This window comes from Pseudomonas sp. MIL9 (assembly GCF_016887925.1).
GTDB classification, from domain to species: domain Bacteria; phylum Pseudomonadota; class Gammaproteobacteria; order Pseudomonadales; family Pseudomonadaceae; genus Aquipseudomonas; species Aquipseudomonas mohnii.
Map to the genome: position 1 here is coordinate 57,672 of NZ_JAFEHE010000004.1, position 57,671 is coordinate 115,342.

Sequence of the window (57,671 nt, forward strand, 5' to 3'; positions counted from 1 at the left end):
CTTGAGGACGTTCGACAAACCTCTCCTGAGCCTCGCCAAACTCGTTGAGCCCCAATACAGGCCCGGACCCAACTCACGTCAATTCAACGATCCTGGTCTTTGATTCGATGCGGTACTTGCGGCTCGGAAAGCAGGAGCATTCCCGGCCATACCATCAGCACTCGAACGTTGTCGCATGCTGTAAAAATTCGCTTGCTCCAGACACGCCAACGCGGGAGCAAGCTCCCGCGCGGCGACATCCTACCAGTCACCGCCCCAAGGCAGCCAACCGGCCGACCAACAACTTACTTGTGGTCTTTGACTTCTTCGAACTCAGCGTCGACGACGTCGTCAGCTTTTTCAGCCGATTCAGCGTGCTGTGCAGCGCCTTCAGCGGGTTGAGCCTGTTCGGCGTACATCTTCTGAGCCACTGGCGCGGAGACCTTGGACAGCTCTTCAACCTTGGCTTCGATCGCAGCTTTGTCGTCACCTTTAACAGCGGCTTCCAAAGCAACGACAGCAGCCTCGATCGCAGCCTTCTCTTCAGCGCTCACCTTGTCGCCAGCGTCGGCAACCATTTTGCGAGTCGAGTGAACCAGTGCATCACCCTGGTTACGGGCAGCGGCCAGCTCTTCGAACTTGCGATCTTCCTCGGCGTTGGCCTCGGCATCACGCACCATGCGCTCGATCTCTTCATCGGACAGACCGGAGTTGGCCTTGATCACGATCGACTGAGTCTTGCCAGTGGCCTTGTCTTTCGCGCCCACATGCAGGATGCCGTTGGCGTCGATGTCGAAGGTCACTTCGATTTGTGGCACGCCACGTGGTGCTGGCGGAATCTCGGCCAGGTCGAACTTGCCCAGGGACTTGTTCTGCGCCGCTTGCTTACGCTCACCTTGCAGCACGTGAATGGTCACGGCGCCCTGGTTGTCGTCGGCTGTCGAGAACACTTGCGATTTCTTGGTAGGAATCGTGGTGTTTTTCTCGATCAGCGCAGTCATCACGCCACCCATGGTTTCGATACCCAGGGTCAGCGGGCTGACGTCGAGCAGCAGAACGTCTTTCACGTCACCGGCCAGTACCGCGCCCTGGATAGCAGCACCCATGGCAACCGCTTCGTCCGGGTTAACGTCTTTACGAGCTTCTTTACCGAAGAACTCGGTCACCAGCTTCTGCACCAGTGGCATACGGGTCTGACCGCCGACCAGGATCACGTCGTTGATTGCGCCAACGTCGATACCGGAGTCTTTCAGAGCGATGCGGCAAGGTTCGATGGTGCGTTGAACCAGGTCTTCAACCAGCGCTTCCAGCTTGGCGCGCGAGATTTTCACGTTCAGGTGCTTAGGACCGGTGGCGTCTGCAGTGATGTACGGCAGGTTCACGTCGGTCGACTGAGCGGAAGACAGCTCGATCTTGGCTTTTTCAGCAGCTTCTTTCAGGCGCTGCATCGCCAGCGGGTCACCCTTGAGGTTCATGCCGCTTTCTTTCTTGAACTCGTCGACGAGGTAGTCGATCAGGCGAATGTCGAAATCTTCACCGCCCAGGAAGGTGTCACCGTTGGTGGCCAACACTTCGAACTGGTGCTCGCCATCGACTTCAGCGATTTCGATCACGGAAACGTCGAAAGTACCGCCACCCAGGTCGTAAACGATCACGGTGTGATCGCCCTTGGCCTTGTCCATGCCGTAAGCCAGCGCAGCTGCGGTTGGTTCGTTGATGATACGTTTTACGTCCAGACCAGCAATGCGACCGGCGTCTTTGGTGGCTTGACGCTGGCTGTCGTTGAAGTAGGCCGGAACGGTGATCACCGCTTCAGTCACTGACTCGCCGAGGTAGTCTTCGGCGGTCTTCTTCATCTTCTTCAGAATTTCAGCCGAGATTTGTGGCGGAGCCATTTTCTGGCCGTTCACTTCAACCCAGGCGTCGCCGTTGTCAGCCTTGGCGATTTTGTACGGGACCATCTTGATGTCTTTCTGTACGACTTCTTCGTCGAACTTGCGACCGATCAGACGCTTCACCGCATACAGGGTGTTGTGCGGGTTGGTCACTGCCTGACGCTTGGCCGACTGGCCAACCAGGATCTCGCCATCGTTGGCGTAAGCGATGATCGACGGCGTGGTACGCGCGCCTTCGGCGTTTTCGATAACTTTGGCTACGCCGTTTTCAAGTACGGAGACGCAGGAGTTGGTAGTCCCCAGGTCGATACCGATGATTTTGCCCATGTTCACTCTCCCGAAACTTTGGATTTGGTTGCCGCAGCAGTGATGGATAACTGCGGTAGTAATTAAACGCTTGACTTCTAAATGGGGGCCTTGCGGCTAATTTCAAGCCTGCTCGTCAATCGAAGGCGAAACAGGTGCCGGAGCCTTGCTGACCACGACCATCGCCGGGCGCAGCAGGCGTCCGTTGAGCTGGTAGCCCTTCTGGAACACCTTGAGCACGCTGTTCGGCTCGAGGTCGGCGCTTTCCTGCATTGCCATTGCCTGATGAAGAACGGCATTGAACGGTTCGCCGTGCGGGTCGATCGCTTCCAACTGATAACGCTTCAGGGTGTCCTGGAACATTTTCAGTGTGAGCTCGATACCTTCGCGCATCGGACGGATGCTTTCGTCATCCGGGCTGGACAATTCCAGGCCACGCTCCAGGCTGTCGATGATCGGCAGCAGATCGCCGGCAAATTTTTCCAGCGCGAATTTGTGAGCCTTTTCTACATCCTGCTCGGCGCGACGGCGGACGTTCTGCAGATCGGCGGCCACACGCAAAGCCTGATCCTGCGCACCTGCCAGTTGCTCTTCGAGCACTTTTACACGAGCCGCCAAGTCATCACCCGAGGCTTGGGAGGCCTGATCGGCGTCCAGATTTTGCGTATCCACTGCCTGTTCGTCAGCCATAGAATTCTCCTTTCAATATCGTCCGTGAGCTCAACTCACGCTTCTGCCCAGCTATATGGGGCCGCAAAATCCAGCTTCAAGGGGTCTCCTTGCATTAACCCTACAAAAAACACCTGCATTACCATTCCGGGGCGCACTAAGGATTTCGTCGGATCAAGCAAATCGAGCTAATGAGGGGCATTGTCAGTCCGAAACAAAACACTGTATAAATAACCAGACCTAACGCCTGGGAGCGGCCTTTATGCTGGTGCACCTGTCAGTACATAACTACGCCATCGTCGAACATCTCGATCTCGAACTCGATCGCGGGATGAGCGTGATCACAGGGGAAACCGGCGCCGGCAAGTCGATCATGCTCGACGCGCTGGGCCTGACCCTGGGCGATCGCGCCGACAGTGGCGTGGTCCGCCCCGGCGCCGACAAGGCCGATATCCTCGCCACCTTCGACCTGTGTGACATTCCCGAAGCCCGCATCTGGCTCGCCGAGCGCGACCTGGAAAATGACGGCCCGTGCATCCTGCGCCGGGTGATCACCGCCGAAGGTCGTTCGCGCGGCTACATCAATGGCACGCCCTGCCCCCTGGGCGATCTCAAGGCTTTGGGTGAGCTGCTGATCGACATCCACAGCCAGCACGAACACCAATCCCTGCTCAAGACCGACACTCACCGCCGCCTGCTCGACGAATACGCCGGCGCAACGGACCTCGCCCGCCAGGCTCAACTGGCCGCCCAACGCTGGCGCCAGACCCGCCAGGAACTGGAGCGCCTCTCCAACTCGGGCGACGAGCAGCGAGCCCGCCATCAATTGCTCAGTTATCAACTCGAAGAGCTTGAAAACCTGGGCCTGGGCGACAATGAGCTGGAGCAGCTGGAACAGGAACACAAGAACCTGACTAACGCCGAAACCTTGCTGGGCATCTGCCGACAAGTCGTCGAGCAATGCAGCGAGAGTGATTCAGGCAATGTCCTGAACGCCCTGACCGCCAGCCTCAACCGCTTGTCGAGCGTGAACAACTCGATCGGCGCCCTGGGCGAAGCCAGCAGCCTGCTGACCAGCGCGCAAATCCAGGTTGAAGAAGCCATGGGCGAACTGAATCGCTTCCTCGACAATTTCGATGCCGACCCATCACGCCTTCAATATCTCGAGGAGCGACTTGATTCGATCTATACCCTGGCGCGCAAACACCGCATCCAACCGACCGAAGTCGCCGAGATGCAACAGAAGCTGCTGGATGAGATTGAAACCCTGAATGCCAACGACGAATCCATCGAGCGACTGAGCGATGAGTTGGCCGCCTATGCGCGTCACTACCGGGAAAAAGCCCGGGAACTCAGCGAGCTGCGCCACCAGGCCTCGAGCAGTCTGGCCAGTGCCGTGGAGCAGGAAATTCAGCGACTGGGCATGCCCGGTGGACGCTTCACTATCGAGCTACGCCCTAACAGCAGTGACGAGCTCTTGCCCAACGGCCTGGAACAGGTAGAACTGCTGGTGAGCGCCAACCCCGGCCAGCCACTGAAAGCCTTGGCGAAAGTCGCTTCAGGCGGCGAGCTGTCGCGTATCAGTCTGGCCATTCAGGTGATCACCGCACAAACGTCCCGTGTACCGACCCTTGTATTCGACGAAGTGGACGTGGGCATCGGCGGCCCAACCGCCGAAATCGTCGGCCAGCTACTACGTCGCCTGGGGGAACGAGGGCAGGTTCTGACCGTTACCCACTTGCCACAAGTAGCCGCACAAGGTCATCAACATCTGTTTGTGCACAAAGTGCGCGGCGACGACGCCACCCACACTGCCGTCTCCAGACTGAGCAAAAATGATCGTGTCGAAGAAGTCGCACGGATGCTGGGAGGCATCGACCTCACCAAGGAATCCCTGGCTCACGCCAGGAAAATGGTCGTCACCGCGAAGATTTAAGTTCGGCCGAAAGCACGAAGGCGACCCTGGGGTCGCCTTCGTTCGTTTCACGAATCTCAGATTCGCGCGACATGCTTACTTTTTCTTGCGCACGTACAGCACAAGATTGTGATCAACCATTTCGAAACCATATTTCTCGACGATGGCTTTCTGCAGGCGCTCGATTTCTTCGTCGAAGAATTCGATCACTTCGCTGGTCTCGACGTTGACCATATGGTCGTGGTGCTTACCGTCGTCCAGTTCGAAGACCGCGTGGCCTCCGTCGAAGTTATGCCGCACCACAAGGCCAGCTGCCTCGAACTGAGTCAGTACACGGTAAACCGTGGCCAGACCGACGTCCTCGCCAGCCTCCATCAATGCCTTGTACACATCCTCGGCACTCATATGACGCTGCTCGGCGGAATCGAGCATTTGCAGAATTTTGACCCGTGGAAGGGTCACTTTGAGGCCGGCTTTGCGTAGTTCGCTATTTTCAACCATGGTCAGCTTTCTCGCGATGCTGCTTCGCAGCTTCTCTTAATGCGGGTATGATCGGCGTTTACGTTGTCCCAGCCAAGATAGTGGAAGTCGCCCACCGATGCAAAACACCAAGCTCTTGCTAACCAGTTTCACCTTTGTGGGACTGCTCGCACTCGCCGGTTGTTCATTCCCCGGGGTTTACAAAATCGACATCCAGCAGGGCAATGTCGTCACGCAGGACATGATAGACCAGTTGCGCCCGGGAATGACCCGTAAGCAAGTAAGGTTTATCATGGGCAACCCTCTGCTGACCGACACGTTCCATGCCGATCGCTGGGATTATCTGTACAGCCTGCAACCGGGTGGCGGTGAACGCCAACAAGAACGCATTAGCGTCATCTTCAACCCTAATGACCAGCTTGTCAGCCTCTCTGGTGATTTCATGCCAGGCGTGAGTCGCGACGAGGCAATTCTCGGCAAGGACAGCGCCACGACAGTGACCGCTCCAGCAGAGAACGCCGAGAAGCCAAAACCGGAAAAACCGGTCAAACCAGGCTCGCTGCTCGATCAGATCCAGAAAGACGTCGACGGTGTAGAAACCGTTCCGGTCCCGACGCCACAGCCGCTGGACACCTCGCCGCAATAATCTGCAACACAATAAAAAACCCGGCATGCCGGGTTTTTTATTGCCTGGTTTCATACGAGTTACTGAGTCCGCGATTTGGCCTCGGCCGCCTTGGCCGCACGCAGCCGTCGAACCTCTTTCGGATCGGCGAGCAATGGCCGATAAATCTCGATGCGATCCCCTGACTGAACCGCACGCGTATCGGGATCGGTGATCACCTTTCCAAAGATCCCCACCGGGCACCCGGCCAAGTCAAGGTCCGGAAATACCATTCCAATACCGGATGCCACCAGTGCCGCACGAACAGTCGTTCCTGCCGGCACCGTCACTGACAGAAGCACTTGACGATCAACCGCGGCATACACCACTTCGACTTCTTTCAATGCCTCAACCATACATTTGCTTGGCTCGCTGACAGAATGCATCGACCAGTGTGTTGGCCGCCTGATTGAACAACGGCCCCAGGGTCGCGCGAACAATCGGCCCCGCGTAGTCGAATGACAGATCCAGGCTGATCTTGCAGGCCTTCTCACCCAGCGGCTTGAACACCCACACACCATGCAACTGAGTGAACGGCCCCTCTTCAAGGTTCATTTCAATCGACTGACCGGGAACCAGGGTGTTACGCGTCACAAAATGCTGGCTCAGCCCCCCCTTGGCCACCCCAACACTCGCACGCATATGCTCGGTGGAGGCTTCCAGCACTTCGGCTGTCGAGCACCACGGCAGGAATTCCGGATACCGTGCTACGTCGTTAACCAGGTCATACAGCGCTTGCGCCGGATATGGCAGCAAGGCCGAACGTGAAATGTGTGTCGTCATGTCAGCGTTATTTCCACAGCTGTGCGGCAAACACTACGAGAATGCCGATGGGCGCCACATAGCGCATCAAGAACAAGGACAGGGCGAAAATCGCAGGGTTGCGGGTCGCCAATTCGTCGCGCACCGCCTCCCGCCCCATCACCCAGCCTGCGAACACCACGAAACACAAACCACCGAGTGGCAACATGATCCGCGAGGTAAAGAAATCGATCACGCCAAAGAAATCCAGACCGCCCGCGGCTCCCCATTGGTAGAGGTGAAAAAAACCGCCTTCGTTCACGAAAAACTTGGCTTGCTTCCAGATATTGAAAGAAAACACCGTGCCGAGACCGACAAACCAGCAACTGAACGCCAGCCAGAAGGTAACCCAGGCGCGGCTGACTTTTGTCCGCTCGACCAGGTAAGCCACCATCGGCTCGAGCAGAGAAATTGCCGAACTCCATGCCGCAATGGCTACCAGCACGAAGAACACGACGCCCATCAATTGGCCGAAGACCACGTTGCCAAAGGCAAATGGCAAGCTGACAAACATCAGGCCAGGGCCTTCGCTCGGATTCAGGCCTGCGGCGAACACAATCGGAAAAAGTGCCATGCCGGCCACGAGAGAAACCAGGGTATCGAGCAGCGCCACGCCAACCACAGTGCGCGTAATCGACGAGCTCTTCGGCATATAGGCGCCGTAGATCATGATCGAGCCGACGCCCACGCTCAGGGAAAAGAACGCATGCCCCATGGCTGGCAACAAACCATCGAGGACTTTTTCCGGGTGGAAGTCGAACATGAAATGCACGCCCTCCATGAAATGCCCAGTGGTCATGCTGTATCCGAGCAGTACAAGGATCATGACGAACAGCAACGGCATCATGATCCGCAGACTGCGCTCAAGCCCTGCCACCACGCCTTTGGCGATCACCACGGCAGACAACAGCATGAAAATCGTGTGCCAAAGTGTCAGTCGCCATGGATCAGCGATCACATTGCCGAAGTAAGCGCCCACCTGATCCGGCGTCACACCCTGGAAGTCGCCACGCCCCATATCGATGATGTAATCCAGCGACCAACCGCCAACGACGCTATAGAAGGACAGGATCAGCAAAGCCGTGATCATCCCGGCAAAGGCCCCCCAGGACCACTTGCCCGAATGCCCCGCTTCGCGTGCCAGCGCCTTCAGCGCGTTGGCCGGACTCTGTCGGGCACGCCGACCAATCAGGGTTTCAGCCAGCATGACTGGCACCCCGATCAACGCAATACAGGCCAGGAACATCAGCACGAAGGCGCCGCCGCCATAGACGCCAACCATGTACGGAAATTTCCAGATACTACCCAGGCCCACGGCCGAACCGGTCGCAGCGAGTATGAAGACCCAGCGGCTAGCCCAACTGCCGTGGACAGAAACCTTGTCTGTCGACATCGTTATTACGACCAAGCGTTCAAAAATGAGCGCGCATTGTCCGGGATTCAATCAACCTGCTCAAGCACGCAGCAACACCGTAGCCGACTCGCGTGCAACTCCCTATAATGCCGCCCCTATGGCTAAACAGAAGAAACACCCAACAGGGACCATCGCGCAAAATAAAAAGGCGCGACACGATTACTTCATCGAACATCGGTTCGAGGCTGGTCTGGTCCTGGCCGGCTGGGAAGTAAAAAGTCTGCGGGCGAGCAAGCTGCAACTGGTCGACAGTTACGTGCTGCTCAAGGATGGCGAAGCCTGGCTGCTCGGCAGTCACATTACGCCCCTGATGACCGCCAGCACCCACGTCATCGCCGACCCGACCCGCACCCGCAAGCTGCTGCTCAACCGGCGCGAGCTGGACAAGCTGTCCGCCGCCGTGCAGCAAAAGGGTTACGCCTGCGTGTGTCTGTCCTGGTACTGGAGCAAGCACATGGTCAAGTGCGAGATCGCTCTGGGCAAGGGCAAGAAGGAATACGACAAGCGTGATACCGAGCGCGAGCGCGATGCCGGCCGCGAGTTGCAGCGTGCGGTGCGCAACAAGGGCAAGGAAGAGTAATTTTCCAGCCTGGTCGCTGCTTTTGTGGCGAGGGAGCTTGTTCCCTCGCCACATTGAATCTCATGACGACAGCTACATTCCCTTGCGCCGCTCCGCCCGAGCCATGCGCTGCACTTCCTGACGCACTTCCTCCAGCACTTCCTGCACATACAGGATGTGTCGGCTGGAAACTTCGCGCGCCTGTTCCGCACGACCCTCGACAATCGCCAGGTACAGCTCGCGATGCTGTGTGATCAGCATGTCCCGGGTTTCGGTACGCTGCTTGTACATGCCGCCGATGTTGGTCACCACGTTGCGCTTGAGCAAATCAAACAACCCACGAATGGTGTGCAACAACACGGCGTTATGGCTGGCCTCAGCGATCGCCAGGTGAAACTTCGCGTCCGCCGCGCCCTCTTCCGCCCGGCTCACTTCATCGTGACGTGAATAGCAGTCCTGCAACTCGTTAAACGCCGCCGTGAGCCGCTCACGATCAACATCCGTGGCGCGTAACGCAGCGTAATAGGCACAGGACGCTTCAAGGGTATGGCGAAACTCCAATAGATCGCGCTGCGCTTCAGGATTGCTCTCCAGCAAATGCAGCAATGGATCGCTGAAGGTTGTGCCCAGGGACTCCACCACGTAGTTGCCGCCACCCTGACGGCTGACCAACAACCCCTTGGCAGCCAGCTTTTGTATGGCCTCACGCAATGAAGGGCGAGACACACCGAACTGCTCGGCCAATACGCGCTCGGCCGGCAAGCGCTCGCCTGCCTTCAGCGTGCCCTCGAGAATCATGCCCTCAAGTCGCTCGACAATATCGTCAGACAAACGGCGCTGACGAATCTGATCAAACCCCATAACTCAATTTCTCCACGGTCCCGACGATTCGCCGGCGGCTCTATTCTGGCCTATCGGCGCAGCGCCGACACCTGCCAGACAGCAATTGCACAAGCAGATCAGACGACCCGAACACGCAGGCATTCGACAAGAATTTTAGAGCGGCAAATTGACACACCGCCTCCAAGGCTTTTACCCTAGCCAACAGCGATTGTAAATTGGTATTACCAATTAACCAAGAACGCTGATCAGTGCCTGACCAACAACAATTAGGGGCCACCCCATATGCAAACCTGGCAACAGCTCTACAGCCCGCTCGGCAGCCTCGGCTTGTCCGCCCTCGCGGCCGTTATCCCTATCGTATTTTTCTTCCTGGCCCTGGCCGTATTCCGCCTTAAAGGCCACGTGGCCGGCAGCATCACCCTGGCCTTGTCGATTCTGGTGGCAATCTTTGCCTTCCAGATGCCGGTCGACATGGCATTCGCCGCCGCCGGATACGGCTTCGCCTACGGTCTGTGGCCAATTGCCTGGATCATCGTGGCCGCCGTGTTCCTCTACAAACTGACGGTCAAGAGCGGGCAGTTCGAAATCATTCGCAGCTCCGTGCTGTCGATTACCGACGACCAGCGCCTGCAAGTGCTGTTGATCGGCTTCTGCTTTGGCGCCTTCCTGGAAGGTGCAGCCGGTTTCGGCGCGCCGGTCGCAATTACCGCCGCGCTGCTGGTCGGGCTGGGCTTCAATCCACTGTACGCCGCAGGCCTGTGCCTGATCGCGAACACCGCGCCAGTGGCGTTCGGCGCCCTGGGCATTCCGATCATCGTTGCCGGGCAAGTGACTGGTATCGATGCGTTCAAGATCGGCGCCATGGCCGGTCGTCAACTGCCGCTGCTGTCGCTGTTCGTGCCGTTCTGGCTGGTGTTCATGATGGACGGCCTGCGGGGTGTCCGCGAGACCTGGCCGGCAGCACTGGTGGCGGGCTTGAGCTTTGCCGTCACCCAGTTCTTCACCTCGAACTTCATTGGCCCGGAACTGCCGGACATCACCTCGGCCCTCGCCAGCCTGATTTCCCTGACGCTGTTCCTGAAGGTCTGGCAGCCGAAACGCGCCGCCGGCCAACACATCGCCGGCGCCGTCTCGGCGTCCGTGGTCACCGCCAGCGCCGGCGGCTTTGGTCAGAAGCGCACCTCCGTCGCTTCGCCTTACAGCCTGGGTGAAATCTTCAAAGCCTGGTCGCCGTTCCTGATCCTGACCGTACTGGTCACCATCTGGACCCTGAAACCGTTCAAGGCCATGTTCGCCGCCGGCGGCTCGATGTACAGCTGGGTGTTCAACTTCGCCATTCCGCACCTGGACCAGATGGTGATCAAAGTTGCACCGATCGTCGCAACGCCGACGGCTATTCCGGCGGTGTTCAAGCTTGACCCGATCTCTGCGACCGGCACGGCGATTTTCTTCTCGGCGCTGATCTCGATGCTGATTCTGAAGATCAACATCAAAACTGGTCTGACCACTTTGAAAGAGACCTTCTACGAACTGCGCTGGCCGATCCTGTCCATCGGCATGGTGCTGGCGTTCGCTTTCGTCACCAACTACTCGGGCATGTCCTCGACCATGGCCCTGGTATTGGCAGCCACTGGCGCCGCGTTCCCGTTCTTCTCGCCATTCCTCGGCTGGCTCGGTGTGTTCCTGACCGGTTCCGACACTTCGTCCAACGCCCTGTTCAGCTCGCTACAGGCGACCACCGCGCACCAGATCGGCGTTAACGACACCCTGTTGGTGGCGGCGAACACCAGCGGCGGCGTGACCGGCAAGATGATCTCGCCACAATCGATCGCCGTGGCCTGCGCCGCGACGGGCCTGGTGGGCAAAGAATCGGACCTGTTCCGCTTCACCCTCAAGCACAGCCTATTCTTTGCAACGATCGTCGGCCTGATCACATTGGCCCAGGCCTACTGGTTCACCGGCATGCTGGTGCACTAAACGCCACAAGCGGCATGGAAAAAACCGACGCCGGACCACGATTCCGGCGTCAGCTATTCACCACCCGGTCTGTAAGGCTGCTGAAAGAATCATTCTCTATATTCAGCAGCCTCAGCGGACGGATAACCGGGATCACCCGGAGACACGCCTGATGAGCGAACTTTTTTACAACGCTGTGCCGAATGCGACCCGTGTCGCCCCGCCACTGCCCGAGCCTCGGCAATACCCCAGCGAAAAACCGCAAAGGGTCTACCTGTTCGGGACCTGCGTAGTGGATTTGTTCTACCCGGAAGCCGGAATGGACGCGATCCACTTGCTGGAACGCGAAGGCATCCGTGTCGAGTACCCGCAAGGGCAAAGCTGCTGCGGCCAACCGGCCTACACCTCGGGTTACACCGAGCAGGCAAGGACCGTGGCACGCTCGCAACTGGCGCTGTTCGCCGGGGATTATCCGGTGGTGGTACCGTCCGGTTCGTGCGCTGGCATGTTGCGTGAACACTATGCCGACTTGTTCAAGGACGAGCCGCAAACGTTGAAACAGGTTCAGGCACTGGCGGCCAGAACCTACGAACTCGCCGAATTCCTGCTGCATGTCTGCAAGGTGCGGCTCAAGGACAGCGGCGAGCCCGTGAAAGTGGCGTTGCATACCTCATGCTCGGCACGCCGGGAAATGAACACCCACTTGCATGGCCGCGAGTTGCTCGCGCAACTGAGCAATGTGGAGCGGGTGGAGCATAGCCACGAAAGTGAATGCTGTGGCTTCGGTGGGACTTTCAGCGTCCGTATGCCGGACATTTCCGGCGCGATGGTGGCCGACAAGACCCGGTCGTTGAAGGAGTCCGGCGCGCACAAGGTACTCAGTGCCGACTGCGGTTGCCTGATGAACATCAATGGCTCGCTGGAAAAACAGAAGGAAGCGCTGCGCGGCCAACATCTGGCCAGTTTCCTTTGGCAGCGTACCGGAGGTGCCCGATGAGCACTTCCACGATTATTCCTACGGTCGCCGTAGAAGAAGATTTCCGCACCCGCGCTCACGAAGCGTTGGGTGACACGCAATTGCGAAACAACTTTCGCAAGGCGATGGATTCACTGATGACAAAACGGGCAGCGGCGTTCAGCGATGCCCATGAAAGAGAACATTTGCGAGCACTGGGCAATGCCGTCCGCGCCCGAGCATTATCCAAGTTGCCCGACCTGCTCGAGCAACTTGAACAGAACCTGACCCGCAACGGTGTGAAAGTGCACTGGGCGGAAACGGTGGACGAAGCCAATGGCATCGTCCTCTCGATCATCCGCGCTCACGAGGGGCGGCAAGTGATCAAGGGCAAATCGATGGTCAGCGAAGAAATGGAGATGAACCATTTCCTCGCTGATCAGGGCATTGAATGCCTTGAATCGGACATGGGCGAATACATCGTCCAGCTCGACAACGAGAAGCCTTCACACATCATTATGCCGGCGATCCACAAGAACGCCGGTCAGGTCGCGTCCTTGTTCCACGACAAACTTGGCGTGGAATACACCAAGGACGTTGACCAACTCATTCAGATCGGTCGCAGGGTCCTGCGGCAGAAGTTCTTCGAAGCGGACATCGGCGTCTCCGGTGTCAACTTCGCCGTGGCCGAAACCGGCACCCTGCTGCTGGTGGAAAACGAAGGCAACGGCCGCATGACCACCACGGTGCCGCCGGTGCATATCGCCGTCACCGGCATCGAGAAAGTCGTGGAGAACCTGCGCGACGTGGTGCCACTGCTGTCATTGCTGACCCGCTCGGCCCTGGGCATTCCGATCACCACTTACGTCAACATGATCTCCGGCCCACGCAAGGCGCATGAGCTCGACGGCCCGCAGGAAGTGCATCTGGTCTTGCTCGACAACGGTCGCAGCCAGGCCTTTGCCGACAGCGAATTGCGCCAGACCCTGAACTGTATTCGCTGCGGCGCCTGCATGAACCACTGCCCGGTCTACACCCGAATCGGCGGCCATGCCTATGGCGAGGTTTACCCTGGCCCTATCGGAAAAATCATCACCCCGCACATGGTCGGCCTGGCGAAAGTCCCGGACCACCCGAGCGCCTCGTCGCTGTGCGGCGCCTGTGGTGAAGTGTGCCCGGTAAAGATTCCGATCCCTTCATTGCTGCGTCGCCTGCGCGAAGAGAACGTCAAAGCCCCGGACAGCCCCCATCAAGTGATGCGCGGCCAGGGCAGCAAGTATTCGCGCAAAGAGAGATTCATCTGGAACGCCTGGGCGAAACTAAACAGTTCGCCGACGCTGTATCGCCTGTTCGGATTCTTCGCCACACGCCTGCGCGCCCTCACACCGAACAATGTTGGCCCGTGGACACAGAACCACAGCGCACCGAAACCCGCTGCCCGCTCATTGCATGACATGGCCCGCGAGCATCTGGCCAAACAGGGAGATCGTTGATGAGCGCCAAGCAAAATATCCTCGCCAAATTGCGTAAAAGCCTGACAGGCACCACGCCGGTAACTGACAACTTCGACGTCGATCTGGTGACGCAGCCCTACACCTACGCGCCGGAGCAACGCATCGCTCAATTACGCAAATTGATGGAAGCAGTGCACACGGAAATCCATCTGACCTCGGGTGAAGACTGGCCTGCGCTGCTCGCGCAATTGCTGCAAGAGCGGCAGTTACCGAGTCTGCTGATCGCACCGACGACGCCCCATGGTCAACGCATCACTCAACACTGGTCGAATAATCCGCACCTGCCGACACTCAAAGCCTACGACCGTCCCGTCGAGGAGTGGAAAGCCGAACTGTTCAACGACACCCCGGCCAGCCTGACCGCCACCCTCGGCGCAATCGCTGCCACAGGCAGCCTGATCCTCTGGCCGACGCGGGAAGAGCCGCGATTGATGAGCCTCGCGCCACCGGTGCATTTCGCCCTGCTCAAGGCGAGCGGGATTCGCGACAACTTCTATCAGGTGCAGCAGGAGTTCGAATGGGCCGAAGGCATGCCGACCAATGCGTTATTGGTGTCCGGCCCGTCGAAGACTGCCGACATCGAACAGGTGCTGGCCTACGGCGCCCATGGTCCGAAAGACCTGGTGGTATTGATCCTGGAGGACCAATGAGTCTACCGGCCGCTTTTCTGCGTGATGCACAGCAACTGATTCCACAGGAACGACGCTTCGACGACCCGTTGTCGACGCTGGCCTTCGGCACCGACGCCAGTTTCTATCGACTGATTCCAAAACTGGTGATTCGCGTCGAATCCGAAGAAGAAGTCGTCACGCTGCTGAAACTGGCCCAGCGTGACCGGGTGCCGGTGACGTTCCGCGCTGCCGGTACCAGTCTTTCTGGCCAGGCGATCAGCGATTCGGTGCTGATCGTGCTGGGCGATAACTGGAACGGTCGCGAGATCCGTGGCCAGGGCACACAAATCCGCCTGCAACCCGGCGTGATCGGCGCCCAGGCCAATGCCTGGCTGGCGCCGTTCGGGCGCAAGATCGGCCCCGATCCGGCCTCGATCAATGCCTGCAAAATCGGCGGCATCGTCGCTAACAACGCCAGCGGCATGTGCTGCGGCACTGCGCAAAACACCTATCACACGTTGGCCGGGATTCGTCTGGTGCTGGCCGATGGCAGTCGCGTCGATACCGAAGACGCCGCCAGCGTCGCGGCATTTCGCCAGAGCCATGCCCCGCTGCTGGAGCGTCTGGCGACATTGGGTCGCGAGACACGCGCAAACACCGAACTGGCAGCAAAGATTCGCCACAAATACCGCCTGAAAAATACTACTGGCCTGTCACTCAATGCCCTGGTGGATTTCGACGAGCCTGTGGATATCTTGAGCCACTTGCTGGTGGGCTCCGAAGGCACACTCGGTTTCATCAGCGCCGTGACTTACGACACGGTGATCGATCACCCGAACAAGGCCTCGGCGCTGATTGTGTTCCCGGATGTGGAAACCTGCTGCAACGCGGTCACCTTGCTGAAAAGCCAACCGGTATCGGCGGTGGAGCTACTGGACCGCCGCAGTTTGCGCTCGGTGCAGGACAAACCCGGCATGCCGGCTTTCGTACAACACTTGTCGAATAATGCCTGCGCCCTGCTGATCGAATCCCGCGCGGCGTCGTCCACGCTACTGCATGAACAACTGGCGCAGATCATGGCGTCGCTGGCATCGTTCCCGGTGGAAAAACAGGTCGATTTCACTGAGGACCCACTGGAAAACGCACGTCTCTGGGCGATCCGCAAAGACACCTTCCCCGCCGTCGGCGCGGTGCGCAAAACCGGTACCACGGTGATCATCGAGGATGTGACCTTCCCGGTGGAACAACTGGCCATTGGCGTGAACCGGCTGATCGAGTTGTTCGACAAACATCATTACGACGAAGCGATCCTGTTCGGACACGCACTGGAAGGCAATCTGCACTTCGTTTTCACCCAGGGCTTCAATAACCCGGAAGAAGTCGCACGCTATCAGGCGTTCATGGACGACGTCGCGCAGTTGGTCGCGGTGGAGTTCGGGGGTTCGCTGAAGGCCGAACACGGTACCGGGCGCAACATGGCACCGTTCGTCGAACTGGAATGGGGCAGCGATGCCTATCAGTTGATGTGGCAACTCAAGCGCCTGCTCGATCCCAACGGCATTCTCAACCCGGACGTGGTGCTCAGCGAAGATCCGCAGATCCATCTGAAGCATCTCAAGCCCTTGCCGGCCGCCGACGAGATTGTGGACAAGTGCATCGAATGCGGCTTCTGCGAACCGGTTTGCCCGTCGAAAGGCCTGACCCTGAGCCCGCGCCAACGCATCGTGATCTGGCGTGACATCCAGGCGAAGAAACGCGCGGGTGTGGACACCACCGAACTCGAAGCGGCTTACGAATATCAAGGCATCGACACCTGTGCCGCCACCGGTCTTTGTGCTCAACGCTGCCCTGTAGGCATCAACACTGGCGAACTGGTGAAAAAGCTTCGCGGCCGGCACGCCACACATACGAAAACCGCCAATTGGCTGGAAGGAAATTTCGCTACGGCACTGCAAGGTGCGCGCTTCACCCTGCACGTGGCCAATGGCGCACGAATGTTGCTCGGCGCACCGCGGCTGACCAGGCTGTCCGCTGCGGTCACGCGACTTTCAAAAGGGCAAATCCCGCAATGGACCAATGCCATGCCGCAGCCTGAACGGGCGATTCGCTTCAGCCCGACGGTGTCGGACGAGCGCCCGCGAGTGGTGTACCTGGCCGCATGTGTCTCACGGGCCATGGGGCCGGCGGCCGGCGACAAGGAACAAATGTCGCTGTACGACAAAACCCGCGGCCTGCTGGAAAAGGCCGGTTATCAGGTGGTGTTCCCGGACAATCTGGACAACCTCTGCTGCGGCCAACCCTTCGCCTCCAAAGGCTATGCCGAACAAGCCGAACACAAACGCCAGGAACTGATCGGCGCGCTGCTGCACGCCAGCCGTGGCGGACTCGATCCGATCTACTGCGACACCAGCCCCTGCACCTTGCGCCTGACCCAGGACCTGGGTGATGTCCGACTGGACCTGTACGACCCGGTACGCTTCATCCGTACGCATTTGATGGACCGACTGGACTTCACCCCGCAAGACACACCGATCGCGGTGCATGTCACCTGCAGTACCCAGCACCTCGGGGAAAGCCAGGCGCTGATCGACCTGGCGCGCAAATGCAGCAAAACCGTGATCATCCCCGAAGGCATTCACTGCTGCGGGTTTGCCGGCGACAAAGGGTTCACCACACCCGAGTTGAATGCCCATTCGCTGCGCACCTTGAAAGACGCCGTTCAGTACTGTGGCGAAGGCATCTCCACCAGTCGCACGTGTGAAATCGGCCTGAGCCAGCATGGCGGGATCGACTATCACGGGCTGGTCTATCTGGTGGACCGCGTGACCCAGGCACGCCCGGCACGAGGGTGATGGATTGAACGAGGGGCGTTTTTCGCCCCTCGTTCATCGAAGCAACTGCCCCCCCGCATGACACCGACCCAGCAAAAAAAAACCGAATTCCTGCGCGCGGCTATAGTCATTTAGCTAGGCCCACGTGAAAGGGCTTATAACCACCTCGGCCAGCGGCCCGAATTACCGGCAGCACCGAGCCCTCATGTGCAAGGAGATACCCATGAAGCACTCTGCAATGGCTGGATTGTTTATCGCTGCGGCACTGCTGGCATCCCCGGTTTTCGCGGCAGACAAGGATCTTTGTACGGCGAACATTCAACAGATAAGCGATTTCGTGGACAGTGCACCCTCCATACCGGAAGGCTCCCTGAACAACGTCAAGGATGCTTTGCAAAAAGCCAAAGCAGCCCAGGCAGCCGGCAACGACAAGGATTGCGTGGAAATCTCCTCCGGCATAATCACCAAAATGCAGATTCGAAATCCAACCCGTAACTGATGCCAGGCGGGGCCAACCTTCGGGTTGGCCTTCCACCCCACATTGGCGTAGACTACGCAGGCTTGTTGCTCATTCAGATTCACGAGCAATGAGTTCGGGGCCGTTTAGGATTCGACGCCGGTCGCGAAACTTTAGGTGCATGCCGAGTTGGTAACAGAACTCGTAAATCCACTGTTGCAACTACTTATAGTTGCCAATGACGACCAATACGGTGCTGCTCTCGCTGCTTAATTGCAGCTGACATGCACTCCTGGTACCTTCGGGTCCAGCAATCATCAGGGGATGTCTGTAAACCCGAAATGATTGTCATATAGAACAGAATCGCCGTGCAGTACGTTGTGGACGAAGCGGCTAAAACTTACACAACTCGCCCAAAGCACCCTGCCCGTCGGGTCGCTGAGGGTTAACTTAATAGACACGGCTACGCATGTAGTACCGACAGCGGAGTACTGGCGGACGGGGGTTCAAATCCCCCCGGCTCCACCAAATACCAGTTTCCACATGTTCCCACATGATCGGAAACACCCCAAGAAGCCCGCCCAGCGCGGGCTTTCTTGTGTCTGGACATTCCCGAATGAATCCACACAGCATTGCGCCCCGTGTATGCCTGCTTGTATGCTCGCCATTAAATTGAAACTGGGGCATACACGCATGAAGCGTTCGGAGATTAAGCGCCGTCCGATGGCTGACACCACTTTGGCCAGCCTTGAGCCAGAAGCCAGCACCTACCGGGAGCTGGATGGCGCCGGGCTCTATTTACGAGTGAAGCCCACGGGCCAGAAATCCTGGGAGCTGCGTTACAAAAAAGCAGATGGAAAATGGTCATGGCTAGGGTTGGGAGGCTACGGCAAAGGCAGCCACCAGTTGACCGGCGAACAAGCGCGCCAGAAGGCAGCAGAGCTACGCGACAGCACAATGAAAGATGGCAGCATGCTCGCCACCCAGCGCGCGCAAAAAGCAGCGGAACGCGAAGCCGCCAACAACACTTTCGAGCATCTGGCACGCGAGTGGTACGCCAACAAACGCAAAGGCTGGAGTGCCGGCACTGCAACCCGAACCATTGGCGCCCTGGAGCTGCATGTGTTTCCGATCTTCGGCAAGCGGCCCTATCAGGGGGTTCTGCCAATGGAGTGGATGGAGTTCCTGCGCGGCATGGAGCAAACCGGGATTGTCGAACAGACCAGCCGAGTACGTGGCATGTGCCGGGAAATTTACGACCTTGCCCGCGTCACTGGCCGCGCAACTCACAACCCACTGGAAGGGTTGCACAAGTTCCTGCTGACCAAGCCAGCCGAGAACTATGCCCACGTTTCAATTGACGAACTCCCGCCCCTTTTGCGAGCTATCAGAGCGTACCCGAGTGCGGTAGACGTCCGTATCGGTCTGCACCTGCTGTCTATGCTCGCCTGCCGACCATCTGAGCTGCGGGAGGCACGTTGGTCTGAATTCGATCTAGATGGCAGCCTGTGGACAGTTCCCGCCGAACGCATGAAGCGTCGTCGCGAACATGTGGTTCCCCTGCCACGCCAAGCTGTCGAACTGCTGCGCGATCTGCACAACCTCACCGGCGCTTACCTGCTGCTATTTCCTGGTCGTAGCAATACAACCAAGCCGCGCTCCAATACCGTTTTCTTAATGGCCCTGCGTCGCCTTGGCTACGAAGGTCGGCAGACTGGCCACGGGTTTCGCCATATCGCCAGCACGATCCTCAATGAACACGGCTTCGATGAAAACCATATTGAAGCTCAGCTATCACACGTCAAAGACGGGATTGCCGGGGTGTACAACAAAGCTCAATACCTGGCTCAGCGTACGACCATGATGCAGTGGTATGCCGATCACCTAGACAGATTAGCTACAGGCAATGTGGTGGAGTTCAAGCACGCATGATCTACGGATTAGATTTCAAGACGATTATCAGGCTACTCCTAGATTTCGCACCAAAGGCAGTCCTTGATGATTTGGAGCTGACAGAAAGCACCCGCAATGAATGGGAGGATGACCTTAAGTCAGAACAAGGTACCTGGCGCGGTAATCGTTCGATCATCGACATGTCATCGTTGGCGCTCTACTACGCGACCAAAAAACGCAGCAACAGAGAAAGGCTGCTTGCCTACGGTAGAGTCGAAGTTGATCTCTATACCCTGTACGACTTTGCAGAAACGGTCAAAGCAGAGGACTTCGACAATGTCGAAAAACTTGTCAAATCAATCCCAAAAGAAAAAAGACAAAAAATTCTGGCGGAAGCACGCCAACACCGAACTCACAAACACGACTGGGATGCCGTGGCCAACATGAGGACCGAGCTCTTGAACTCGGGAAAAGAGCCGAAAGACGCTGATAGCATTCTCAGGGCAAAGCTAAAAATCCACCCATCCACATACTCTGATTGGCGGAAAAGAGATTCACTGAAAAGAAAACCAACGGTGTAATTATTAGCCCGTTATCTCCGGTGCATAACCTGCGAGCCGTAACCAATACGGAGGCATTCAAATGCACACAGCTACGACACCAAACAAAGTCATGATCCGCCAGACGGCGCTATGCGACTGGCTCGACTTGTCCCGCTCAGGGCTGGATAAGCTCCGCAAAAAAGACCCTACCTTTCCACGCCCACTCAAGGGGGGGGACACCCGCCAAGCTGCCGCGTTCTACGTCGTGTCCGAAATTCAATCGTGGCTCCAATCCAAGATCGAAGCACGAGACGCCGCATGAGCGCTCCTATCATTCCATACGACTACAAGGGCCAAGCCGTGCGGTTTAACACTGACGGCTGGCTTAATGCAACGCAGATCGCGGAGAGGTTCGGCAAGCGGCTCGATAGGTGGTTTGAGAACACCGACACCTTGGAATACATCCGCGCTTTGGATGAGTTTTTAACGGGTGAAAAGTCGAAAATTCTACATACCCGGAATTCGGGGTATATAAAAACTAGCAAGGCGCGAGCGGATCGCGGAGGTGGTACTTGGCTCCATCCTAAGCTGGCAATGACCTTTGCTCGTTGGTGTGACGCCAAGTTCTCCGTCTGGTGTGACATGTGCATCGATGGATTACTGAACACTGATCCAGCGACTCGTCAGAAGTATGGACAAGCTTGCCAGTTGCTGGATGACAGACGGAGCGAGGCAAGCCAAGGGGGGAGCCTCCTGGCTAATTGGCGCTGGAGCAGGCCCGGTCTGGAAAAAAGCATTGCCTACTGGAGAGAACAACTACAGCTGCCCCTTTCACTGGATGAGTCATGAAAATGAGCACTACTTGGAGTCGCAGCATGACGCCTACCCCCGGTTGCAACTCATCTATCAAACACTGTCAGGAGTTGCCGTCATGGGCAGCGTGAGGCCCTTAAATGGCAAGCCATATGCGTGTGTCAGTAACACCAATACGCCGGGGGCTTACGACGATTTCTACGCCCCCACAGAGCCAGCCATCGACGACGATAGCCTAGCCCTCCTGATTGATGCCTGCTCTGAGCTTCGCGATTTTTACGACCTGGAGCAGTGCCCCGGACGGGCAGGCTGGTTATCAGAAATCGTCGAATACTTTGAGGCGTTAATCGCACGACTTGACCCTTCGCAGGCAAGTGAATGACTGGCGCATCAACTCTTTTTCGTGACGCGCTCCAATCTGCCTAGCGGCATTGGAGCGAGTAGCACCGAAAGCCTCATGACGGGATAACCACCATGATCAAAACAACCTGCAAAAAAGCGGGAACGCCGAAGGCATGCCCGAAGAAAGTCACCGAGCTGTTTTATGTGACCCATCCGAAGGCGCCCAAGGCGCTGATGGGGCCGTACCTCACCGAAGCCAACGCTGAGTGCGGGCCCGTAGTTATGCGTAGCGCTGATGCCTTGGTGACGGCCTGCCTCGTTGATTCGCTGGACGATCTGACCTACTGGCACGCCGTGAATAATTGCCGGATCTGTCTGGCCTTTGCTGGCGCTGCCAAGTGAGCCGTATTACAGACACGACGATCCTTTTCAGTGATGCGCTCCAGTCAGTATTTGGGCCACTCGACTTCCTACCTGCGCCAGACGGAAATATTCATAGGTTTCACGTCCCTGGCGACAAACCCGGAACACTCAACGGCTGGTATGTGTTTTATCTGGACGGCATCGCTTCGGGAGCATTCGGCAGTTGGAAAACGAATGGTTCCAATGCCTGGAGCATTCGAACACCCGCCAATTATCGTGAAGCCGAACAGGTGCGCCAGCGCATCGAGCAGGCCCGCCAGCAACGCGAGGCTGAGCAACGCCAACGCCAACTGAGCGCGGCAACCCTTGCTCAACGCTGGTGGCGTGACGCACGACGCGCCGCCCTTGATCACGTCTATTTAATCGCCAAGGGTGTTCGCTCCCACAGCCTGCGCCAGCGCAATGACGAATTGCTGGTGCCGCTGTACTCCGGTGGCGTGCTAGTCAACCTGCAACGGATCGCCCCGGACGGCAGCAAACGCTTCTTGGCTGGTGGCCGGGTAAAGGGCGCCTATTCACCGATGGGCCATATCACGCCAGGCAGCCCAATTTGTATCTGCGAGGGCTGGGCCACGGGTGCCACGCTTCACGAAAGCGGCCACACCGTCGCCTGCGCCATGAATGCTGGGAACTTAAAGCCGGTGGCGCTGGCGCTTCGGGCCGAATACCACACCACCGAAATCATCGTTGCGGGCGACGACGACCGCCAGACCGAGGGCAATCCCGGACGCACAGCAGCCAATGCCGCCGCCATTGCCGTGGGTGGACTAGTAGCGTTTCCGGACTGGCCGAGCAGTGCGCCCAACACCCTGACCGACTTCAACGATCTGTACTGCTGGGGAGCCAACCATGCCAACGAGTAATGTAACCCACCTGACGACTGATCTAGGCGGCACAGCTGGGGCAACTGACGGGGCCAACACGGCGAAAATCACCGCAAGCCAAGCGGCAAAGGTCTCGGCCAAGTTTCTGATATGTGAAACCCCGAAGGTCGCACCTGAGCGGCCTTGCTGGGGCGTGTACGAACACTGGGTAACAAATGAGAAAAGCCGCAAGCTGAAACCAGGCGTGTACTGGCATGGCTTTATGCGCACCGCAGCCGATAATGGGACCGACGATGACAAAACAGACCGCCCCATCACTGACGAGTGGATCGCTAGCCCGGTGACCGTAGTGGCCCGGACGACCAATAGCGACGATGGTAGCGAAGGCCGTTTACTGCGCCTGATGACGGAGAGCGGCATCAAGGAATGGATCATCCCCATGGAGGTGTTCGGCGGCAGCGGCGAGGATGCCAGACGCCAGCTGTTCGGCATGGGCGCAATTATTTCCATGAAGAAACGTGGCGCCTTCATGGAGTACTTGCTGGACCAACGCCCCGACCAAGTATTCGCCACCACCTGCCGCCCCGGCTGGCATGAGACGGGCGACTTTGTATTGCCAGGCCGAACCATTGGCAGTAACAAAGTGCGCTATCAGGCCAGCGGCAAGGCACAGAACCTATTCAGTGTGCGCGGCGATCTGGATCGATGGAAAACCGAGGTTGCCACCAAGTGCGAAGGCAACCCGATTCTGACGCTAGCTATCGGCTGCGCACTGGCTGGCCCGTTGCTGAGCCTGGTGGGCGTACTAGGTGGCGGTGTTCATCTGGTGGGCGACAGTTCTAGCGGCAAGTCGCTGGCGCAACTGATCGCTTCGTCAGTGTGGGGCGATCCTGGCATATTCGCCGCGTCGTGGGACATGACCAAGGGAGGTTTAGAGATCGAGGCATCGAGCCGCAATGACACCATGCTGCCTCTGGATGAAATCAAACGGGCCGATCCCAAGCGCGTACAGGAAATGGCGTACTCACTCGCCAACGGCCAGGGTAAAGGCACGATGACCCGTGAGCGTGAAGGTCGGGCCAAGCTTTCGTGGCGCTTGCTGGCGCTGTCAAGTGGCGAACGCTCTCTGTCAGAACATGCGGCCATCGGCGGTAATGCAGCCCATGCTGGCGCTGAGTTACGCATGGTGGACGTGAACGCCGGTACTCGCACCCACCGGGCCTTCGATGAGTTGCATGGCTTGGCGGGCGCCGACTTCCACCGCCTGCTGACCGTCGCTGTTGGCGCCCACCATGGTCACATTGGGCCAGCATTCGTGGAAAAGCTGCTCGCCAGTGACGACCGCCCCGGCCTGCTGGACAACTTCGCCCGTGCCCGCGCCAGCTTCACCGAGGACAATGCTCAAGCCGGACGGGTAGCGGATCGCTTCGCCGTCATCGCGTTGGCGGGGGAAATGGCCATCACCTACGGCCTGTTGCCTTGGACACCGGGTAACGCCTTAGCTGACTGCCAGTTGCTCTTTGACGAGTGGCTGAGTCGGGTAGGCAGCGGCAATGCCGAAGACCGGCAAATACTGTCTAGCGTTAGCGATTTCATTGCCAAACACGGCGATAGCCGATTCTCCAACGTGAACGACCAGACGCCCGACACCAAGGTACATAACCGGGCAGGGTTCTGGGAGTTATCAATGGGAAAACGGCTGTACCTGTTCAACAAACCGGCACTGATCGAGGCCGCGCACGGGTACGGATTTAATCGTGTTATCAAAGCGCTAGAGGAGGCTGGTGCTCTGGGGCGTCGTGACAACGGGCGGAATACGAAGAACTACCGGCTGCCTGGTGGCGGGCAAGCTCGCCTGCATGTCGTCGATCAAGAAGCATTGAACATGGAAGGGGGTTGCGCATGAACGGCACCCAAACACCAATTGCCCGGACTACCAGAGTTCATAGGAACCTAGCGTCAGTGGCAACACCGGCAACACTGGCAACACTGGCAACGGCCTTATGGGGCGTGGTTTGTAGGCGTTGCCACCCTATACAAAAAGTGGCAACAACTGGCAACACACACCTTAGTTTCACTATAAGAGAGCGCGCTAACCGTGTCTTTTGGTCATCACTGTTGCCGGTAAAAATACTCTGGCAACAAAATAGCCGCGTCGGCAACGGCTGGAGCCCGCGTATTCCGGGGCTGTTGTCACTGTTGCCAGTGTTGCCGGTTTTTTTTGAATCACTGAAACATATGCTTGTTAAAGATCAGGGCCAAGTGACGTTATGAGGCTTTATGGCCTGCTAGTTCACATCCCGCCAACCTACTCGAAATCACCCCGGATTTAGTATCGCTTTCTACGCCAGGCAGGGTGCTGCCTCAGACACGGATTGTGATGCCAAAGCACAACGGACAGGCTGTTAAGGTTAAACGAACAGGTTGTTAATTTTAACAAGCTACAAACGCGTCTAAATTTCGGAGAAAGGCCCGGCCTTGCTGCTCAAAAACGGCCTAATCGTCTGTGTCTAGGCTGTTAAGGATTGTTAAGGTGGTGAACAGGTGCGAAGTTGCACTCCCCTTGACCACCCTTTGCATTCGACGTGACCAGTCATTTGCATTCGTTTATGACCGCCGATTGCACCGGATTTGACCTGCACGCTTTGTGGCCATGATCGGCAGAGAACGGCCGATTCTGTTGAAAACAGTCGGTCCTTCCAGACTGCCCGCGTACTGAATGCTGAAAACGCCTTTTTTGCGCGCAGCTACGTGAAATCTGAGCCCGGAATCCTCTGCTCAAAGTAAAGATTTCAATCTCAAGCGCGTACTTTTCAGCTGCGAAAACCATGGCCGACTTTTTCAACAGAATCGGCCGAAAGCAGGCATCCATCCGAGAGTCACATACGATCAATCCCGGTCACTTAACGTATCTACGAAAGTAGGGGCAATTCAGAAGTCAATCCGGACCTTTTCAACAGAGTCGGCCAGAAGCGAACGCTCGGCTCCAGCGTCACGCTCTAACGACAGTGCACTGCATCTATCCGGGTGTTACACAGATGATCTGGCCGATCATGAATAGCTATACGGTCAAAAACGAGTCCCATTGTGCCTTAGGAGGACCGCGCAGGTACCGCTGACACTACGGCGGGTATGTATATCGACGGGATACTGTTAGGGACACACGTTGTGGAATAACTTTTCCGCCGCCTCGTCGAGAGCGTCTATTTCCGAACGACTGAAATGGACCCAGTTTTCTTCACGTGACAGTTGGCTCTCGACGGTCACGTAGGAACCAGGATCCCCCTCAAGAACCCTCATAATTTTCTGCTTGTAAAACCAACTCATGTTTGCGGCAAGAACGTTCTCAAGCGTCTTACGCCACCCAGTAACTTCGCAAAAGCGCGGGTGCTCCCTGAGCCGTGCAAAACCACGTGATAGTTCGATACTTTCGTCCTGCAGGGCGGATGACCTCACATCGAAGCGAGACGCCCATCGCTCAAGCAGCCCCGAAAGAAGTGGGACCGCCGCGGGGGACGAAATTCGCTTCACTAAGTTGCACAGGCTTTCAAAAAAGACATCGTCACCGAGCAAGAGGTAGCGGTGAAGAATCGGCGCTAGACGCTCGTCAAGAAGTTGCTCTGTCGCCTTAAGACCGTCGCTTCTTCCGAGAAAGGGCAATAGCACGTCGGCGTCGGACTCAAGCGCCTGGTAGAGGCGTTCGGCATCGCCCTGTGCCCCGAGGCTAGCGATGAATTGAGCCCCATAGGTGCTAATCCAGGGCCATCGCAGGCGCTCGTCATGCCAAGCCATAGGCAATTCAAACCGGTTGGCAGCGGCAATGGCAGGGCGGAGCAGTTCGGGAATGGATGTGCTACCGGTCCATGTTGAACTCTCTCTGCCCACGACGTGCCCTTCGGGCGTAAACGTCATTGAGGGTGTGAAGCGGACAACGGCTGTCCGAGGGTCATTGGCCGGATCCGCTAGAGAGATGAGTCTCTGCACTTCCTCCCGATCCAACCGCGTAAGCGCGACAGGCTGACTTGGCTCGATCCCTACGTTTGAGGCCCCGCGAAGAGCACGCACCACCGTAAAATAGTCGAGCAACGAGTTAGGTGCCTGCACCGAAGGCTTACCCTCCGGCGATGCGCTCACCATGCTCCCGGCTTGCCGACGGCCCGCGTCGAATTCGTCGACAATCCGACCTAATAGCGCTGCACCGCCGCAGGACGAACTGGCCAAGACGCGGCGCAGTCGCGGGCACAGATCGAGATCATTGTCCCCTACCCGGCGTCGCTCCTGCAGGCATTTGACGGCCAGCCAAATAGAAGACGTACTAGCCAGCACGTCTTCGATATCCTGGGCACGACCACAATGGCGGAATGCTCTAACAACTGCCGCGTGCAGAAGGGGCGTTTGAACCCTATTCAGCAATCGCTGAATACCTGCCGGCGACGGATCACTCACCAAGTTCGTGTGGAGCCACTGGGCCACCTCGGATGGCGACGGCAAGTCACCGTTTGTCAGCTGTTGGCTCCACTGCTGCTCGAGAACCGAAGCGATGAACGCGATAAAGTTCGCTGTGCCGTCGGACAGCAACTCTGACACACCAATCTGTAGCAGATGACTGAGAGAAGCGTGGACTTGTAAGCTTTCGTTATTATCGATTGTCAGGGGCGTGCTCTCCGCCAGAACCGATGGAGCGATCATTTGGAGAGCGGAGGTGAAGGGCAATCGACCCGATGCCCAGATGGCTACACGCCGAACTACCCAATGAACCGATGAGTCTGTCGCAAGCTTGACTAGCTGCGGCGCGAAGCCTTCGTCACGTGTTCGCATCGCAACAATGCACTGCCAAAGGGCAAGTTCTGACGAAGCCGCCCCCTTCGCCAGATCGCTGACTGACGTTGGACTACAAGCGGTGAGCGCCTGCGCGAGAAGCAATACGATGTTGGAGTCCTGCTCGATGACAATCTGGCGCCGGAGCACCTCCACAGCGCGTTGGGAGCGTCGGCGAGCAAGCCCAAAAATCGAGACACTCCGGACCGCAGGATCTCGATGCTCAACACCTTGCATGAGGAGATCGGTGACAGCAGGCCACACGGTCTCGCTAACCACGTCAAGGCATGACACCAAGAACTGAGGAGGCAACGGATCCGCCGGCGACGACGCTAGCTCGGCTTGCAGTATCGGGACGCCGGCGACGAAGGGCTGTTTTACAAACAGCAGTACAAAAATCCTGTCCCAAAGGCCTGCCAGCGGATCTTTCGGCAACGCTGCCAGGCGGCTCCGTAGCCCCCCAAGATCCACGCCTAAGAAGAGAAGGACTGCAAGAGCAGTATGACGACGGGGAAGCGGCGCGGATGGGTCGAAAAGAGTCTCTTCATATCGCTGAGCATTATAAGCTGTTGGCGCGAAGGCTGGTCCCAAGAGAGCGAAATCGTGAGGTAACGGGCCCGGCATAAGGGGATCCACTAAAGTCTCAAACTCCAGGTGACCGATAAAGAGCAGGATCCGCCAGGCATTAGCCCTGATTTCGGCTTCGTCGCCATCGCTCCTGAGGATGTCGACACAGAACGGGCGTAACTGTTGACGCACCGACCAGATGAGTGACCCCACAGGGCCAAACGAAAGCGATCGAGTTGCGATCATAGCTGATACCGAAATCCCCCTAGGTAAAGCGCCCAGAATTTCCACCACGTCCTCGCGTCGCTCGATCGCCAACTTCACACCGTTCCAAGAAGCGTCGCGACGAGTGTCCTCGTCCGTTGGGCGAGAAAAGATTTCAAAGGCCAGCGAAAGCGCGGCGCGCCCACCGTCTCGTAGCAAGAACGGCAACAATAGGCGCTGAACGTCCGCTGATTGCGACTTCGCGAATCCGACAATTTCGGTTGAGGGAGATCGACATCCTTGGCGAGCGGCGATCAAAAGCCATACAAGGCCTTCCCGACGCTCTTCGGCATTTCCCGCTTTGGCAACAGTAAACGCAATAAGGTCTTGAAAACGCGAGGGTTTGAGCGTGAGTATCGCTTCAACTATCGGTCGCGCCCAATCATGGTCGCTAAAATAGCGAGAACGCTGCTGGGCCAGCAGGTCTATGAGAAGACCATCCACGGTATCTGAGGCAAGTTCCAACAGGATAGATCCGAGGAGATAGAAGTTATCGATGCGCTCGGTTCGCGCGGCGACAGCGACCACCTCTTGTGCGCTGACTAGCGCCCATCGGGTCACATAGCTTGCGAGACTACGCCATGTCTCTCCTCGCAGGAACGTCTCTCGACCAAGGGATTTAGCTTCAGCAGAACGACCTGCCTTGCCGAGATGGAATATCTGCGCGGGGATATCGCAAAGTCGGCCATACCAGTCCGCCAAAGCGCCGTGAGCGCTCTGCCGCACGGCTGACGCAATGCCAGACTCCAGCCCCGCGCGAACGGTTTCGTGCATTTCCAGGAGGCCTTCGGCATCAGTTCGAAGCAGACCACTTGCGACGAGCGCCTTAATGGCAGCGCCGACATTCTCATCCGGAAATGCAGCCTCAGCATCATGCCGTCGGAATGGTAGAGCGAAGCAAACAAGGCGTTCCGCCGCAGACCTGACGCCGGATGCGAGCTGATTAAAACGGCTCTGCTCAGCAGCTGAAACCATATCTTCAGGCGGTCTACTCGCGATGGAGAGCATCGCTTCCAAAGAGGGCTGGCGGGCCAAGGACTCAGCCAACTGAGCATAAAGTCCGGCTGGCCGGCCAACGGTGATGCGATTGAAGATATCCCACAGCACGCCGCGGTCGGCGTCGAGGTGGTAACGAACCACGAGGCTTGCGAATTCCTCCCAGCGGAAGCCGCGCATATTGATCGCGAGAATGCCTGCACTGTCGGTCTCGACAGGGCTTAGTGCACTGAAGATACTTTGCTGACCAAACACGACGAGGCGGCACGAGCCCGGTGTCAGGAAGCGAACGAATCGCCCCAGGTCGCGCCCGAATTGCGCATTACACGCCCCCTCGACCAGATCGAACAACAACTGTACTGGGTGGGATAGGCCACTGCAGACCTCTGCCAAGCGGTCGATCACCGTCTCGTCGGCGGATTTGCTGTCAACAGCGAGACTGAACAGATCAGGTATCCCCCGACGCAGAAGATGGAAGGCGACTCCGGACATCACGTCGCGAAATGCCACGTCAGCACGTACACGGACATAAATCGGAAGGCGGCCAGGATCGTGATCCTCCAGCGCGGCAGCCGCCTGAGCGGCTAGCGTCGTCTTGCCTGATCCGGATATCCCAATGACCTCGACCACGGTGGCTGCTCCGGGCTTGATTAGGCCATCAGTCAGATCCGGCCTCAAAACTCCAGCTACTGGAGGAATAGGCGGCTCTGTCGCAGCACTCATCTGCGGCCAAGCGCTGCGGAGATGAACCTCGAACCCCTGCCGATCGATCGTCTCTCCCGGTCGTTTGGCAACATCGTTAATGAAAGAGCGGAAATTTCCAAACAGGTTGTGTTCCACTGTCTCCGCGGATAGTCGGTATTCACGCTGTAACCGGTCTTTGAAGCGCTGGCCTACGTCAGCCTCAGACCCGTAGTCATCCAGAATTTCGATCCGTGTGAGAACCTCTGGGAGATGCTGGTGAATCCAGGAAACCCGCTCTTGATAGCGACTTACGACCTCGGCGTCGGCATTTGCCGCGCTCAACCTCTGGCCGTAGTCGGTAAGTAGAAGATCGCGCGCATCATTAGCGATGCTGGGAGGGTTCTTGAAACGCCATTTGAGAAGGGATTGACGCTGTTGGGGGGGAAGATCGCCCAATACCGCGGCGCGAGCCATTAGGTGGACCACCAACCAATATAGTTCCGCCTCCCTATCTGCCGCTGCGCTCCCTGCTGCGACCAGGCGCCGAACCTGAGGCTGCACAGCGTCCCCTAAAATCCAAGCCTGCTGACTGTACAAGTTCGTGAGTTGGTTCAGGGTGTTTGGGAGGAGTTCATCCGCGACTTCAGAAAGTCGCCAGGGCTGATTTTTGGGAACGCCTTGATCCGTCTCGCGCGGCTTTTTGACTTGGATGTGGCGGTGAAGGTCACGACCGTTCTCGCGCCAAATTAAATCTAAATCGTCCGCCCCTTCCGGCCGAGCCTTGGCACCAAGGCCGTGCAAGTCAAAATGATCAAACAACTGATCCAGAATGACGATCGCTTGGTAATCGAAGCCGCTAATTGCGATCCGTCCGCCAGACACGTGTTTCTCCTTCAAATTCCCAGAGCATATCTCACTAATTGCTCGTTTTAAGCCCGCATCTTTGTCGTCCTAGGCGGAACATCGCCCCCCTGGAGTCAGATTGACTAACCGATTTCGTTTTACGACGTTCCTTAGCAACTCGTTGAGCATGAAGGTCCGCTTTTGGCTGTGGATTCAACCGGTCGATGCAACCCGACTAAATTACTTAGCGTGTCTAGGAAAGTGGAAGCGACTCATTCAGTATTAAAAAACTACCTTCAAGGAAAGAAGTGATATGCATATTGAAACCGTTTGGGTGCGTAATTTCCGTCGTCTGAAGGACACTCGCATCGATCTGGCGTCCGATATTTCAATATTCGTCGGGGCCAACAACAGCGGTAAAACATCTGCGGCGCACGCTTTGCAGCTTTTTACCTCAGCTTCGAAGGATCGATTTACCCTCCATGATTTCAGCTCAGAGTGCTGGGATGCCATCAACGCTTTCGGAGAAGGGGCGGACGGAGTCGAACTGCCAACCATCTCCCTCGACATCTGGTTTTGCGTCACGCCAGCCGATCTGCATCGAGTTGTAGATCTGCTACCTAGCCTAGAGTGGCAAGGTAGCCGGGTTGGTATTCGAGTGGAACTCGCAGCAGCAGATGCCGGCCTTCTGAGAAGCAGTTTCCAAGAAGCACGGGCCAGCGCACGGCGTGCAGAGTTGCAACCAGCAGGGGAAGGCGTGGCACAGGGAGACGTGGAGCCAGCCATTGCGCAAGACGGGTACAACCCGCGACCGCGTGACCTTTGTGACTTCATTGCAGACACCGTAGGTGACAGGCTACGGCGTGATTTCGAATTGCGGTACTACATACTCGATAGCGCCGGATTTGACACTGGGTTTAAACAGCTTGATGGTTACGTGCCTCTACGCCTGGTTCCGGATAAGGGTCGCAGTGGCAGAGATGTGCTGGGTAGCTTGGTAAAGGTCGACTGTTTACATGCCCAGCGTCACCTGTCCGACTCCAATGCTGGATCTCGATCCGAAGATCTCTCCCGCTGTTTGAGTCGTTTCTATGAACGGAACCTTGAGAAGCGCGGCGAGGATTATGACGCTCAGCGCGCACTATACCAGTCCGAGAGTCTGCTGAATGACCACCTGGAACGTGTCTTCGGTCCCACTCTGGCGCGTTTGGCCGATCTGGGCTATCCCGGTGTCAACAATCCTCGGCTGCTGATCAAGACTGCATTGAACCCTGCGACCATTCTGAGTAGCCATGAAGGGGCACGTGTGCACTACGCGCTCGGCGCTCTCGGAGCAGCAGAGGTCACGGCAACCTTGCCCGATAGGTACAACGGCCTCGGTTTCAAGAACCTGATTTATATGGTTGTTGAACTGCTCGATGTTCACGGTCGATGGTTGGACATTGAGGAAAACCGCCCACCGCTCCACCTGATATTCATAGAAGAGCCGGAGGCGCATCTCCATGCTCAGCTGCAGCAGGTTTTCATTCGGAAAGTGTTAGACATCCTCGCCGTGCCCGAGGAAGACACCCCATATTGCACCAGCCAGCTTGTAGTCTCGACGCACTCGCCTCACGTCCTTTACGAGCGAGGCTTTAAACCTATTCGATATTTTCGGCGAGTAGCGGATGTCGGCATACAGCAATCTCAAGTGCTCAGCATGGCAGCTTTTTATGAGGCGGCCGTAGATCCTAACGACCCAAATGACCGCACCAGGGATTTTCTTGAGCGATATCTCAGGCTAACTCACTGCGACATGTTCTTCGCTGATGCGGCAATTTTGGTTGAAGGGAACGTCGAGCGGCTGCTGATGCCGCAAATGATTGCTAAAGCTGCACCTCGACTTCGGTCGAACTATTTGAGCGTTTTAGAGGTGGGTGGCGCCTTCGGACATCGATTCAAAGGCCTCATTGATTTCTTGGGGCTCACTTCTCTGATCGTGACCGACATTGACAGTGTTTCTCCGCCCGTACCGGGCGCTTTAGCCGCAAACGGCGAGTTGCCGGTTGATGAGGATCCAGCGGATGCAGAGCCTGACGACAATGAGGACGCTGAGGAGGCTGAAGCGCGACGTAAAGGGCGCAAGGCGTGCATGGTTCATGAAGCCGGGGCTCTTACTTCAAACCAGACGTTGATCAAGTGGCTGCCTGGGCACACCACGATTGACGATCTGCTGGCTGCGACTGCCGAACAGCGCACTCAACTCCGAGACGAAGAAGGCGGCGCCCTTGTACGCGTTGCTTACCAGACACCAGTAGCGGTGGTGTGGGGCGGAGCGACTCAGGTGAGGACAGGCAGGACGTTGGAGGAAGCGTTTGCACTGCAAAATCTAACCTGGACGCAGCATCTGGACCGCAAGGATCTCGGCCTACGTATCAAGGGCTCCAACAATCTGGAAATCGCAGGTATTGCGGAGCGCCTTTACCGTAAGGTCAAAAGCTCAAGTTTTCGTAAAACTGATTTCGCTCTCGGGCTGCTGGCTCAAGAGCCGTCGGCATGGACGGTGCCAAATTACATTTCGGACGGTCTTCGTTGGTTGGAGGATCTGGTCGCCCCGCCACCGCCAGCAGTAGCTGAGGCGGAGGAGCCTCTCAACGGAGGTGAGGTATGACTGCGCGTATCGGTCAGCCGGATACTCAAGCAGATGTCGAACTAAGATTGTGCTTGGACCAGCGTCCTCAACGCAGTTTTGTCATGGTTGCTGGCGCGGGTTCTGGAAAGACGACGTCGCTGGTAAAGGCCCTTGCGCATCTCGGCCAGACGCGAAGACTAAAGCTCAACATTCGTGGTCAGAGAGTCGCTTGCATTACCTACACTGAAGTAGCGGTCAAGGAGATCTGGGGGGACGTAGGTAACGATCCGCTGTTCCATGTCTCGACGATTCATAGTTTTCTGTGGACGGTAATTAGTCCATTCCAAGTGAACTTGAAGGCTTGGGTCATCGCAAGGATCCACGAGAAAATCGCCGAGGCGCAGCAGCATCACGACAAGCCTAGGACTCGCGCAGCAACTCGTGAGCGGCTCGTGAAAGATATCGCGCGTTACCAGCGTCACCTTGAGGCCGTAAGGCATTTGACTCATTTTAACTACGGCGCCGGAAGCGATTTCGGGCGAGGTGTACTCGGGCACTTCGACGTTATTTCGGCGGCGGTCGAGCTAATCGAGCATAGCCAGTTGCTTCGTGATGTCATCGCCAGCAGGTATCCAGTCCTTTTCATTGATGAAAGCCAAGACACGCGTCCGGAAGTAGTGGCTGCATTTAGAAGGATCGCCGAGACGACTCCTGTGGGGTTCTGCCTCGGATTTTTTGGCGATCCGATGCAAAAAATCTACCTTGAAGGTGCTGGAGTCATTGAGGCGGCCGCAGGCTGGGAGCAAATCACCAAGCCAGAAAATTTCAGGTGTCCGCAGCGAGTGCTCCAGGTAGTGAATGCTATCCGGGAGCCCGATGACGGTTTGTCTCAAACACGAGGCCGGATGAACTGGGTCGACGGCAATCCTGAACCTATTATGGGATCTGTACGATTCTTCCTACTGAGAGCAGATGACCATCGCTCTATGAAACTAGCTAAAGTTCGTGAATGGATGCGGCGTACAAACGATGACGATCATTGGGTGAGTGATGATCCTGCCGCTGACTTCAGGGTTTTGGTTGTCGTGCATCGGATGGCGGCAGCGAGGCTCGGCTTTCCGAATCTTTATGCTGCTTTGAATGACAACGATGCACCACCGTCCATCAAGGAGGGCCTCAAGGACGGCACCGCATGGCCACTGCGGCCGTTTCTGAATTACTTGCTACCCTTGGCAACGGCGGTTTCAGAAAACCGAAAGCTCGACGTCATGACTTTTCTGCGTTCGGAATGTCCGTTACTGCAGCCAACGGCTCTGGTCGGTGGCGATCCAGTAGCGGTACTTCGGGCATTGCAAGCATCTACAACAGAGTTGGCCAGACTCATTTTTTCGAGCGATGCATTGCTGCAGGACGTGCTCGTTCACTCCCAGGCAGCAGGTCTGCTACAACTGGACGAAGCGTGGGCAAAATACTTGGGCCCAGACCGCACAGCCAACGATGATGATCCTGAGATCCCCGCCGTGTCGGCCTTCCTACGTTGCGGTGTCGGTGAATTGGCTGGTTATCGTCACTACCTCGAAGATCTTTCACCGTTTGCGACCCAGCAGGGAGTAAAGGGGGCGGAATTCGAACGCGTTTTGGTGCTCATAGATGACGAAGAAGGCAGAGGGCAAAGGCAGTTCTCCTACGAAAAATACTTCGGCATTGTGGAGCCCTCAGATACTGATATGGAAAACCTTGCACAGGGCAAGGATAGCGTGATGGATCGCACCAGAAGGCTTTTCTACGTGTGTTGCTCCCGAGCGACTAGGGATCTCGCTGTGGTCATGTTCGTGCAGGACATAGAAAACGCTCGAGAAAAAATCGCCGAGACCGGCATCTTCGAGTCTGACGACATTGTGGATGAGGAGGCTTTGGAAGCCGCTCTAACTTAGCGCTGGAATATTTCCGCGTTCACTGCTTCTGCCTTTCATGTCTGACCGGTATCGGTAGACTGCCGCCGACGGCGACTGACTCATGTCGACCCACAGCTGACGTTGGCGACAGGCAGAAATCGGCCAATTGCAGACATTGAGATTGGGGCGGCGAGCGAACTTTCGTCACGCCGACCAAGCCTATCGCAGCTGCTTAATGCGTTCCTGGAGAGCCAAGGCGACTGGAATGTTCATGGCTGCAAGTGCAGCCGCTATCTCGATAAGCGCCTGCCGCGCCTGAGCGTGTTGCGACAGGGCCTGCGCGTCGGAACTCAATGCCGCCGCCACCAGCTCCACCAATGCGTCGCCCGTACCCTCGCGGTACCAGAGAGTGGACGGCTCGCGTTCTTTCAGCATGGCGGCGAGCCAGCGAAGCCCGTCAAGCCGAAGTGGGGCTCCGAACTTTGTCGTCAGGAAGTGGCAGAAACGGGTGACGCATTCTTCGTCGCGAGCTAGGTGCGTAGCGGCCCAGCGTTTATAGAGATCCTTCATCCGCTGAGCCGCGCCAGGGTGCAGCCGGGACAGAGCATCCTCGTTCCCGAAGCCAAGCAGGTCGCAAGTCAAGCGCTCGCCGTAGAACCAGAGGCCAGGTTGAGACCAATCGGCTGAGAGGCCGTACTCCGCGGTAGCGCGCCAGACGCGCTCAAATGCCACCGGGTCGTCACCTTTCCCGAGGCGCAGGAACAAGCCGCGAATGAAGTGCTGCAGCGCGTAATGTGCGGCCGGACCGTGGACGAGAACGGGTTCCCAAACCGCGCGCTCTTCCCCTGCGGGCGCCGCGATCGACAGGGCGCCGAGCTTCAGAAGGATGTCGTAGCCGAGGTTCTGGCTCGGCAAGTCGTACTCGCCATGCTTTTTCGCGCGCGCCTTAGCGCGCGTGGTGTCGTAATCCCAGATGTGCAGCGCCAAGCGCGTGTCGAGATTGCGGTCGCCAGTGCCACTTCCTTTGATGAGCCAGTTAAACAGGACTTCGAGGAAGTGACCGTCCAGCGAACCACCTCGTTCGCGCTCCGGCTTTCCGCGCCAAGTCTGGTCGCCGGCATTGTAGAGCCGCGTCCGGCGCTGGAAGTCCAAACGTTCTCGGCCCGCGACAACACGCTTGAAATCGAGCTCATCCGGAGTCGCGTTCGGTCCACGGAGCGGAAAGCGCCGCAGCCGCGCGAGCCACACCTTCCAGGCGCGCTCCGCATAGTCGCCATCGCCATGGTGCGGAGCTAGCAGGCTGAGGCCCGACCAGAGGACCCCTGCGTGGAGCAGCCGCCACCACGCAGTGCCAAGCTGCTCTCGATTGGCGTAGGCAACGCCGACCACAACGGCGGTTGCTCGCGTGTCGCCGCTCGTCAGAAGGCGCAGGACGGCGGTCTCCCATTCCTGAACGCCATCTCCATCGGCGAGCCACAGGTGCATGATCGCATAGGCGACGAACTTCAGCTCATCACCGAGGCTACCTATGCGTTGACCGCGAATATCTTCTCCTGTCGACGCGACCGCCGCCACACAGGCGCGCACGACTTCGAGCGCGTGCTTCTGCGCTTCGGGGTTCCGGGCGAGCCAAGCGCCTCCCAATACGACGAGCGTGGCGGCCGCAGCGAAACGGCATTTCGATTTCGCGTCCTCATCTTCGCCTTCCGCTCCGGCCTCACACTCCTGAAACAGATTAAAGAGGTACGCGGCTTCATCGTCGGTGAGCGGCTGGCCGCCCCGAAGCCGCTGCTCGCACCGGTCCGGCACGAGCAGATACACAAGGGTTGGCGCGCTTTCGGTCTGCCACGACTGCACTGCAAGGAGCAGTTCATCAGGGTACACGAGCACCTGAGTCTCCGCGCCCGTCGCCGGGTCGGTGACGGTCTGGTAGTTGGCCCGGTCGAGCGCAGCGAATAGCAGTTTGAATTCCAACGCCTCCTTCGGATCTTCAGGCAGCGCCCAGGTCGGCAGCAGCGCTTGAAGACGCCGTGCTACGTCGTCGTCGGTCAATAGGAGTTCGACAACGACATGGAGGAACTTCTGCTGGCGGTGGGGCGCCAGGGTCCAATCACGGGCGAAGTCAAACATCGTTTGGCCGTCCCTGAGCCAGCTCCAACCGATGAAGTTATAGGCAACCTGCTTCACGCGGACACTGTCCCAATAGAACAGGTTCGGGAACGTAATCAGGGCTGCGAGGAGCCCCGTCAGCAGCGATGGCCGATACTTAGCGATGTTGAGGAGCACGCTGACGAACGCTGCAGAGTTTCCCTCCCGGAGTATTCTCTCGATATCAGCGGTTATGTCCTCCCCGGCGTCGAGCCGCACAGTCAGCCAGCGCTCCAACGCATCGAGAGCGCAGAACAGGTTTCCGTTGCGCATCGATTCATTGGACTGCGGCCAACCGAATACCTGCCACCAGCCAGGGAAGGTCTTCTCCGAACCGTCTGCAAATTGCAGCGTCACCCCGGGAGCCTCTCCGGTTCGACCCTTCATGAATTCGGCGCCCCAGCGTTCCGTGCAGAAGTTCACCAGAGCGATGAGCGAGGTGAGCGCCGTTTCAGGGGCAATCTGGAAGAAAGGGTAGAACGGGCTTTTCCAAAAGGCCGTCGGGTACGCGTCCTGGGGGTATTCGAGGCCGAGGTCAATTTCGAACCGCTCAGACCCGTACTCCCGTTCCGGCTGCTCTTCGATGATAAGCGCGAGCAGGACTTCAGCCGCCAGTTCTGGCTGCGCACGCATCAGAGACTGGATGCCGTGTTCCTTGATGCAGGCGGTTCGGAAATCCATGTCGACCTTGTCGCTGGCCCCTAACGGCCAAGGCGGCAATCGCTCGCGGAACGACCCGAGGGAGCGCGGCATCTGCTTCCGTTTTTCGTGCCGCGCCTTGTATTCGACATCGGTCTTCAGACGCTCGGCGTGCGCCTTCGCCTTCTGTAGCTGAACCTCGGCGGTGCGCCGTTTGACGTCAGCGTCGACCTCTCGGCGTCCCGCGAGTTCGAGTGCCCAGTTCCCGACCTCGGTTGGCAAGTCGCCCGCCCCAGCCAGTGGTGCGGTGTACAGCAACGGCTCAGACGTCAAGTACATCACGCCGTTGCCCTTCTCGACCTCCACGGTCCGAGCCATGGCGAGCGCCATCTCCGCCATCTCCAGGCGGAAAGGCATCAGGTTGCCATTGCTCAGCGTGCGCGGCGTCTTCGTCAGCCAGGTCTCGATGACCTTCGCGAGAGCGGACGAAACCAGCCCGGCTATTCGCTCCCGCTGCGCGATGAGGAAGCAGAGCACAGGCGGCCATCGGCCAAAAATAATCGAGCGGTAGCGTGCCTCCATGTACAAGCCAACTGCCGCGTTCAATCCCATTCTGCCGCCGGTCGGCACCGTCGCGATGTGGTGGAAGCGCAGGAGCAGCCGGGTAAAGTGTTTCGCGCCGTTGTCGAGCAGGAGGTCGACGCGTTCGGTCAGGAAGCGTTCGGCGTCGGGGTCCAAGCAGAGCGCATCAAGGAGGATATCGCCTGCCAGGTCGTTCTTCGCGGCTTCCGCGGCCCCGAAGGCTACGTCCCAGACCGTACCAGTCTCGGCCGGCTGTCGCAGCAGGAACTGGCCCAGCATTCGGAGCGCGCTCGTCCAGAGCGGATTGCCGGCCAGGGCGGCCCACTGCGGCGTGTCCGTCCAAATCTGTTTCAGGAACTGGAAGCGCGCCCAATCCGCCGCGAGATCGTGCTCGAACTCGATGCGGTTGGTCCGCTCGTTCAAGCGCAGCGGAAGCTCCACTGGCCGCCGCGTGAGTGTCGCCGCGTCCGCCGGCTCCAAGTCGGTCAGCGCGAAGCTGCGCTCGAACGACGCTTCTCGTTGGGCGAGGCGCATCATCAACGCCTGCAAGTCGGCGCGGTCCTTCGTCCAATACTTCCAGAGGCGGTCGGCGATGGCGGTGTGAGACGCCAGTCCACCGACGTTCGCCCCCAGCGCCGCACCTGCCTTGATGACCCACGCCAATGTCCGCAGGTTAGTCAGCGCCGCAATGGTGTCGTCATGCGCGGCCAACCAGCCCAAGGTGGGCGAAGGCAGAAGCGCCAGCTTCACCGCATCGCTCTTGAGTGCTTCGACCTCGACAAGATGCGCTTTCCGCCCGCCAAGTATCGTCTCTTCGTCTTCAACCCAGTTATGCGTCTGCGTGACGATGACGACCCGCCACGCGTCCTCGGTCTCTTCGCCGTCACTCGCCAGGATAGCCTGAAGCAGCTGGCGGATGACGACGAACTCGCTGGCCTCAATGCGTTCCGCAGAGTCGATGACCAACACGTTCTGCGGCTTCACCGTGGCGTTTAGCACCAGCGAAAGTTCGTGCGTGAGAGGGAGGGCGCCGCGGCGCGCGGCGCTAAGCGCCGTCTTCAGGTCTTCCGGGCCGAACCACACCTGGTTCCAGGAGGGGTACGCGCCGTCCAACACAGACTTGATCAGCGCCGACTTGCCCGAGCCCGACTCCCCGAAGACCACCGTGACCGGGTGGTCGGCGATAGCTGCCTGGAGCGACGCCTTCTCCGCTGTCCGCGGGATGGCGTAGCCAGACGGTAACTCCGTCTCTATCCGCGCCTTGTAGTCCACGGTGATGTTGAAGAGCGTCTCCCAATCACGCTCGAAGTCCGGATGATGGCGGAGGCCGAACTGAACCCGGAACAAGGACAATAAGTCCGGTACGGTGACGGTCCCGCTGCGAAGGCGCACCTCCTTCGCGACGTTGATGAGGCCCTTCCAAAGAGTCTGCGCTTCGTCGTCGCAGCCAGACGCGAGCAAGCGGCGGCATTGCGCGATCGCCTGGGTCTCGTTCTCGGAATGCGCGAACTGCAAGTCGGTCGGCAGCACGTGCAGGCGGCGAATGAGCTCGATGGTCTCCTCGTCGGACGCGCCGCTGGGCTTCTGGACGCTGTCGAAGACGCACGACTGCCTTTTGTTGCTGCGGATGCGGCTCATAGCGAGTGCGGTATCCGTGCCTCTGCACGCGTTCTTCACTTCGCGCCACGCCGGGTCGAACGCCTGATGGGTGCCGAGCGTGACCAGGGCCAGCCCGTCGGCTGCTCGGTTGAACAGCCCCTGCGGGTCACGCCACTGTTCCCAAGCGCGCGTCACGAAGTCAGCGGGGAGGCCGGCCGCGGTTACCTGCAAATTGCCCTTCGCGGAGATCGCAAGCCGCCGCAGCGCGGTGGTGGTCTGGGCCGTCAGCAGCAGGTCGTCGATGCACCACCCCAAGGTCGAGACTTGGGCTTGGACCTGCATGACCACGCCACCAATACCCGGTGCCTGCTCACCTGACAGGGCCTTCACTAACTGCCAAGCGCTTATCAGGTCTTCGAACTCGAACCCGGCGCCGCTCGTCGACCGTAGGGTCGCGGATGAGCGTTTCGCGCTGCCGCTGCAAGGCGCTTTCGGCTTCGATGTGTTCTTAGATGGGGCCATTAGCTTCCGAACGCTTGTAGCTGTGCCATATATCTCGGCGAGAAGCAGGGGGGGGCAGGCTCCTCGCAGCCTTATGGTGGGCTTGAAGCGCGTCGTAGAACCCCGATTGCTTGTTCAGCAACACTGAGTTGCGCCGGCAAAGTGTACCGCCGAGGAGGTGCCGAAGCCACCGCGCCGGCAGTCAAACCTAGGGTGTACATCCGGGACAGGCATCAGGAACGCCCTAAAGGGTCGTAAGCGGACGAAACCGAACGTCCGATATTGGCCGAAAACAGTTGCTCGTGAACGTCTGCTTTTGGCTGTGGATTCAACCGGTCGATGCAACACAACTAAATTCTGTGTAAGCAGAAGGAGTGTTGGTTCATCTGCGCCCCGCCCCCTTTCGCAGGGAGTCGTTCCAGCGGTCAGTGCTATGACGATCCATCGTCGCGACCGATCGCTTTTATGATGGTTATCTCGTTACCGGCGGGCCCTAGTTCTTCAGGCTAAGGCCTTCCGGCTGCGCGCCCCTATGATGTAAGGCGGGCGATTGAGCGGCTTCAAGGCCTGCCAATTTAAGCGCTTGGCCGTACTCGCTATAGAAATCTTGGAGGCCATACACCACAGACCTGCCACGCGTGACTTCATCGAAGAATTCGTTTGCATCCTCGATCCGCTCCAGTAGCGTGAGAATCTGAGGCACGCTTAAAAAAATCGAGTTGAAGAACGGGCGGTCAGGCTTCTCTTCAATGACATAGCCACGTAGCGCAGCAACAGTTTTACGCCAGTCTTCGAGTCGCTTATTGTCTCTTTCATTGTCCGCATTCACCTCTATGCGGATTGCTGCATCGAGGATTCGCTGCAGGATAGATCGACTCTGGAGACCTCCGAAATCGGTTAGCGAGATAGACGCTTTCTCGATTTCTCTCCCATCAAGAGCCACGGTGCCTTCCTGACCCTGCTTGTCTTTGAGGGTGATCTCTCCGTGCTTGACCAGATGAGTTTCTGCCTTGTACGCCTGTTCATGTGCTTTCATCAGGCTCTGGGCTAGGTCGACGAGAAGGTCTGCACCGCGGCCCGCCATGGCCTTGCGTGTCAGCCCTTTTTTCTTGACCTCGAATATGAATATCCCCTTTGGGGTATCAATCAACGCGTCACATTCGCCTAAAAGCTCGCGGTTATCTGATTGAATATCGCCAGTGTGTACTGGTACGCCCGCCGCACGGATTCGAGTACGAATAAAGTCTTCCAGGATCTCTCCCAGCTTCTGGTCGAGTGCCTTATCAAACACATCGTTAGGTCTGGAGATCATGTTTAGCACAGCGTTCATGGCACCCAGTGCCGTCAGGGAGCGCGGTAGCAACCGGTAACTTTTGCCGCGCTTGAACAATGGTTTGAAGCTTGAGTCAATCTCTGCGCTCGATGGCGGAAAGGACAGTGTCCGATTCGAAACCCCTTCACCAAAAGCCAACACGTCGCTCAAGGCGGTTTCGACTATGTCCTTCCGTAGACCTGAGGCTTTAGCCAGATCATCGGCGGTAACCGATGTTTGGCGCTTTGTGTGCGAGAGATCGATTGCAGCCAGGGCAAGCTTGGTCGCATCCTTCAGCCGTACCCTATAGCTCACGTGTCCGGCATTCACGAATGGTTTGGTCAGCGAGCCGAGGATCAGTTTGGCGTGACGACCACTGATCTGCTGCACCGCAATTAGGTTGTCGTAAAGGACTGTCTCCTGAAGCAGGGACATAAGGCGGTCAGGTCCGAACAGCAGGTTACTCCAGATGCTGTAGGGCTGGATCTCAAATACTGTGATGAGGTCTCTGATCAGGTGAACCAACTGCTCGAAATCATGCTCACTATTAGCGGCCTTTTGGGCTGGCAGGTGCTTTACGCCCAAAGCGATCAGATAGCCCCATGGTACCGCTGGAAAGACTCTGGCTATGCCCGTGGAAACCTTGCGCCCGAATAAGTATCGACCAAAAGGCTGGTGATACAGCGACTCTAGGTTCGAGAAGACCTTCTCCAGAATGCCTTCTCCTCCCACGGCATTCGCCAATCGAGAGATTTCAGTTTCGATGAGCGCGTGAGAGTCTTGAGAAATCCTGACTTCGCAATTTTCTTCGCTGATCTCGACCCCTAAGCGAGAAAGCTTCAAGCAAGCCTGTGATAGTGCATTCTCTTCATCGGAGAATTTCTCGGTTTGTCCTGGGCGAAACCAATGAAGCGAACCCTGTGCTGACAGGACTAATTCGACTAACTGCTCCCAATCCAAAGCAGAGTTTTGTGCTCTTGGACGTTCTTCCCGGGTCGCGTCTCGAATGACGGCTAGGATCGAGAGATAAGGGGCCCTCTTGGCGTTGCCACGCTCATGACGAATGGCAAGGTACTTCCGCAGCGCAATGACGGTCGAGAGAAGTTTCTTCTCGAAGCCTGCAGCAGCCTCGCTGAGCGCTTGATAGGCATCTTCGCTCGACAATTTGGGTAATGAGGCTGAACGGGCTTTGACGCGATCGCATAACTCGATAAATTGCTGGATATCCATATTTTTTTGCCAGAGCCGGCGTCCATCTCGATGACCTAAGGAGGGCCCACATTGTCCATCCTTGAAGTTTCGTTGTCACTTAGCCCCCTAGACCTCGGAGCGCTTCACCTCGAATCAAAGCCCCATCTAGTCGCGCTGACGCGGCTTTGTTTTTTTGCGGGCACCCTGGGTGTAGAGCCAGCTGAGCAACTGAGAGGATGATGCTCAGGTCGTCTGCTACAGTGTCGGTGTCGGCGCTTGACCCTAGGTCAAGTATTCCGTCAACGGCGTTATCGGAGCGGGGCACTTCCCCTGCATAATCCGATGCGCCGTTTTCATATGTGCCTTCCAACTTTCCCAATCCGTGTGGGAAATGTTTGTAGAGCAGATTTGTGGATTCCATGCCCATCCGGTCAGCTATTCCATGAACATCCCGCCACCCATTCCACGCTCATCCGGCCACATTTACCCCAGTCATCACAGCCTCCAGTTCACACGACGTTTGAGTAAAATCGAAAGGCAAGCAATTGTTAATTTTAACCACCTACAAACGCGCCAAAATTACGGGCTAAAAGCCCGTATATATTGGTCGAGAGTGGCCTAGCCCAGTGTCCATCGTCTGTTAAGTTTGGTTAAGCGTCCTTTTCCCCCATCAGAGGGAGGCCATGACGCGGCAATCGTTTCGGTTCAGATGCTTAACGAGGATTCCAACCGCCAGCGTTACGCGTCACGATCCGTGCTGGAATGTAATTTGAGGTTATGACCTTACCAACCCTCATCACTGGTAATTTTTCTTGCCTGACACGGCACAGCAACCAGCAGCATGTATGCCCCTGTGTATGCCTTTAGCCATAGAGGCACGTTAAGCCCAATGATTACTGGGACATTACAGGCCAGTTCAAACGTCCCCGGCCCACCAATTGATCATCTAAAGACGTCCACGGACGTCTTTTTTTGTGCCTGAAATCCAGTAAATACGGGGAGTTTTAGGGCTATTGGGGGCTTTGCAGGGTTTCTGAATTCCAGGCGCTTTGGTATCCCGGACTACCAAATGCTCTTTTCAGGACACCAAAACGGTGCTGGAAGTAGCCCTATGCCTACTAATGCAACCCGCCTCTCCGATCGCCAGCTCGAGGCAGTCAAGGCAACTGGTAAAGACTTCGTTCTCAGCGACGGCGATGGCTTGCAGCTTCGAGTACGCGCAAGCGGCTCAATGATGTGGAATTTCAATTACCGCGAGCCTTGTGCCGCGCCAATGCATCGTCGAAGACCGGCAGCAGTGCCTGGTTGAAGTCGACATTGGCCACCGACAAGCCGCACAGTAAGGCAATGCCCGCCAGAATCAGCGGCGTAAAGTGTGTGTGTGTTGGGCGACATCGGGCGTGGATTCGGCACCGACGCAGACTTCGCTTTGGCGTCCCAGGAATAGAAAGACCACGGCGGCAGTGAACAGCGTGAACATCGCCAGCAGTTGCAACAAGGTGTTGAACCCGGCGGTATAGGCCGAGCGCAGCATCGTCAACGGGATTTGGCTGGCGTCGGTGCTCGCGTGCTGGATATCACCCATTACCAGGCGTTGCGCGATAGTTGAATAGTCAACGGCGGACAGTTTGACCGAGGTACTGATGCTCAGATGGTGTGCGACCAGAGCCGTCAGCACCGCAACAGTGATCGCCAGGGCGACACCCTCGCTGGCCACCCGCGTCGTGTTGAAAATACCAGCGGCCATCCCCGCCCGTTCCTTGGGGATCACGCTGATCGACAAACCATCCATCAAGCCCCAGGGCAGTCCTGTACCGATACCGGTCAGCAGCATGGCCGCGATGATCTGCGCGTGCGTGCCGACCGGGATCGTACTCAGCCAGTAGAGCCCGGCCGCTGCGATCACGAAGCCGATTGCGCAGAGTACGCCCGCCGACAACCAGCGAGTCAGCGACGCGGCAATGATCGGGACAATCAGCATCGGGGCAGAGAGTGCCAACATCATCAGCCCCGCTTCAAAGGCACTGGCCCCTTCTACGCCGATAAACCTAAACGGCAGCAATACGATCAAGACGATGTAGCAATAGCAGGTGCCGATCGGCAGGATCTGTACACCGACAAAGCGCGGAAACAAAAATAGCCCCAGTTCCAGCATCGGATGTTTTGCCCGATTCTCAACAATGATAAACAGCAGCAAAAAGACCGCCGACGTTCCAAGCAGTGCATGGATGACCGGCGAGCCCCAGCCTTGCTCAGGTGCCAGGATCACCGCCGTGGTAAACATGATCAGCAGGCCGGAAAACGTCAGCACGCCGGGCGTATCCAGACGCTGTGCTTGCGGGTCGCGGCTTTCGCGCATTTTCGGCAGGGCAAATATCAAGGAAAGGATGGCGAGCAGGGCCGTGAAAAGGAAAATTGCGCGCCAGCCCAAGTACTCGATCAGCAACCCCGATAACAACGGACCGAAGGCCAGTCCAACCCCGAAAGTAGTGCCCAGAAGGCTGAAAGCACGAGTTCTGGCATGCCCATCAAATTCCTGCGCCAGTGCCGCCGAACCGCTGGCCAGGGCTGCCGCCGCGGCAATGCCTTGCACGCCACGCAACAGGTCCAGCCAGAAAATATCGGGGACCGCCGCCAAAAGGATCGACACCAGTGCAAACAACGCCATGCCGCACATGAACAGTCGCTTGCGTCCGTAGAGGTCAGCGAGGGTGCCGGCGGCCATCAGCAGGCTGCCGAAGCTAAGCATGAAGGCATTGGTGATCCAGGCCAGTTCCGTGGGATGGGCATCAAAGGTTTGACCAATGAACGGCGTGGCCACCGCCCCGCCGGTAAAGCTCATGGGCAATACCAAGGCGGCGAGGCAAATTGCAGCCAATATGGAGTGCCGGCCATGGGCCGGCAGCGGTTCGGTAGCTGAGTTCATTAGGTGATTCCCTGCATATCCATGAAGTATCCGTGCTGTCCAGGCCGAGGCGCGCGATCGTTCGTACACTCTATTTAGGATACAATTGAAGATAAACGGGCTTTTATTCCACTTATAGTGAACCAAAAGGATGTAATCGAGTTGTGGACAGCCTTAGTGGGATGATCTCATTCGTAAAAACCGCCGAAGCGCTCAGTTTCATCAGCGCCGCCAAGGCGTTGGGGATTTCTGCCTCGGCCGTAGGCAAAAACGTCGCCAAACTTGAGGCTTCGCTGAATGTGCGGTTATTGCACCGCAGCACCCGCAAAGTCAGCTTGACTGCGGAGGGACAGTTGTTCTATGAACGCTGCCGCAAGATCCTCGACGATCTTCAAGATGCCCGGGCGATGCTTTCCCATGCCACACAGGAACCCCGTGGAAAGTTACGCGTCAGCTTGCCCACCATCGGTTATCGCTTTCTCTTGCCCCATATGGCGCGGTTCCGCAAAACCTATCCGGAGATTGAGCTGGAACTGGACTTCAACGACCAGTTGGTGGATGTGATCGATGAAGGCTTTGACGTAGTAATTCGCAGCGGCGGCCAGGCCGACTCCAAGCTGATGGCCCAAAAGTTGGGGCCTTTTAAGTTTGTCCTGTGCGCATCGCCTGACTATCTGCGGCGTAAGGGACGGCCCGTCACTATCAGTGACCTCGAGCATCACGAGTGCTTGCGTTACCGATTTGTCACGACGGGTAAAATAATGGACTGGAGTATGTCTTCGGCCCCCCAGTTGACGCAGTTGCGCCTGCCAACCGCTCTGACATTGAACAATATGGAAGCCATGCTGATGGCCGTGGTGGATGGGCACGGTATCGCATTTGTCCCGGACTTCCTGGCCCGCGAAGCTATCGCCCAAGGGCGCCTGGAAACGGTGCTCGACGGTCACAGCGAAGACCAAGGGCAGTTCTGGGCATTTTGGCCGTCCAGTCGCCATCTTTCACCGAAAATCCGCGTATTCGTGGACTTTGCCGCCGAGCATCTATTTGCCACTCCCTCCGTAGATAGCCCAGATGCAACGCGCCCATGAAGCACTGTCGCGACCGCGCCGTCCTTATTTGACGGACAATCTGCCCGCCTAAGCCTTTGCAACCGAGGTATTAGCCAAAGAAATTCACGTCCTCCTGTTTCACAAGAAGACTGGGTCTTCCCGAGCGCGAACTCCTGCGGAAATCATCAGGACGATGGCAGGGACAATCACCACACTGGCCGATAGCATCGCCCCCTTGAACCCGGCCATATTCAGCGCCCCACCGCCGATAATCACACCCAGCCCGATCGCGCTATTCAGTACAGCTGTATGGATTGCCGTGGCCGGTACGGTGTGATCACCGGCAATCCTCAAGACCCAGGTCTGCAGGCCGGTAAACAAAGCGGAAATGGCCACACCCCAGATCACCAGCAAGATAACCACCGGCGCGATCCCCAGAAGAGGACCGTAAATGCCCAAGGTCACCAAGGCCAATGCCATCGCAATCAACGCTATCAGAATGAAAGCGCTCAAGTAGCGATCAATAAAGAGCGCACTCAGCAGATTGCCCAGGAAACCTGCGGCCCCGAAAGCGAACAGCAAGACAGCAATCAAGTACGCCGTAATCCCAGGTACTTGGCCAATAAACGGTTCGACGAAAGTGTAGGCACCAAAATGCGCAGCCGCTGTCAGCCCGGTGATGACGTAAGTGATCAACAGATCCTTACGCCGCAGTACTGCTGCAAACCCTATACCCTTGGTGAGCGAAGGAATCTGCGTGGAGGGAAGCACCAGTGCTATCGCACCGGCGCCGACGACACACATCAACGCCAGGCAAACAAAGGCCGTGCGCCAGCCATCGTATTGGCCCACCAGATTGATCAACGGAACGCCCATGACCGTGGCGATCGTTATGCCGCCCAACACGATCGAGGTGGCTAGCCCCATGCGATGCACAGGCACAATATGTGCGGCAGTGGCGGCCACGATTGCCCAGAACACGCCATGGGCCAATGCGCCGACGGCGCGGGCGCCGAGCAGCGTCGAAAATTCGGGGGATAACGCCGCCAGGCCGTTGGATACGGCCAGTATCAGCATCAACGCTATCAGCAGCGTCTTGCGGGGAATCCAGCGGTTCAGCCAGTTGGATAACAAGCCGCTGGCAGCCCCGATCCATGCGTACAACGTCACCGTCAGTCCGACGGTAGACGGGGTTTGACCCAGGTCGGATGATATCTGCGACAACAAACCAATGGGGGCGAACTCGGACGTCACCATCGTGAACGAGGCCATACACAGCACACTGACTGCACACCATATCCGCAAGGCTGAGCTGACCATCGGTAATGTCCATCCCTGTCCACTGCTGAGTCATCGTGAACCCACTCGCGTCGCCGGCGCTGCACGGGGGGGTCGACACCTTCTACGTTAGATATCCACGGACACATCATACGCGGCGAGCCAGCTGTTCATGCCCACCACCCGCTCCATGCCCAGCGTGTCCTTGACTCGGCCCAGGTCCAATAGTTGGCTTCGGGTCCGCTGCGATATCGGACATGGCCGAGCTCAGTCCTTTTCGTAGGCTGGATCCTGGGTTGCCGGATAAGGGATCTTAATACGCAGTACGAAGGGAATTGTCATCGCGCTGGTTGCTAACCGGGACGGGTAATCTTACCTGCACGCACATGCAGGGCGTGTTCGTGTGAGTAATTACACCAATAGACTCATTTTTTCACTCATTCCGACGCGGATGCCTCCTCTGAGTCCGGCTTCTATTTGTCGAAAAGTACCAGTTTCCTTCTTTCGATTGGAACCGATAAGACGATGCTGGTGCGTGTTTCGCCATAGTTATTAACCTTCCCGATAATGCTTTCAAGGTCTGCCATCGACCTGGCATAGATCCTGATAAGGTACGAGTCATCACCTGTGACATGTAGGCACTCAACGACTTCAGGTATGTCGTTGAGGGTTGCGATCAGCTTAGTTTTTGATGGTTTAAAGGTAGTCATGCCGACAACAGCCGATATGCCAAACCCGAGCTTCGCCGGATCAACCTGAGCACCATAGCCAGAAATGACTCCGGCATCTTCGAGCTTCCGCAGCCGGTCCGTTGTGGCTGGGATGGAAAGACCCACGTGTTTTGACAATTCGGTAATGGAGATTCGCCCCGAATCTTGCACCACGCTCAAGATTTTTATGTCTATACGATCCATGAAGGCGCTCCCTGAAAAAGGTGAGTACTCTAATGAAAGCCATATATCATCAACTAAAAAATAATGCATCAAAAAGCAGTAAGCGCCCTCCTATTTCAGCCCATAAAGTTCCGCATACAAAAAACAGACCATAAACAGCGTTACTGCTTGAGCACAGTACATCCAGACCCACCTCACAAAGCGAGCATATATCAATAAAATATACCCCCGACTCGTCCTTAGTGACTACCGAGATCATGGATGATTTCAAGGAAAACTACGGAAACCTCACGCAAAACTTATACTAATGCGGCAAGCATGATACCGACTATCACTTGATACACACCAAGGACAGTTATAACGGAGCCGGAAACGTAGTTTATTAGTTTGAGCTTCGACTTGGATATCCGGGTCTTGAATGCGGAGGAAAAACCGCTTAATCCAAGCCACCAAAATGCGGACCCCAAAAATATACCGGCCACCATCGGCCACACTAAGTGTTGGCTGCCTTGATCGCTTGCCATGCCATCACTCATTGAAGCGAATATCGCGATGAACGGTAAAATGGTCATTGGGTTTGATAATGTCAAAAGCAGTGTTGTCGAATAGGCCTTCATCATACCGGCCCTCTCGCCTGCCAAGGTGGCTGTAGTCTCTTTCGACTTTATCGTCTGATAGCCAATGTACGCAAGAAAGAGCCCTCCAAAAATGCATAACCATGGTTTAAAGGTAATCAGCGTTGTGATGATTGCTGTGATTCCTAGGGCGCCTATAAACCCGTACATTGCGTCGGCGGTTGCGGCCCCTAATCCTGTTGCAAAACCTGACCTCCAGCCTCGCATAAGGCTCCGCTGTATACATAAAAGGCCTATTGGGCCGACTGGGGCTGCTATGCACAGCCCGACAACCATTGATTTCATAAAGATCAACATAAGCCCCTCCATAATTGAGCTTATAGATTAGATGCAGGGGCGTTCCTCGATAAATTAAATATTCAGGTTTTAAAATTAACGAGCATATATTTTTAAGGCAACACCCAGATTCAACCTTATTTAATAAGGCAAGAATGAAAACCTGTTAGCAAATAGCGAAATCACTCACTTATCGGGATTCAATTGACGCCCCCGCCGCGATAGATCTGCCGCCCCCTCGACGAGAGTGTCAAAAAAGAACTTAAGATCGGTGTATCTATTCTTGGAGCTCCCTCGGCTGGATAAACACTGCCTGGGATGGTCTGAAGGAGCCGGATATTTTCCGGCTATCGAGCCGCCAGCACTTTTCAAAAACGGTAAACGTCGAACATTGATCGATCTTCTTCAGTTTTCAGCCGGTTCGACAGTGCGAACAACGTCACCATCTGCACAGTGTTCTTCGCCAAACCCCGAAAACGTACTTTTTCATAACCAAACTGGCGCTTTATCACCCGATAACGGATGCTTGACCTTGGCGCGAACCTGAGACTTGGCCTTCTCGATCTTGCGGATCGCTTTGTACAAAGCACTGCGTTTTCCGTGCTTTTTGTACGTGCTGCGCCGGACCGCAACCTGCCAAATAACCTCGCGCCCAGCGTGCTCTGCGCGCTTCTCGACGCCTGTATAACCCGCGTCGGCGCAGACTACGTTTTCCTCGCCACGCAGCAGTTTGTCGAGCTGAGTGACGTCCGCAGCATTGGCCGCCGCGACCACCACGCTATGGACCTGGCCTGACTCGTCGTCGAGACCGATGTGGGCCTTGGCACCGAAATAGTATTGGTTGCCTTTCTTGGCCTGATGCATTTCCGGGTCGCGTATTCCGTCCTTGTTTTTATAGGCCGCACGATTGCCTTCACCCTTTGGACAGTGCGGTTCGATCAGCACGATCAAACCCTTCCAGGGCACCACTTGATCCATCTCGATCAGGAACAATTCCTTGCAGGTCTGCTTACGCTTGCCGGCGTACTCCGCGTCGGCGACAGTAATCTGTTTCATCATTGAAAAACTCGGTGACTGGTGTTCAGTGACGTTGCCAAATCAGGAAGTCTTTTTCAGAGTTTCTGTGGGTTCTTCGGCGGTGTTGATCGCCAACCGCGAATTAGAGTTCAACGATAAGTAACCGGCGGCAATTACCACTGGGAACGGACTGGCCCAGGGTGGACCGGTATCGTAGGATAAGTGCCTCGTCACGAGGAGAGTCATGGATGAGCGCTACCGACCCCCAATCGTTTTCCCTGGCGTTGCGCTCTTATTCAGGTGAGGTAGAGCTTCACGAACATGACTTCCATCAAATAGTCCTTCCTCAGTCCGGCTCAATGGAAATTGAGGTCGACGGACAAGGTGGTCAAGTCGATGCGAGTCAGGGTGTGGTGATCGCCGCCGGCGCTCGACATACGTTCCTTGCCAACACCTATAACAGTTTTCTGGTGCTGGACGTGTTGACCCACCGTGCCGAGGAGCAGAAAAGCCCCGCGTTACTCGATCCACTCAATGACACACGCTTTTTTGCAGTCAGGCCCGATATCCGTCATTTGCTCGATTACGCAAGCTGCAACGGAGCACGCTTGATCAGTTCACCCGCGATGGCCGAGTCATGGAGTCGGTTGCTGCTCTGCTCTTTACTAAAGCCCGACATTGCGCCGAACGACCTTGGGCAGCTCATCCTCGCGAGGGCGTTGGCCTATATTGAGCAGCACCTGAGTACGCCAATGACCGTGCGTGACATCTCCCGTAATGCGGGCACCAGCGAGCGGCGCTTGTATGTGCTATTTGGGCAGCACCTGAAAACAACCCCGTTTTCTCATATAGCGAACTTGCGCCTGAATCTGGCCATCGACCTGCTGCGCCAAACGCCTTTGTCGATCATTGATATTGCGCATCGCGCCGGTTACGCCGACCAGAGTGCGTTAACCCATGCCCTGAAGAAAGCCCGCAATCTGACTCCGGCCCTTGTGCGTAAACGAGTGCGAGACCACTGAAAAAATAGCAGTCCCGAACAATTCTTTGGCGGGCTTGATCAATACTCGCTCTCGCAACCTTTCTATTGTTCCCGCTTGAGGATTATCCGCAGACGGGGCTTGCATGAGCACTTCCAACGCATCAAACACCATCGCCAAGACCGCCGCAAGTGCCACCCTGATCGGGGTGATTGCCGTGTTTTTGTGGGCGTGCCTGGCGCTGCTGACGACCTTGACCGCCGGGATCCCGGCCTTTCAGTTGCTGGCTTCAAGCTTCGCGGTCGCGTTCTTGTCCAGCTTGTGCATGCTAGGCCTGCGCGGCGCTGCAGGGTTCAGCAGCTGGCGCCAGCCTTGGTATGTGTGGGCAACGGGTTTTGTCGGCATCTTCGTCTATCACGCCTTGTATTTCTTTGCCCTGAAGGCCGCGCCTGCGGCTGAAGCCAGCCTTATTGCCTACCTATGGCCGCTGCTGATCGTTCTGCTGTCGAGTTTTGCTACCGGCGAGTCATTGCGCAAGCGCCAACTGCTGGGCGCCTTGCTCGGCCTTGCCGGGACGGCTTTCATCATGCAGCAGCGGGCCCAGAGTGAAAGCACGTCGATGCCGATCATCGGTTACGCCGCAGCCTTTGCCTGTGCTTGGGTCTGGTCGATCTATTCGGTCGTCAACCGGCGTTTCAGCGATGTACCGAGCAGCATCATCGGTGGCATTTGCGGCCAGGTGGCAGTGGCCGGATTGCTCTGCCACTTGGCTTTCGAAACCACGGTGCGGCCTGACACGGGCCAGTGGGCGGCAATCATTGCCCTGGGGCTGGGCCCGGTAGGTCTGGCTTTTTTCGCCTGGGATCACGCGACCAAGCACGGAAATCTGGCGATGCTTGGCGCCCTGTCTTATCTGGCGCCGCTGTTCTCCACGCTGCTGCTGATTGCGGTGGGGCAAAGCGACGCCAAGCCGATCCTGATGATTCCTGCGGTGCTGATCATTACGGGGGCTGTCATTGCCACTTCACGCTCACGCAATACCTCACGGTGATCTCGAACATTAAGGAGACAGGAAAATGAACTTGATAGCGTCGCAGGGAACCATGAGGATCGAGAGCAACGGGCCGAGTTTTTCGGTCGCTCCCACGCGGCCCGTACTCAGTCATCTCGGACAGCCATCGTTGCTGAACAGCCGTATCGGCATCCGCCGTCGCGCCAATGGCGAGGCGCCGCGTGTCTTGCTGTTCGTCCCGCCATACACACGCCTGATCGAGCCCATGCCACACGACAGCGCATTTGCCCGCATCGGGATTGACACTTTCAAAGTCATGAAACGTGCCGGTACGCCTATCGGCCTGTTGCGAATTGCCACGGTGGCCCGACGTGCCGGTTATGACGTGCAGATTGTCGATTCGCCCTTTGCCGGCTGGTCCCAGGAACACAGTCTGGTCAAGGTCGACCAAGGGCATTTGATTCGCTACGGCCTGACCGATACGCAGATGCGCGAGATCATCGAAACCGCGCAGCCCGATATTGTCGGCATCCAATGCCACTACACCGTGCAATGGGGCAATGCATGGGGGCTTATCAGCTCTGATTCATGGCTCTGAAGGCACCACCGCCTTGAATGATCATGACCGTTCAAGCGTCGCTGCGCTGAGTCCGACCGTCCGGGCCGTACAATTTGTTGCCGACGATACTGTTGAAAAAGCTGAGGATGCGCTGGTTACATGCCATGCGCTGGCTGAGCACCCCTCCGTTCGAGGCATTGATCTCCCTGGCCCGAAGCGCCAACGCCTGCAACTGCCGCCAGGTCGCCAGGCAATCGGCGTCTTGAGCCGCTTTGAGCGCCCCTTTGCGACCAGGGCCATAGCCGAGCTTCAACTGCGCTCCGTAACGGATCGCCTCCAACTGTTCCAGCTTCTGCAACGCCGCCTGTTTGCACGCTGTCAGCTCTCTCAGCTTTTCGCCGTCAACCCTGGCCTGAGCCAGGGCCCGACGCTCCCGCTCCAAGAGTTCGACCAACTGCACGATGGCCTGCTGCTGCAACTCCAAATGTTTAGTCAGGCTCATAGGTATCTGAAGCTCATCGGTTTCGGCCTTTCGTATCGCTCATTCCGAGTCGCTGCCGAGGGTTTCTCGGACACTCGACACCAAACCTTCATAGATGGATTCCGAGCTGATCTGAAAGGTGCCGCTATCGATGGACTGACGCAAGGCTGCGACTTTTTCCATATCAACATCCGATGCACTTTCAATATCCGCAATGGCGCCGATGCTTGAGACCTGCGCGCCATCATCGAACGTCGTTTCCAGCGTCTGCAGCTCGATTCGCTGCGAACTGGTGCCGGCCACTTTGCTGTCAGTTGGCGGAAGGGTATTGGTCAGGTTAGCGCTTATGATTTTCACGTTAGAGGCTTCATTGGCTGTTGTTGGGTCACTATCGGCAATCGAAAAGGCAAACTTTGACCAGTGATCGGAATTCGACAAAAAAATTAATAACGCAGTAACAATTCATTCTGGCCAACGACTTGCGCGTTCAGCAACTTGCCGTCACTGCTCAACACCCGGACACTGCTCCCCAGGCTGCCATTGTCCAGCGCCTTGCCATCGCGACTGATCGTGAAGCCCTCACCTTGAGCCTGTAGCATGACCCGCTGATTGCGCTCCACCAGCCAACGCTCGCGGAAATTGTTCAGCGCCAAGGCCGCGCCCCGGCTGAAACTGCGGCTGGCCTGACGACCAATGACTTGCTCTGGCTTGAGTACGCTGCCTTTGGGCAAACGCCCCAATGGCCCACGCTTGATTTCCAGCATGCTGGCTTTGATGACGTCACCCGCCGCAATCCTCTGACGACTGACCACATAATCACCGACAACACCCACGCTGACCTGCAGATAGCCAGCCACCCCCTCCTCACCCTCACAACGCACGCCTACCGCCACGCGGCCGAACGCGTTCTGTTCAGGATGCACCAGATACGGCTGAGGACTTTCGCACGCCGATATCCGTGCGGCCGGCTGACCGATGTCGATCTGCAACTGTTGGATGCGAGGCGGCAATCGCAACGCAATCAAATGACGCACCTTATCTTGCAGCACATCCGGCTGAGCCACGGCGATGCCGCTCTGCAGCAAGCACATCAGAGCCCATCCGCCGAACCGCGAATGATGCCGGAAAAACCCTGTCATCGAGCCAATCCTCAGAGATAGCCAGCGGTGAATTTTAGGCTCCCCGGCGACGAGGCAAGGCCAGAATTGGTCGCCAAATAGCGGCCTGTTTCGGCCTTTGCCTCGACGACCTTGGGACTAATCTGCGAGCCGTTCAATTATTTGAAGCACAGGTCCGCAGACATGATCGACAAGCTCGACAACGAGCTGCGCTTCCAGCAGGACGCAATGAGCTTGCGGGCTGAGCGCCAGCAGGTATTGGCCAACAACATTGCCAACGCCGACACCCCCAACTTCCGGGCGCGTGACTTTGATTTCTCCGCCGAACTGGCCAGCTCCCTGCAGAACGGGCGTGGCAACGAGCGCGGCATGACGCTGGCGACCACCTCGGATCGCCATCTTCACGCTGCCTCCGACAGCCTGTCGAACCGTGCCCTGCTCTATCGCGTGCCAGACCAACCGAGCCTCGATGGCAACACCGTGGACATGGATCGCGAGCGTGCGCAGTTCACCGATAACGCCGTCCGGTATCAGGCGAGTCTGACGTTTCTGAGCAACCGGTTGCAGTCGCTCAAGACAGCCATGCAGTCCGAATAACGCAGGGAAAAACACTATGTCGATGTTCAGCATTTTCGATATCGCCGGTTCCGCGCTCAGCGCCCAGTCCCAGCGCATGAACGTAACCGCCAGTAACCTGGCCAATGCCGACACCACCAGTGGCCCGGATAACGAGGCCTATCGCGCACGGCAGGTGGTCTTCGAGTCGCAATACCCGAGCGGCAGCCGCATTGGGGGGGTACGGGTCAGCCAAGTGGTCGAAGACGGTTCTCCCATGCGTCAGGAATACCGGCCCGGTGACCCGCTGGCCAACGAGGATGGCTACGTGACCATGCCCAACGTCGAGCCCGTGGGCGAAATGGTCAACATGATCTCCGCTTCGCGCTCCTACCAGGCCAACGTCGAAGTCATGTCCACCAGCAAAGAAATGATGCTGAAAACGTTGACTTTAGGTGAGGCGTAAACGATGGCTAGCACGATTTCCAGCTCGGTCCTTTCGACCATGAACAGCAGCACTACCACCGCTGAAAGCACCGCTTCGGCATCGGATGAACTGCAAGATCAGTTTCTGACGCTACTGACGACCGAACTGCAGAACCAGGATCCGACCGATCCGATGGACAACAGCGAAATGGTCACGCAGTTGGCACAGATCAGCACCATCAGCAGCATCGAGGATGTGACCACCACGCTGGAAGGCATCTCCAGCCAGATCAGCGCCAGCGAGACCCTGCAAGCCTCGGCGCTGGTCGGCAACGGCGTATTGGTCGACGGCAACACCATCCAGGTCGCCAGCGGTGCAGCCACCACCTTCGGCGTCACCCTGGCCAGTGATGCAGACAGCGTCACCGTCACCATCAAAGACAGCAGCGGCACGGTGGTTCGCACCCTGGATGAAGGCGACATGAGCGCCGGGACCCAAGCCTTGTCCTGGGATGGTTTACAGGACGACGGCACGACCGCAGCCGATGGCGCTTACACCTTCTCTGTGGCCGCCACCGCCGACGACGCAGCCGTCACAACCACAGCGCTGAAATACGCACTGGTAACCGGCGTGACCACCGACAGCAGCAACGAAGTCGCGCTGGATCTGGGGGGGGTCAACGAAAACGTCGGGCTAAGCGATATCAGCCTGGTGCTTTGACCGCAAACGCACCATCCACTCACACCCGGCAATCCTTCGCAGTCACCAAGACTGCTCAGTCATCGTTCGCATTCCAGGAGAAATACCATGGCTTTTTCCCAAGCGCTTAGTGGTCTGGCTGCTGCTTCCACCGACCTCAACGTCGTCAGCAACAACATTTCCAACTCCCAGACCGTGGGTTTCAAAAGCTCGACGACTCAGTTCGCCGACGTGTATGCCGATGCGGATGTCGGGTTGGGCACCTCGGTTTCCGGCGTGGTTCAGAACTTCGCATCCGGCAGTCTGACGACGACCGATAACGAGCTGGATCTCGCCATCAACGGTGAGGGTTTCTTCACGTTCACCGACGGCACGCAAACCGTGTACTCGCGTAACGGCCAGTTGACCCTGACTGCCGATGGTTATCTGGAAAACGCCGCAGGCGACAAAT

44 protein-coding genes, 1 other RNA gene and 2 pseudogenes (1 of these 47 only partly in view) are annotated in these 57,671 nt (G+C 57.3%); 29 read left to right on the top strand and 18 right to left on the bottom strand.

Annotated features, from left to right (window positions below):
• Positions 1-284: 284 nt before the first annotated feature.
• Positions 285-2,201, bottom strand: a complete 1,917-nt coding sequence (gene dnaK, locus JQF37_RS04800; RefSeq protein WP_130203902.1) for a molecular chaperone DnaK — start codon at positions 2,199-2,201, stop codon at positions 285-287.
• Positions 2,202-2,303: 102 nt separating this feature from the next.
• Entirely contained in the window at positions 2,304-2,870 is a 567-nt protein-coding gene (grpE, locus tag JQF37_RS04805; protein ID WP_047537475.1) for a nucleotide exchange factor GrpE, read from the bottom strand.
• Between the two features lie 241 nt (positions 2,871-3,111).
• Between grpE and recN the strand changes: the two genes are divergently transcribed.
• Positions 3,112-4,785, top strand: coding sequence for a DNA repair protein RecN (recN, locus tag JQF37_RS04810; protein WP_130203901.1), 1,674 nt, complete (start codon positions 3,112-3,114; stop codon positions 4,783-4,785).
• A 75-nt stretch (positions 4,786-4,860) separates the two neighbouring features.
• Here the strand turns inward: recN and fur are convergent, their stop codons facing one another.
• On the bottom strand, positions 4,861-5,265 hold the full coding sequence (gene fur, locus JQF37_RS04815; protein WP_026013299.1) for a ferric iron uptake transcriptional regulator: 405 nt from the start codon (positions 5,263-5,265) through the stop codon (positions 4,861-4,863).
• Between the two features lie 97 nt (positions 5,266-5,362).
• On the opposite strand from fur, the gene JQF37_RS04820 reads away from it, so the two are divergent.
• Complete coding sequence (locus tag JQF37_RS04820; protein ID WP_047537469.1) at positions 5,363-5,890, top strand: outer membrane protein assembly factor BamE; 528 nt, start codon at positions 5,363-5,365, stop codon at positions 5,888-5,890.
• A gap of 59 nt (positions 5,891-5,949) precedes the next feature.
• On the opposite strand, the gene JQF37_RS04825 is transcribed toward JQF37_RS04820, so the two are convergent.
• The 3 genes from JQF37_RS04825 to JQF37_RS04835 are packed head-to-tail and all read right to left on the bottom strand — an operon-like array spanning position 5,950 to position 8,102.
• Positions 5,950-6,264 carry an RnfH family protein gene (locus JQF37_RS04825; protein WP_130203900.1) on the bottom strand — a complete coding sequence of 105 codons (315 nt, stop codon included), beginning with the start codon at positions 6,262-6,264 and terminating at the stop codon, positions 5,950-5,952.
• Positions 6,257-6,691: a type II toxin-antitoxin system RatA family toxin gene (locus JQF37_RS04830; RefSeq protein WP_130203899.1), complete on the bottom strand. Its 435-nt coding sequence runs from the start codon at positions 6,689-6,691 to the stop codon at positions 6,257-6,259. Before JQF37_RS04830 ends, JQF37_RS04825 begins: the two co-directional genes overlap by 8 nt.
• Before the next feature lie 7 nt (positions 6,692-6,698).
• The gene (locus tag JQF37_RS04835; RefSeq protein WP_130203898.1) at positions 6,699-8,102 is read right to left on the bottom strand and encodes a sodium-dependent transporter; all 1,404 of its coding nucleotides are present in this window, start codon (positions 8,100-8,102) and stop codon (positions 6,699-6,701) included.
• A 118-nt stretch (positions 8,103-8,220) separates the two neighbouring features.
• Here JQF37_RS04835 and smpB point away from each other — a divergent pair, with 118 nt between their 5' ends.
• A complete protein-coding gene (gene smpB / locus JQF37_RS04840; RefSeq protein WP_047537457.1) occupies positions 8,221-8,703 on the top strand; it encodes an SsrA-binding protein SmpB in 483 nt (160 codons plus the stop codon).
• Between the two features lie 72 nt (positions 8,704-8,775).
• On the opposite strand, the gene JQF37_RS04845 is transcribed toward smpB, so the two are convergent.
• Entirely contained in the window at positions 8,776-9,543 is a 768-nt protein-coding gene (locus JQF37_RS04845) for an FCD domain-containing protein (protein WP_047537454.1), read from the bottom strand.
• A 264-nt stretch (positions 9,544-9,807) separates the two neighbouring features.
• Between JQF37_RS04845 and JQF37_RS04850 the strand changes: the two genes are divergently transcribed.
• The 15 genes from JQF37_RS04850 to JQF37_RS04920 all read left to right on the top strand — a co-directional run bounded on the left by JQF37_RS04850 (position 9,808) and on the right by JQF37_RS04920 (position 24,960).
• Positions 9,808-11,502, top strand: coding sequence for a lactate permease LctP family transporter (locus JQF37_RS04850; protein WP_130203897.1), 1,695 nt, complete (start codon positions 9,808-9,810; stop codon positions 11,500-11,502).
• A 151-nt stretch (positions 11,503-11,653) separates the two neighbouring features.
• On the top strand, positions 11,654-12,478 hold the full coding sequence (locus JQF37_RS04855) for a (Fe-S)-binding protein (protein ID WP_047537444.1): 825 nt from the start codon (positions 11,654-11,656) through the stop codon (positions 12,476-12,478).
• Positions 12,475-13,929, top strand: coding sequence for a LutB/LldF family L-lactate oxidation iron-sulfur protein (locus tag JQF37_RS04860; RefSeq protein WP_090467099.1), 1,455 nt, complete (start codon positions 12,475-12,477; stop codon positions 13,927-13,929). Before JQF37_RS04855 ends, JQF37_RS04860 begins: the two co-directional genes overlap by 4 nt.
• Complete coding sequence (locus tag JQF37_RS04865) at positions 13,929-14,600, top strand: lactate utilization protein (RefSeq protein WP_130203896.1); 672 nt, start codon at positions 13,929-13,931, stop codon at positions 14,598-14,600. Before JQF37_RS04860 ends, JQF37_RS04865 begins: the two co-directional genes overlap by 1 nt.
• Positions 14,597-17,413: an FAD-binding and (Fe-S)-binding domain-containing protein gene (locus JQF37_RS04870; protein WP_130203895.1), complete on the top strand. Its 2,817-nt coding sequence runs from the start codon at positions 14,597-14,599 to the stop codon at positions 17,411-17,413. The genes JQF37_RS04865 and JQF37_RS04870 overlap by 4 nt, the downstream gene beginning before the upstream one ends.
• A 202-nt stretch (positions 17,414-17,615) precedes the next feature.
• The gene (locus JQF37_RS04875; RefSeq protein ID WP_130203894.1) at positions 17,616-17,891 is read left to right on the top strand and encodes a hypothetical protein; all 276 of its coding nucleotides are present in this window, start codon (positions 17,616-17,618) and stop codon (positions 17,889-17,891) included.
• 96 nt (positions 17,892-17,987) lie between these two features.
• Positions 17,988-18,377, top strand: a transfer-messenger RNA (tmRNA) gene (gene ssrA / locus JQF37_RS04880).
• A gap of 165 nt (positions 18,378-18,542) precedes the next feature.
• Positions 18,543-19,781: a tyrosine-type recombinase/integrase gene (locus tag JQF37_RS04885; protein ID WP_204149574.1), complete on the top strand. Its 1,239-nt coding sequence runs from the start codon at positions 18,543-18,545 to the stop codon at positions 19,779-19,781.
• Positions 19,778-20,323: a hypothetical protein gene (locus tag JQF37_RS04890; RefSeq protein WP_204149547.1), complete on the top strand. Its 546-nt coding sequence runs from the start codon at positions 19,778-19,780 to the stop codon at positions 20,321-20,323. The genes JQF37_RS04885 and JQF37_RS04890 overlap by 4 nt, the downstream gene beginning before the upstream one ends.
• Positions 20,324-20,602: 279 nt before the next feature.
• Positions 20,603-21,133 carry a KilA-N domain-containing protein gene (locus JQF37_RS04895; protein ID WP_204149548.1) on the top strand — a complete coding sequence of 177 codons (531 nt, stop codon included), beginning with the start codon at positions 20,603-20,605 and terminating at the stop codon, positions 21,131-21,133.
• Between the two features lie 13 nt (positions 21,134-21,146).
• Complete coding sequence (locus tag JQF37_RS04900; protein ID WP_204149549.1) at positions 21,147-21,479, top strand: hypothetical protein; 333 nt, start codon at positions 21,147-21,149, stop codon at positions 21,477-21,479.
• A gap of 92 nt (positions 21,480-21,571) precedes the next feature.
• Complete coding sequence (locus tag JQF37_RS04905) at positions 21,572-21,841, top strand: hypothetical protein (protein WP_204149550.1); 270 nt, start codon at positions 21,572-21,574, stop codon at positions 21,839-21,841.
• A 5-nt stretch (positions 21,842-21,846) separates the two neighbouring features.
• Complete coding sequence (locus JQF37_RS04910) at positions 21,847-22,725, top strand: toprim domain-containing protein (protein ID WP_204149575.1); 879 nt, start codon at positions 21,847-21,849, stop codon at positions 22,723-22,725.
• Positions 22,712-24,592 carry a DUF927 domain-containing protein gene (locus JQF37_RS04915; protein ID WP_204149551.1) on the top strand — a complete coding sequence of 627 codons (1,881 nt, stop codon included), beginning with the start codon at positions 22,712-22,714 and terminating at the stop codon, positions 24,590-24,592. Before JQF37_RS04910 ends, JQF37_RS04915 begins: the two co-directional genes overlap by 14 nt.
• Positions 24,589-24,960, top strand: a complete 372-nt coding sequence (locus tag JQF37_RS04920; protein ID WP_204149552.1) for a hypothetical protein — start codon at positions 24,589-24,591, stop codon at positions 24,958-24,960. Before JQF37_RS04915 ends, JQF37_RS04920 begins: the two co-directional genes overlap by 4 nt.
• A gap of 879 nt (positions 24,961-25,839) precedes the next feature.
• Here JQF37_RS04920 and JQF37_RS04925 read toward each other — a convergent pair.
• Positions 25,840-30,897, bottom strand: a complete 5,058-nt coding sequence (locus JQF37_RS04925) for a HEAT repeat domain-containing protein (RefSeq protein ID WP_204149553.1) — start codon at positions 30,895-30,897, stop codon at positions 25,840-25,842.
• Between the two features lie 274 nt (positions 30,898-31,171).
• Between JQF37_RS04925 and JQF37_RS04930 the strand changes: the two genes are divergently transcribed.
• Both JQF37_RS04930 and JQF37_RS04935 read left to right on the top strand, forming a co-directional pair.
• Positions 31,172-33,508, top strand: a complete 2,337-nt coding sequence (locus JQF37_RS04930; protein ID WP_204149554.1) for an ATP-dependent endonuclease — start codon at positions 31,172-31,174, stop codon at positions 33,506-33,508.
• Positions 33,505-35,403 (top strand): UvrD-helicase domain-containing protein, encoded by a 1,899-nt coding sequence (locus JQF37_RS04935; RefSeq protein ID WP_204149555.1) that lies wholly within the window; start codon positions 33,505-33,507, stop codon positions 35,401-35,403. The genes JQF37_RS04930 and JQF37_RS04935 overlap by 4 nt, the downstream gene beginning before the upstream one ends.
• 180 nt (positions 35,404-35,583) lie before the next feature.
• Here JQF37_RS04935 and JQF37_RS04940 read toward each other — a convergent pair whose 3' ends face one another.
• Both JQF37_RS04940 and JQF37_RS04945 read right to left on the bottom strand, forming a co-directional pair.
• Positions 35,584-40,674, bottom strand: coding sequence for an ATP-binding protein (locus JQF37_RS04940; protein ID WP_204149556.1), 5,091 nt, complete (start codon positions 40,672-40,674; stop codon positions 35,584-35,586).
• A gap of 652 nt (positions 40,675-41,326) precedes the next feature.
• Positions 41,327-43,375: a hypothetical protein gene (locus JQF37_RS04945; protein ID WP_204149557.1), complete on the bottom strand. Its 2,049-nt coding sequence runs from the start codon at positions 43,373-43,375 to the stop codon at positions 41,327-41,329.
• Positions 43,376-44,447: 1,072 nt separating this feature from the next.
• Here JQF37_RS04945 and JQF37_RS31295 point away from each other — a divergent pair.
• Positions 44,448-44,624: pseudogene (locus JQF37_RS31295) on the top strand (Arm DNA-binding domain-containing protein); the annotation flags it as partial.
• Positions 44,625-44,696: 72 nt separating this feature from the next.
• Here the strand turns inward: JQF37_RS31295 and JQF37_RS04950 are convergent.
• Positions 44,697-46,262, bottom strand: coding sequence for an MFS transporter (locus tag JQF37_RS04950; protein ID WP_130203893.1), 1,566 nt, complete (start codon positions 46,260-46,262; stop codon positions 44,697-44,699).
• Between the two features lie 143 nt (positions 46,263-46,405).
• Between JQF37_RS04950 and JQF37_RS04955 the strand changes: the two genes are divergently transcribed.
• Entirely contained in the window at positions 46,406-47,329 is a 924-nt protein-coding gene (locus JQF37_RS04955; RefSeq protein WP_204149558.1) for a LysR family transcriptional regulator, read from the top strand.
• A 99-nt stretch (positions 47,330-47,428) separates the two neighbouring features.
• On the opposite strand, the gene JQF37_RS04960 is transcribed toward JQF37_RS04955, so the two are convergent.
• From JQF37_RS04960 to JQF37_RS04975, 4 genes and pseudogenes are all read right to left on the bottom strand, one after another.
• Complete coding sequence (locus JQF37_RS04960; protein WP_223272613.1) at positions 47,429-48,562, bottom strand: MFS transporter; 1,134 nt, start codon at positions 48,560-48,562, stop codon at positions 47,429-47,431.
• Between the two features lie 479 nt (positions 48,563-49,041).
• Positions 49,042-49,482 carry an Lrp/AsnC family transcriptional regulator gene (locus JQF37_RS04965; protein ID WP_130203891.1) on the bottom strand — a complete coding sequence of 147 codons (441 nt, stop codon included), beginning with the start codon at positions 49,480-49,482 and terminating at the stop codon, positions 49,042-49,044.
• Between the two features lie 278 nt (positions 49,483-49,760).
• Complete coding sequence (locus tag JQF37_RS04970; RefSeq protein WP_130203890.1) at positions 49,761-50,393, bottom strand: LysE family transporter; 633 nt, start codon at positions 50,391-50,393, stop codon at positions 49,761-49,763.
• Positions 50,394-50,740: 347 nt separating this feature from the next.
• Positions 50,741-51,428 (bottom strand): annotated as a pseudogene (locus JQF37_RS04975) (IS5 family transposase).
• Positions 51,429-51,637: 209 nt separating this feature from the next.
• Here JQF37_RS04975 and JQF37_RS04980 point away from each other — a divergent pair.
• From JQF37_RS04980 to JQF37_RS04990, 3 genes are all read left to right on the top strand, one after another.
• Positions 51,638-52,411 carry an AraC family transcriptional regulator gene (locus tag JQF37_RS04980; RefSeq protein ID WP_130203889.1) on the top strand — a complete coding sequence of 258 codons (774 nt, stop codon included), beginning with the start codon at positions 51,638-51,640 and terminating at the stop codon, positions 52,409-52,411.
• Positions 52,412-52,514: 103 nt separating this feature from the next.
• Entirely contained in the window at positions 52,515-53,420 is a 906-nt protein-coding gene (locus JQF37_RS04985; protein ID WP_130203888.1) for a DMT family transporter, read from the top strand.
• Between the two features lie 25 nt (positions 53,421-53,445).
• Positions 53,446-53,979, top strand: a complete 534-nt coding sequence (locus tag JQF37_RS04990) for a cobalamin B12-binding domain-containing protein (protein ID WP_223272612.1) — start codon at positions 53,446-53,448, stop codon at positions 53,977-53,979.
• Positions 53,980-54,010: 31 nt separating this feature from the next.
• On the opposite strand, the gene JQF37_RS04995 is transcribed toward JQF37_RS04990, so the two are convergent.
• From JQF37_RS04995 to flgA, 3 genes are all read right to left on the bottom strand, one after another.
• Entirely contained in the window at positions 54,011-54,442 is a 432-nt protein-coding gene (locus JQF37_RS04995; protein WP_130203887.1) for a flagellar protein FlgN, read from the bottom strand.
• Positions 54,443-54,481: 39 nt separating this feature from the next.
• Complete coding sequence (locus JQF37_RS05000) at positions 54,482-54,778, bottom strand: flagellar biosynthesis anti-sigma factor FlgM (protein WP_130203886.1); 297 nt, start codon at positions 54,776-54,778, stop codon at positions 54,482-54,484.
• Between the two features lie 86 nt (positions 54,779-54,864).
• On the bottom strand, positions 54,865-55,512 hold the full coding sequence (flgA, locus tag JQF37_RS05005) for a flagellar basal body P-ring formation chaperone FlgA (protein ID WP_223272611.1): 648 nt from the start codon (positions 55,510-55,512) through the stop codon (positions 54,865-54,867).
• A gap of 210 nt (positions 55,513-55,722) precedes the next feature.
• Between flgA and flgB the strand changes: the two genes are divergently transcribed.
• The 4 genes from flgB to flgE all read left to right on the top strand — a co-directional run.
• Entirely contained in the window at positions 55,723-56,136 is a 414-nt protein-coding gene (flgB, locus tag JQF37_RS05010; RefSeq protein ID WP_130203884.1) for a flagellar basal body rod protein FlgB, read from the top strand.
• 16 nt (positions 56,137-56,152) lie between these two features.
• A complete protein-coding gene (flgC, locus tag JQF37_RS05015; RefSeq protein WP_130203883.1) occupies positions 56,153-56,560 on the top strand; it encodes a flagellar basal body rod protein FlgC in 408 nt (135 codons plus the stop codon).
• Between the two features lie 39 nt (positions 56,561-56,599).
• The gene (locus JQF37_RS05020; RefSeq protein ID WP_239142509.1) at positions 56,600-57,241 is read left to right on the top strand and encodes a flagellar hook assembly protein FlgD; all 642 of its coding nucleotides are present in this window, start codon (positions 56,600-56,602) and stop codon (positions 57,239-57,241) included.
• 87 nt (positions 57,242-57,328) lie between these two features.
• Positions 57,329-57,671, top strand: partial view of a flagellar hook protein FlgE gene (flgE, locus tag JQF37_RS05025; RefSeq protein ID WP_130203881.1) — the 5' portion only. The gene runs 806 nt beyond the window's last position; only the first 343 of its 1,149 coding nucleotides appear in the window; its start codon is at positions 57,329-57,331; its stop codon lies off the right edge, out of view.

Coding starts and splice junctions, on each gene's coding strand:
- JQF37_RS04835 (WP_130203898.1), bottom strand. CDS start 8,102: ATGTCGACAGACAAGGTTTCTGTCCACGGCAGTTGGGCTAGCCGCTGG.
- fur (WP_026013299.1), bottom strand. CDS start 5,265: ATGGTTGAAAATAGCGAACTACGCAAAGCCGGCCTCAAAGTGACCCTT.
- flgC (WP_130203883.1), top strand. CDS start 56,153: ATGTCGATGTTCAGCATTTTCGATATCGCCGGTTCCGCGCTCAGCGCC.
- JQF37_RS04905 (WP_204149550.1), top strand. CDS start 21,572: ATGATCAAAACAACCTGCAAAAAAGCGGGAACGCCGAAGGCATGCCCG.
- JQF37_RS04845 (WP_047537454.1), bottom strand. CDS start 9,543: ATGGGGTTTGATCAGATTCGTCAGCGCCGTTTGTCTGACGATATTGTC.
- JQF37_RS04855 (WP_047537444.1), top strand. CDS start 11,654: ATGAGCGAACTTTTTTACAACGCTGTGCCGAATGCGACCCGTGTCGCC.
- JQF37_RS04825 (WP_130203900.1), bottom strand. CDS start 6,264: ATGGTTGAGGCATTGAAAGAAGTCGAAGTGGTGTATGCCGCGGTTGAT.
- flgB (WP_130203884.1), top strand. CDS start 55,723: ATGATCGACAAGCTCGACAACGAGCTGCGCTTCCAGCAGGACGCAATG.
- JQF37_RS04980 (WP_130203889.1), top strand. CDS start 51,638: ATGAGCGCTACCGACCCCCAATCGTTTTCCCTGGCGTTGCGCTCTTAT.
- JQF37_RS04965 (WP_130203891.1), bottom strand. CDS start 49,482: ATGGATCGTATAGACATAAAAATCTTGAGCGTGGTGCAAGATTCGGGG.
- JQF37_RS04920 (WP_204149552.1), top strand. CDS start 24,589: ATGAACGGCACCCAAACACCAATTGCCCGGACTACCAGAGTTCATAGG.
- JQF37_RS04860 (WP_090467099.1), top strand. CDS start 12,475: ATGAGCACTTCCACGATTATTCCTACGGTCGCCGTAGAAGAAGATTTC.
- JQF37_RS04915 (WP_204149551.1), top strand. CDS start 22,712: ATGCCAACGAGTAATGTAACCCACCTGACGACTGATCTAGGCGGCACA.
- JQF37_RS04985 (WP_130203888.1), top strand. CDS start 52,515: ATGAGCACTTCCAACGCATCAAACACCATCGCCAAGACCGCCGCAAGT.
- JQF37_RS04875 (WP_130203894.1), top strand. CDS start 17,616: ATGAAGCACTCTGCAATGGCTGGATTGTTTATCGCTGCGGCACTGCTG.
- JQF37_RS04990 (WP_223272612.1), top strand. CDS start 53,446: ATGAACTTGATAGCGTCGCAGGGAACCATGAGGATCGAGAGCAACGGG.
- JQF37_RS04870 (WP_130203895.1), top strand. CDS start 14,597: ATGAGTCTACCGGCCGCTTTTCTGCGTGATGCACAGCAACTGATTCCA.
- JQF37_RS04865 (WP_130203896.1), top strand. CDS start 13,929: ATGAGCGCCAAGCAAAATATCCTCGCCAAATTGCGTAAAAGCCTGACA.
- JQF37_RS04935 (WP_204149555.1), top strand. CDS start 33,505: ATGACTGCGCGTATCGGTCAGCCGGATACTCAAGCAGATGTCGAACTA.
- JQF37_RS04960 (WP_223272613.1), bottom strand. CDS start 48,562: ATGGCCTCGTTCACGATGGTGACGTCCGAGTTCGCCCCCATTGGTTTG.
- JQF37_RS04945 (WP_204149557.1), bottom strand. CDS start 43,375: ATGGATATCCAGCAATTTATCGAGTTATGCGATCGCGTCAAAGCCCGT.
- grpE (WP_047537475.1), bottom strand. CDS start 2,870: ATGGCTGACGAACAGGCAGTGGATACGCAAAATCTGGACGCCGATCAG.
- JQF37_RS04885 (WP_204149574.1), top strand. CDS start 18,543: ATGAAGCGTTCGGAGATTAAGCGCCGTCCGATGGCTGACACCACTTTG.
- JQF37_RS04830 (WP_130203899.1), bottom strand. CDS start 6,691: ATGACGACACACATTTCACGTTCGGCCTTGCTGCCATATCCGGCGCAA.
- smpB (WP_047537457.1), top strand. CDS start 8,221: ATGGCTAAACAGAAGAAACACCCAACAGGGACCATCGCGCAAAATAAA.
- JQF37_RS04950 (WP_130203893.1), bottom strand. CDS start 46,262: ATGAACTCAGCTACCGAACCGCTGCCGGCCCATGGCCGGCACTCCATA.
- JQF37_RS04850 (WP_130203897.1), top strand. CDS start 9,808: ATGCAAACCTGGCAACAGCTCTACAGCCCGCTCGGCAGCCTCGGCTTG.
- JQF37_RS04970 (WP_130203890.1), bottom strand. CDS start 50,393: ATGTTGATCTTTATGAAATCAATGGTTGTCGGGCTGTGCATAGCAGCC.
- JQF37_RS04895 (WP_204149548.1), top strand. CDS start 20,603: ATGAGCGCTCCTATCATTCCATACGACTACAAGGGCCAAGCCGTGCGG.
- JQF37_RS05020 (WP_239142509.1), top strand. CDS start 56,600: ATGAACAGCAGCACTACCACCGCTGAAAGCACCGCTTCGGCATCGGAT.
- JQF37_RS04940 (WP_204149556.1), bottom strand. CDS start 40,674: ATGCAGGTCCAAGCCCAAGTCTCGACCTTGGGGTGGTGCATCGACGAC.
- JQF37_RS04995 (WP_130203887.1), bottom strand. CDS start 54,442: ATGAGCCTGACTAAACATTTGGAGTTGCAGCAGCAGGCCATCGTGCAG.
- JQF37_RS04890 (WP_204149547.1), top strand. CDS start 19,778: ATGATCTACGGATTAGATTTCAAGACGATTATCAGGCTACTCCTAGAT.
- JQF37_RS04930 (WP_204149554.1), top strand. CDS start 31,172: ATGCATATTGAAACCGTTTGGGTGCGTAATTTCCGTCGTCTGAAGGAC.
- JQF37_RS04820 (WP_047537469.1), top strand. CDS start 5,363: ATGCAAAACACCAAGCTCTTGCTAACCAGTTTCACCTTTGTGGGACTG.
- flgA (WP_223272611.1), bottom strand. CDS start 55,512: ATGTGCTTGCTGCAGAGCGGCATCGCCGTGGCTCAGCCGGATGTGCTG.
- recN (WP_130203901.1), top strand. CDS start 3,112: ATGCTGGTGCACCTGTCAGTACATAACTACGCCATCGTCGAACATCTC.
- dnaK (WP_130203902.1), bottom strand. CDS start 2,201: ATGGGCAAAATCATCGGTATCGACCTGGGGACTACCAACTCCTGCGTC.